The sequence below is a fragment of the Sphingobium sp. SJ10-10 genome (assembly GCF_036038995.2).
GTDB lineage: Bacteria > Pseudomonadota > Alphaproteobacteria > Sphingomonadales > Sphingomonadaceae > Sphingobium.
In genome coordinates, this window is sequence record NZ_CP158133.1 from 727569 (window position 1) to 784119 (window position 56551).

Consider the following 56551-nt stretch of genomic DNA (forward strand, 5'->3'; position numbering starts at 1 on the left):
GGCAAAGCATGCTTCGCCGGCCAGAATTTCCTGTTCATTATTTCGATCGGATGCGCAGATCCGACTAGAAATGATAGCCCACAGACATGCCCACCTGGCGTCCCGGCTGATATTGACCGAGCGCGAGCGAGCCGATGATGGAGGACACGACGATGACGTTGCCCTTCACCTGTTCGTCCGTCACGTTCTTGACGAACAGGCTGCCCGTCAAGCGCCCGTTCTCGCTCTCATAGTTCAGGAACAGGTTGAGCTTGCCCACCGACTTCTGGGAGGAGATCGGCAGGTTGAACTCGGTGAAATAGACGCGGGACTTCCAGTCGTAGCGGGCGCCGAAGGTGACTTTGCCTGATGAGGTCGCGAAGTCGTAATAGCCGCCAAGGCTGCTCGTATATTTGGGCGACTGCGGCAACGCGTTGCCCGACAGGTCGAGCGAGCAGGGAACCGTGCCAACGCCGGTGCCCGGATCGCACGTGTTGGGCCGGGACGAGTCCGCCGTCTGGAACTGGTCGAACGTCGCATTCAGATAGGCGCCGGACCAGTCGATGCGGAACGCATCAGTCAGACGCAAGGAGGTTTCCAGCTCGACACCATAGACCGTCGCCTTGGCCGCGTTGGTCACAGAGGAGGAGACGCCGACGATCTGGTTCACCTGCAAGTCGTCATACTTCATGTAGAAGGCGGCAAGATTGGCTTGCAGTGCCCGGTTGAAGAAGTTGCCCTTCAGCCCCGCTTCGTAGTTGGCATTGGTTTCCGGCCGGAAGGACGGAGCCAGGGTACCCGCCGAATAGCCGCCGCCCTTGAAGCCGGTCGAATATTTGAGATAGCCGTCGAGAGTCTGGCTGAACGCGTATGAAGCGCCAATTTCGTAAGTCAGCCGGTCCCATTTCGAGGATGACGACTGGAGTGCGCCGCCATTGATAAAATTATTATACTGAACGATCGATTTCTTGTCGCGAGTGTAGCGCAGCCCGGCGAACAGCTTGAAATCGGGCGTGAAGGCATATTGGGCGCGCCCGAACGCTGCGTAAGAGGTCGTGATGAGCGGAACGGCTCCGCCGAACACTGTGATGTCGTTGAGCACCACGCCGCCCCCTAACGGGGCTTCGGCGATGGGAACCTCGATCGCCTGTTCCAGATGCTCCCGGAAATAATTGACGCCGAGCAGATAGGTGAATGGCTTCGCATTGTCCGAGGTGTAGATCAGTTCGTTGTAGGTCTGGCGCGCCGTGTTCTTAAAGGACGCATATGTATCCTCCGCCGCGGTGCCGTCGCCGTCCGATACATTCAGCAGCTTGGAGTCTGCATAGGAGAGGAGAGCCTTCAGGTTTCCGCCACCCAGCGCCCAGTTCAAGGTCAGGTTGGCATTGAAAGCGTGAACCTTGCGATAGTTGATGTTCGCGAACACTTCCCGCTTGCCGACATCACCACGCGACTGCCCGACGAGGATCGACGGGAGTGGAATGGTCGGATCGGGCGTTCCTTCCAGGAAGCTCGCCGGCCCGTTGGAATCGTCATTGGCATATTCGACCAGAATCCGCGCATTGAACGTGTCGGAAGGTACCCACTTGATTTGACCGCGGATGGACTGGTTCTTCGCGTCGTCCAGCCGGTTGGGGCCATTGGGAAGCAGATTGCGCGTGAACCCGCTATTATATGTCTGCTGCGCGGCTACGCGACCGCTGAGCGTCCCCGACTCGTTGAGCGCGCCGTTGACGAAGCCGGATAGCTGGAACAGGACGGGGCTGACGCCCGCCGTCAGGTCAAAGCCGTAATGCGTCTCTGCCGTCGGTTCGTTCGGAACCACGTTGATGACACCTCCGGTGGCATTGCGCCCGAACAGGGTGCCCTGCGGACCGCGAAGGATTTCCACGCGCGCGAGATCGAGGAAGGTGGCAAGGGTCAGCGAAGGCTGACCGATATAGACACCATCGGAATGGATCGCGACGCCCGAATCCTGGCCCGCGTTGATCTGCTGATTGCCGATGCCGCGAATCGTGATGTTCGACGAATTATAGCTGTTGCCGATCTGGATGTTCGGGCTTGGCCCGACCAGATCATTGAGGCTCTTCGTCTGGGCGGCCTCAAGCTTTTGTCCGGCATAGGCAGACACAGCGATGGGGGTCTTCCGAACCGTGTCGCTTCGGCGCGATGCAGTGACAATGATGTCGCCGAGGCTTTGCGACGATGCGTCTTGCGCGGGTCGCGCCGCACTGGCCGCCGGTTGGACCGGCGACACGTCCGCTTGAGCCAGCGCGGCGTGCGACGCACATGTTCCGCAGATGGCAACAATCAATCGATGACGCAATTTCCCCTCCTCATTCATTGGTGTCTCCATCTTTTAATGCGTCTCCGCATTCCTCTGGAATGATGGTTATTCGCAAAGCGGGGGTGATAATTTCTCGCACGAGCGTGAATGGAAAATCAGTCATCGACGAGGCTAGCAGGGAGTGCCTGGCGTTCGCCGTGGCGCGCAGTTCAAATATGAGGAACTGCTCGGCGGTGAAATCTTTTACAGCCTCGCGAGGCCGGGGTGCTGATCGAAGCTTGGCGGCGCCATTACAACACCGGCCGCCCTATATAGCGGCGGAGCATTGCAAACGGAGAAGGCGCCTCCAAAGCCCGAAATGCATTGGGTGGAGAGGACTTCGCGTTAAATTGACAGCGCTTTCAATGGCAACGGGTACTTGATGATCCGCCCGAGGCGCGCATTTCCGCCAAGCCTCCGGCCCAGTTCGTCACAGGCTGATAACCCAGTTCATCACGTGCCCTCTGGTTCGATACTGTGAAATCATAACCAACCAGTCGAAGCATTTGCCGGGTCAGCGGCGGTTCACCCGATCGCCGGAAGGTCCGCCATATGAATTCCATAACCGTCGCCATTCGCCATGCCATGTCGAGAGGAGCGTTGGCGGCCTTCACTACAACGCCACGGGTGGAGAGCAGATCGGACAGCACTGCGCGCATCGACTGGTTCTTGCCGTCCGAAACGAAATAGGCGCGGCCTCCCGGCGATTTTTCGGCGGCCAGAATGGCGCACGCGCAAACATTGTCGACATGCGCCGTCGACATCATCTGTTCGCCGCCGGCCGGCCATCTGAACCGCCCCTCCGCAACATTTTTGACGATATTGTCGAGCATATGCATGCCCCGGCCCCAGATCATGGGCGGCATGATGACGGCCGTGCGAATGCCGGAGATCTTGTTCGCTTCCAAGACAAGTTCCTGCGCGCGCGCTTTGGTCGAAAGATAGGGCGCCCAGGACGGATAAGCGAGTGGCGCGTCCTCGGTTACGTCGCGCATCGGCTTTCCTTCACCCATTACGACGCCAGCCGCGCTGATATACACGAAACACTCCACGCCTTCAGCCTGGGCGGCGGCCAGCATATGGGAAGTCCCTTCGATATTGACGCGCTTGAAGTCGGCAAGCGCGGCCCACATGGTAAACAGGGCAGCCGCATGAAAGACGACGGCGGCGCCCGCCATCCCATCGCGAAGGCTGGCGAGATCGTTAAGATCGCCGGCGACCGGCTGGGCGCCGATCTCCCGCAGCGCTGCCGCATCGCCGGGTGAGCGATGCAACGCTCGCACGGTCCAGCCCTGCTCGACCAGATTCCGGACAAGGTGGCGCCCCAGCAGTCCGGTGGCCCCGGTCACGAATGCGGTTTTCATATCTCCGATCTCCACTAACTCAGCCGGAGATAACAACGCATCATACAACTTACAATATTAGTTATATGTAACTTCCTTATTGCTGACGCTCGGGTTGTGGTGCATATCGCTCCGATGTCCGTGCAATCCGACCGGCCTCTCTCTGCCCTCACGGTGCTGGAAACCGCGAAGCGGCAGGTCCGCCGTTTCGGCGAAAGCAAGACCAATGTGGTCGATATTGCCCGCGCAATGGGCGTCAGCCACGCCGCGCTGTATCGCTTCTATCCTTCGAAGAGCGCGATCATGGACGCCATTGTTCAGGAAGCGATGGAAGACGAAGCCAGGCTGGCCGCCAAACATGTGGAGACGGACGGTCCTGCCGCCGAAAAGCTGACGGCGATGCTGCTCGACCTGCATCGTCGCAAACGCGAGCGGTTCGAGGGCGACCAGGAAATTCACAACCTGTATCGCCGCATCGTCGTGGAACGGCCTGACATGATCGCCGCCTATGCGGACCGCATCACGGCGTTGATCGCCCGGCTGATCGAAAAGGCGGTCCAGCGCGGCGAATGGAAGGTTGACGATGTGGATCTCGCGGCGGGCGTCGTTCGGGATGCCGGGATGATATATGTCCACCCCGCGTTCGTTGCGCAGCTTGTGGCCGCCGGAGCGCCGATCGAGGAGATGCTGCGCGCGACCATAGCCACACTGGCGCGCGCCTTCGAGGCGGGCATCCGCTACGCAGGCGGCGTGCATGTTGAAGGTGCCGCCGCGCCAGAGCCGATCTGAAGTGTCGCGTTCGAACATCTATTATTATGGCCCGACGAGCGATCATTTCATAAGAACCGCGACTGTGGGACGTCATTCCTGTCGGTCCGACCTGCGAGGTTCACATCGTTCCGGCCAACCACTGGTCGTCTCGAGACCCTGGCGACCGCCGGATGGCGCTATGGGGTGGCTTCATGATCCGCGCTGGTTCATGGCGGCTCAGCATGTGAACTCTGAAGAAGCCATCCAGATTCTGTGTGATCTCGAAGCGAAGGCCGCGATCGGCATGCACTGGGGCATCAGCGCTGATTTTGCCGACGACCTGCGCATGGGCCGGGCGGAAAGTCTGATCGAGGAGATGGAGAGCGAGATGAAGCGGGCGATTCCCGAACTCACCTCCATCTACATCCGTCCGGAAAAGCGGGAGGATGCCCTGGTCCTGCCGCGCCCCGCGCCTGACCCGCGATAGCGCCTAACCAGCGCGCTGGCTGGCCTGCATGTCCAGATTGCGCCAACTGGCCCCTTGACCTTGCCATGATGAACATCATCTAACGCCGGTCGATCCTTCCGGAACAGAGGCCTTCATGCTGTCAGCGACCCTCGCCCGCCATATGGGCGCGAGACATATTCATTATGGCTGGGCAGTGCTGGCCGCCACCTTTCTCACGATGCTGGTCGTCGCGGGGGCCGTGGGCGCGCCCGGCGTGTTCATCATTCCCTTGCAAAAGGAATATGGCTGGAGCGCGGCGGATATTTCAGGCGCGCTGGCCATCCGTTTCCTCCTCTTCGGCAGTATGGGGCCGTTCGCCGCCGCCTTCATGAACCGTTTCGGCGTGCGGCGGATGATGCTGATTTCGCTGTCCATCATCATCGTCGGCCTGTTGCTGTCGATGGGCATGACCGAGCTGTGGCAGCTCGTGCTGCTCTGGGGCGTCGTCATCGGCATCGGCACCGGCCTGACCGCGATCGTGCTGGGCGCCACCGTCGCCACGCGTTGGTTCACCCACAGGCGGGGTCTGGTCATGGGGCTGTTGTCCGCCAGCACGGCCACCGGCCAATTGGCCTTCCTGCCGCTGCTTGCCGGGCTGACGGAGCATTTCGGCTGGCGCGCTTCGGTCTTGCTGGTGTGCGGCGCGATCCTGCTGGCGGCGATGGTCGTGCTGCTGCTGATGCGCGACCGCCCCGCCGACCTCTGCCTGCCGCCCTATGGCGAGAGGGAGGTGCATCCGGCCCCGCCGCAGCCCGCCAGCTTTGGCGCCCTGCTGATGAGCCCGCTCCACATATTGGCCGATGCCGCGCGGGTGCCGAGCTTCTGGATATTGTTCTTCTCCTTCTACATTTGCGGCGCCAGCACCAACGGTCTGGTCCAGACGCATTTCATTGCGCTTTGCGGCGATTATGGGCTGGCGGCGGTAGGCGCGGCGTCGATGCTGGCGATGATGGGCCTGTTCGATTTCGCGGGCACGCTGGCGTCAGGCTGGCTGTCGGACAGGTTCGACAATCGCTGGCTGCTATTCTGGTATTATGGTCTGCGCGGCCTGTCGCTGCTCTATCTGCCGTTCAGCGATTTCTCGCTCTACAGCCTGTCGGTCTTCGCGATGTTCTATGGCCTGGACTGGGTCGCCACGGTGCCGCCGACGGTTAAGCTGACGGCGCAGCGCTTCGGGGCGGAGCGGACCAATGTCGTGTTCGGCTGGATCTTCGCCGGGCATCAGCTTGGCGCGGCGAGTGCGGCGCTGGCGGGCGGCCTTTCCCGCACGGTCTGGCACAGCTATATGCCCGCCTTCGTGGCGGCGGGCATATTGTGTCTGATCGGCGCGGGACTGGTGCTGTTGATCAATCGCGGGCGGAGCAAGGCCTTCGCCCTCGCCTGAGCGGCTGCCGACACAGTCGTGTTTCTGTCGGCTCCTACCTATATTATTGGCGTCATTCTTCCGGTCAGCGGCGTCAATCGCCTGACGACCATGCCGATGGCTCACGAGATGAACGCTGTCATCGTCGATTATTTCACGAAGCCCAACTGACGATTGAGGGGGGGCGTGGGGTCGGACGCTAGCGGCAGCGTCCATGGCCTTGAAAGCGCGCAATCCGTACTTCCGTCAGACACCAAGTGCGAAATCGAATGTTACGATATCGGCCACGTCTATACCGCCGCTCATTTCCTCGATCGCGGGATTTTGAAGGGGCCGCTGCTCATTCAGTCCGTGTTCGGTGAGGATTATTGCTGGTCGGTCCTGGGTGCGGGCGCAATCAGATGCCGATCAAGTGCGCAAGATCGTCACCATTCTCGACGAGCTTGGCTTCAAGCCCGCGACGCCGGACGAAACCCGCAGCATGCTGGGACTCAAGGGGCGAAATGCCGTATCGTTCGCTTAGAAGGTGGATGAGGGCGGAGCATTATGGCAGACCTGATCCCGCCGCGTTGCGCATCGATGCGGACGGTCAATGTGATCGACATATCGGGAGTGCGGTGATTGGCCTTGCCAACATATGACGAACAGCGCGCAGCCGCCCGTCGGCGGCTGCCGCACATGCTCTTTGAATATATAGACAGCGGCGCCTTCGACGAGCGCACCTTGAAGGCGAACCACGCCGACCTTGCCCGGCTTCGGCTCAAGCAGCGTGTCATGCGCGACATGTCCGATCTGGATATGTGCGCGGATATCGCTGGTACACCCGCATCGATTCCCGTCGCCCTGGGTCCGGTCGGCTTTGCGGGCATGTATGCGCGGCGGGGAGAGGTCCAGGCGGCGCGCGCGGCGGCGGCGGAAGGCGTGCCGTTCTGCCTGTCTGCCGTCTCGGTCTGCGATTATGAGGAGGTTCGGCGCGATAGCGGCACTACGCCCTGGTTCCAGCTCTACATGATCCGGGACCGCGCCTATATGGGGGATCTGATCGATCGCGTTCTGGCGGCGGGCGCGCAGACGTTGGTATTCACGGTCGATATGCCGCTGCCGGGCATCCGCTATCGCGATGCGCGATCGGGACTCTACGACACGGGTCTGCGGGGTCTGGCGCGGCAGACCTGGCAGGGCATGGCGCATCCCGCGTGGCTGTGGGACGTATATCTGCGCGGCCGCCCGCATGGCTTCGGAAACTTCGCCGCGGCCATTCCCGGCAAGAAGGGTCTTGGCGATTATTGGAGCTGGATTCGTGAGAATTTCGACTGCAGCACCAATTGGGACGATTTGAGCTGGGTGCGCTCCCGCTGGCCGGGCCGCATCCTGATCAAGGGCGTGCTGTGCCCGGAAGATGCCGTCGCGGCCTTCGAAGCCGGGGCCGACGGCGTGGTCGTTTCCAACCATGGGGGGCGTCAGCTGGACGGCGTGGCCTCAAGCATCGCGGCATTGCCTGCGGTGGTGGATGCGGTCGGCGGCCGAGGGCCGGTGCTGATCGATGGCGGGCTGCGGTCGGGCCTGGATATCGTGAAGGCGCTTGCGGCCGGCGCCGACGGATGTCTGCTCGGACGGGCCTGGGCGTTTGCGCTCGCAGCCGGCGGCGAACGCGGCGTTGCCGCCATGCTCCAGGCTCTCAAGGCCGAGCTGCGTGTGGCCATGACCCTGACGGGATGCCGGGTGCTGCGCGACGCCGACCATTCGCTGTTCGACATGGAGAGCGATGACGCGCTTTCCGATCTTCACCGCGATGGTGTGGATCCGGGCTGAAGCCAAAGCTGCCCGGTCCTTCGATGATGCATGCGATATCGATGACATTGGATGACCATATCAAGGAGATACCAGGTGGATATTCTGCAGGCCGACGATATCGTCAAAATCAATGAAGTGCTTCATCTTTGGGCATTCATCAACGACAACAAGCGGTTCGACTTGTTCGACGATGTGTTTACCGAGGACGTGCAGTTCGACTGGACCTATGTTGGTGGTCCAAAGGGGTTGAACGGGATCGACGTCTATCGCGCCTTGCTCCAGGACGCCGTGGATAATGGCATCGTCGCCGATCATCATATCCTGGGCTCGATCGTTCGTATGGACAAGGACGGACATGTACGGGTGCGCAGCCGCTACATCACCCATTTCGGTGATGGTCGCATGGTCAACGGAGAATATCTCCACATTCTGCGGCGAACGCCCAAAGGCTGGCGGGTTTCGCTGCACAAGATGGCACGTCGCATTCCCTCGCTGGACATCGGCGCCGCGCCGCCCGAGTTTTTCGAGGGATGGCCGCTGGCGGCCTGAGGTCAGCGACGCCCTCACTGTCCGACCTGCCGCATGCCGGACTGGGACGGACGATGCTGCCTGTGCAAGACGGCTGCGTGGTCCGCTGTCGGGTCATGCCCAGGAGAGATTGCGGCAATCGGGCCTTGCTATTGGTTCGATCCGCGGGGGTGACGCATTGTCCGACAGGACCATGTTCGCGCCGACCTGACGCATCGGTAACTCTCGCTCGGTCGATCCCTGCCGCGGCCTTGGCGCGCAATTTGGATAATTTCGCAGTGGGCGCCCCGTGGCGCCATGAACAGGAAGCGATATCATGCTCCTTCACGAGCCGTTTGATTTTCATGCCCGCAGCCGTGCCGGCTATGTGCTTTCCAAATCCGATGGGACGGCGCTGACCTACGGCCAGGGCAGGGAAAGGTCGCTTCGCATGGCGTCGATGCTGCTCGGCCTTGGCCTCAAGCCTGGCGAGCGCGTCGCCACCATCATGAACAATGCGATCGATGCATTGCTGCTCATCTATGCGGCCGCCAGAACCGGAATCGTTTGCGTGCCGCTCAATTGCCGGTTGGCGCCGCGCGAATGGATGGGAATGATCGACGACGCGCAGGCGCGGGTTGTCATCGCAGATCCCGCCTTTGGCGAAGCTCTGGACAATGCCGGCGGCAAGCCGCCGATCGCGATCTGCTCCCAATCCACGCGACCGGGCTGGCTCGCCCTGGATGAACTGCTCGCTGTCGCCTCGCGCGATATTCCGCGGACCTCGCTATCGGACGAGGCGCCCGTCCTGCAACTGTACACGAGCGGCACGACCGGCAAGCCCAAAGGCGCGATGATCAGCCATCGCTCGATCCTTTCAGACATCAGCCTGATCTCTTTCGCGATAGGGAATTGTTTTCCCGGGCAGCGCTCGCTTCATCTGCTGCCCTTCTTCCACGTCGCGGGCGTGGGATTTGCGCTTCGTGCCGTTTCCGGCGGCGAAACCCTGGTCATCCTCAAGAGCGTCGATCCGGCCGTTTTGCTGAGAACGCTGGTCGACGAGGAAATCGCCTGGACCTTCATCGTCCCGACGATCATCCAGATGCTCCTGAAGGAGCCGGGTATCGAGGATCTGCGATTCCCCCATCTGCGTCAGATCCTCTACGGCGCGTCCCCGATTGCCGAACACGTCCTCGTCAAGGCGATGAAGATATTCGGATGCGATTTTCTCCAGGGCTTCGGCATGACCGAATTGAGCTGCGCCGGCACTTTCCTGAGCGAAGACGACCATGCGCGCGCGCTCGTCGACCGTCCCGACCTTCTCTCGTCGGCCGGGCGCGCGCTGCCGGGCACGGAGCTGCGTATCGTCGACGGCCATGGCGCGGACTGCCCGCCTGGCGAGATTGGCGAAATCCTGATCCGGGGACCGCAGGTCTTCCTGGGTTACTGGGGGTTGCGGGAAGCCACCGAGGCGGCATTGCGCGACGGTTGGCTACATAGCGGCGATGTGGGATCACTCGACGAGGAAGGCTATCTGTTCATCCGCGACCGTATCAAGGACATGATCGTCAGCGGTGGAGAGAATGTCTATCCCGCCGAGGTGGAAGCGGTGCTGCACCAGCATCCCCAGGTCGCGGAAGTCTCGGTGATCGGCGTGCCCGACGACAAATGGGGCGAAACGGTGATGGCGGTCATCGTGCCCGAGGTGGGATGTGAGTTGAGCGAAGCCGAACTGGATCGCTATTGCCGTGCCCATTTGGGCGGGTTCAAGCTGCCGCGCCGCTACAGCTTCGTGACCGCGCTGCCCCGCAACGCGAGCGGTAAGATCCTGAAACGCGATCTGCGCGCCGGGTTCTGGGAGGGACAGGCGCGACAGATAGGCTGATCAGGCTCTTCCATCAGCGTGAGCCGACCGACGACGGGAGGCTGCGCGCATGCATCGCTCCGGTAGCGCAACGGCAATGAGGCATTCACAAAAACGGGGCGTCGAACGTTCTCACCGCATACGGCCCTTCAGCTTGGGTGGAATCATTGACGCAGGGTGGCACGATCATTGATCTATCGACGGCTCGCCGTACGAAGATCGAGATCATTTATCGGGAACATGAGGCGCGCCTGCTTCGCTTCCTGCGGTTCCGGCTCGGGTCCGATGCCGAAGCCCGGGATACCGCTTGAGGCGGATGAAACTGATCATCATCAACACATAAAGCTGAGATACCGATATGCCCATAACGACCCTCGACGATAAAGCCGCTCTGATTGTTGTCGACCTTCAGAAGGGAATTGCCGCCTTCCCCGTCTTGCGTCCGCTGGATGAAATCGCGGAGAATGTGAACCTGCTTTCCCGAGCATTCAGGCAGCGCAAATTGCCGGTGATTTTCGTCGTTGCAGCAGGAGCCTCGCCGGGTCGCACCGATGCCGCAGTGCGGCACATGGAGCGGTCGGGAGATTTTGCCGACCTTCTTCTTGGCCTTGAGGTGCATCCAGACGATTACCAGATCACAAAATATGCCCGCGGCGCATTTTCCCGGACGGAGCTGGAGGATATTCTTCGCAGACACGGGGTGACCCAGGTTGTCGTCACCGGCGTGGCAACAAGCAATGGCGTTGAGTCGACGGCACGCCAAGCCTATGAACTCGCTTTCAATGTTGTTCTGCCGACTGATGCCATGACTGATGCCAATGCCGAGGCGGAGGCCTATAGCGTGACGCGGATATTCCCGCGGATGGCGGAAACGGGCGAAACCAAAGCGATTCTCGATCTGTTCAAAAGGGAAACGGCAGGCTGAGGAAGGAAAGGGTTTGCGCTCCTGCGGACGGCGAGAATTTGCGGATTTCCAGTCGATTTGAGTCTGCTTGGCGGCCGCGCTATCGATGACTTATTGATGATCCGCTATATTATTGTTGCTACCATTGAAGAATTGGTGACCCCTTTGGGCATCCTGAATGGTCCATAACTGGCCCTCTTCTTCTTTAGTCAGCTCTCGATCCGCGTTTATGTCCGCGATCCGCTCGATTTCGTGACGGACCCCAGCCATCTCCGGCGTATCGAGATCATATTCGTGGGCGGGCTGCGGCGTGGCGATGAAACCACCGCCTTCTGCTTTCTTGCGGGTTCGCTTATAGATAGCCCGCAGGGAACCAGCAGTCGGCGCTTTGCCGCCCGACGCTGCCAGCCACTCCTTCCGCAGCCCCGCTTCCCATAGCGCGGCTTCAGCCTTCGCCAGCTTCAAATCAGAGGTGCCCAAGGAGCGCTGGAGAAACTCCTTCCCGTCGTATCGGTCCTTCTGTTCAACCGGGATACGAACGCGCGTCGAGTAGCGATTGTGTCGGCGGATTATGAAGGCCATTTCGCCTCTCTATGTGGCAGGTTCGTGTGGCAGAACCTACACAAAATCAAGATAAATCAGCATGCGCTGGCTCTAGAAGCTCCCTGTCAGAGTCTCCTGCTGCCCCAGCCAGCCGAATCCTATAGTTTCGTCCCATTTCCAGTGACTTACGTAAGGATCGCATCGAAGAGAGTTGGACCCGGTTTGCCCTGTTTGGACCGGATTCGACGCCTCTTTTATCGCGATTTTATTGGAGCAGGGGCCGACCAGGATGTCGGACTATGACTCGCATGGCCACGCCCCCTCGCTCAACGATACGTCCACGCTGGCATCTTCCAGGCGCACCTTTCTGAACCAAACGCCTGCACAAGTGCGCCGGGCGTGCCTGCTGGACGATAGCATCATGCTCGGCGCGCTTGTCCCGATGGACAAGCCAGCATATCAATCCGGTCAAACTCTCATTATGACTGCGCGACCAACGGGGTGCAGATCAAAATGTACAACGGTGCGGGAATAATTTAAAACCGAGATTGAGAGATTGATACCTGTTGCTCTGCTCGCACCCGCCATTCAGTTTGAAGTTCAGCTCATCAAGATGCCACCACCAGTGTCGACATCCACGCATTCGAGGAACGGGCTGGCCACTAACGGCGGTTGCGAACAGTGGACCAAGCCTATTCCACCGATAGCGCACTTTCTCGTGGCTGATATCGATGCCACGCTCAGAAAAAGCGGATCTTCTACATTTCGAGGTGAAAGCCGCAAGCCGATCATCAGATTAAGGTAGGCTGACGCCTTGATTGCTGACGCTCACATGCCAAATAATGTTACTGAAACCTGCCGTTTATTCTCGTCGAAATGGGTAACTCTTCGCCGAATCGGGGAGCCATCCATGCCGGAGCAATAATTTCGATGATCGCTGGTATGATTTCGACCGCAAGCGGTGGCATGTTCGCAACATCGGCCACCGGCATGCTCACCCACATGAAAAATTGCCATTCTTATTCTCTTTTTACCGAATTTAACTGCCGAAATCCCCCGCCAATTTTGTAAAAACTTGGCATCAAAAAATTTGCATTGGTCAATGAGGCCAAACGGGGGGGCGAGTACTTATGAAAAGTCGACTTGACAGTAGCGCCTTCGTGCGCATCATCGCAACTTCTATGGCGCTTTACAGCCTCGGCGCCGCCGCACGCACGCCTCAAACGGAAGAGCGCTCCGCTTCTGAGGCGGGTTCGGAAGTGAACTCCGAAAATGGCTTTGGAGACATCATCGTCACCGCGCGGCTGCGCAAGGAACGACTGCAGGACGTCCCGGTGGCAGCGACAGCTTATACCGGCAAAGATTTGGCGCTTTACAACACCGAAAGCTTCACAAGCATCGCCGCACGCAGCCCTTCTTTAGGGGTGCAGCCCTTTTCAGGTTCGTCGCAATTCGCCTTGTCTCTGCGGGGCATTGGCACGGGCAGTCTGGCGCCGAGCAGCGATCAGGCGGTATCGATCAACATCGACGGCGTCCAGTTCAGCCAATCGAACGCGCTTCGGCTGGGCCTGCATGATCTGGATCGGGTCGAAATTCTGAAGGGTCCCCAGGCTCTGTTCTTCGGCAAGAACAGCACTGCAGGCATCATTTCAATAACCTCAGCGGATCCTGGGACGAAATTCGAAGCCATGCTGCGCGCGGGATATGAGTTCGCCAATGAACGCAAGTTCGTGGAGGGCTCCATTTCGGTGCCGCTGACCGAGACGCTGGGGCTAAGGGTCACCGCCTATCACAGGAATCAGAATGGATGGTTCCGCAACGACGCGGTGCCTGTGCCATCGGTGCAGGTTCCCGCATTCCTCGGCGGCCAAGGCGAATTCACGCCGGCTGGCGTCGGGCCATCGACGCCTACGGGTCCAGACGAGAGAGAAACCTTTGTTCGCGGAACCCTTGTGTTCAAGGCGCCCGATCAGTCGTTCGAAGCCAGGCTCAAGCTGGCTTACAGCGATTTCGACCGCAAGAACGGATATGGTTTCGTTACACAGCGTGTGCGCTGCCTGTCTCCCGCCGGGCCCACATTTGTCGTGGCGCTCGGCCAGGGTTCGACCGACTGCAAACTCGACCGATATTTCAATGAAGTGCACTTTTCGCCGGGCGTTCTTGCGCTCGATCCGCGGCTCGGCGACGATCAGGGCAGGCCTTATACGCGGCAGCGCCAGTTTCTGGCATCGTTGACGGCGGATTTTAGACCGAGCGATCAACTAACGCTCACCTCCGTCAGCGGATACCATCGGCTGAAGGACAGGATCAGTCTCACCAACGCCCAGGCGAATATTTCGTCAATCGGTACCTTTAGCGGTATCGACCTCGAACAGTTCACGCAGGAACTGCGCCTACTGTCTTCGTTCCAATCACCGTTCAATTTTCTGGCCGGTGGATTTTTCCAGCATGCGACAAACAATCAGGACAACTCCGTTGCCTTCGACGCACCCTATGCACGTTTTTTTTCGGGCGGATTCTTTACCGGTCCGGTACAGATCTCGAACTATCAGGGGCGGCTGAAAACAGACGCATGGTCCGTTTTCGGTCAGGCCATTGTCGATGTGACGTCCAAGGTGCAACTGACGGCGGGCGCGCGCTATTCGGAAGAGCGCAAAAAGGCCGGAGCAACCTCTTTGCCCTATAGTTTTTCTCCGACCACCTTCGAGGTTCCGATTACGCCTGACAAACGCAAATTCACCAATTTTTCTCCGGAAGCCACGATCACCTATAAGCCAGTCGATAATCTGACCCTCTATGGAGCTTACCGAAAAGGGTTCAAATCGGGCGGCTACAGCCTTGATGCGGTGACACTTGCTTATGGAGCGCATGTTCCTGCCGGATAGAGAAGACACTTTCTGTCCCCGATAGAAATGACACCCTTTGAGGACAGCAGGGGCTGCGTGGAGCCATCGGGATAGCGCAGCGCAGACCCTGCTGATGGCGTGACATAGAGGGGAAGGGCATGGACCCGCTGCGCAGGCAGCGGGCTCGGTCAGAGCCGGTCGAACAGTCTCAGCGGACTTTCACAAACTCCAGCGTGCCGCGCGCTTGCAGCTCGGCCCGGCTGAGCCGTGGACCGCGCTTGAGTTTTGGGCCGCCCAGGCGACGGCGATCAACCTTTACCGGCGCTTCGGGCTCGGGAAAGAGATGGGCGGGCTGATCACGGCGGGCAGGGGCATTATTGTTGCGCTGCCGGTGATGCGGCGCAATCGCCTGGATCTGCTTCGCCAGCAGCAGCGCTGCGTCCAGATGCTTGTTGTCGACAATGGCCGGTTGATTGATCCGGGGCATCTTGTCGAACAGGCGATAGGGAAGGACCTGCCCCTCATGACGGATCTCGATCTTGCCGTCAGGATATTCGCAGATGTGAACACGCGTACCTACCAGAGCCTTGCTGATCGCGGTAGGCTCCAGAATGAACAGAACCTTGTTGTAATGCAGCGTCAGTGCCTTTGAAATCTTCCGCTTTTCGCGCCAGACCATGATCGCGCGCAGATCGTCCTGCGGTGCCAGAGGGCGATGCAGATCACGACTGCCTGCCGCTGGGCGGGCAAAGCGCCGATTGTGCCGAACCATATAGCTTGGCAGAAAGACGTTCGCTTCTTCGATCGACGAGATGCCCTCCAGCCGCATCGCCTTGACCAGCCGGTCCTGCAAGGTGCCGTTGGCGCGCTCAACCCGGCCCTTGGCCTGCGGCGAGTTGGCGCAGATGATCTCGATGTTCAGCGCATCAAGCGCGCGGCCGAAATGCGTCATGCCATCGCCCTTCGCCGTCGCCTTGGCGTTGCGGAAGACCGAGTGCTTGTCGGAATAAAAGGCCACCGGCTTGCCGTGCCGCTCGATATACTCGCGCGTCGCTACCATGTAGGAAAAGGTGCTTTCGCTCTCGACCATCTGGAGATGCAGCAGCTCGCTGGTCGCGTCGTCAATGTAGACAAGCAGCGTGCATTTCGGGCCACGCTCCTCCAACCAGTCATGCTTCGAACCGTCAATCTGGACCAGCTCCCCACGACAGTCCCGCCGGTGACGCGGTTGATAGGGGCGAGAACGACGGGCGGCGCGATCCTGCCAGATTCCCGCCTCGATCATCATCTGCCGCAGCGTCTCACAGCCCACCGAAATGTCGTGACGTTCCGCCAGATATTCTCGGGCCAAGGTCGGTCCGAAATCCGCATAATGCGTGCGGACGATCGTAAGGACGCGCTCGCGAAAGGCATCGCTGTGACGCCGGTTGCTCGGCCGACCACGCTTGCGCGACACCAGGCCTGAAGCGCCTTCGGCGCGCAGACGTTCCAACAATCGGAAAATCTGCCGGCGCTTCAAGCCCAGCAGCGTGGCCGCATCCTCAACCCGAAGCGCGCCGCGCTCCACGCGCATCAATGTGTCAAACCGCGAAAGCTCGCCATGGCTCATCGCCACCACCGTCATAAGCGCGTCCTCCCGAACTGCCAGGAGGACCATGCCACCGAGCTCTGCTAAGGACGCCCAAGGGTGTCATTTCTATCTAGCAGAGGGGTGTCATTTCTATCCGGCGCGGCGGTTTCCATTTGAAGCGCGACACCCGAGGTGATGCGTAGCATTTCATCCGGGGTGGGGCGAGCCCCACCCCGGATGGCAAAATTTATCCGGCCTTGAGGAGGGCGATCTGTTCTCCCAGGACCTCGTGCGGGGTGCGATAGCCCAGGCACTTGCGGGGTGTGCTGTTGAGGCGATCGGCGACGGCCTGGATCTCTTTGTCCGACAGGAGCGCAATGTCGGTGTTGGAGGGCAGGAAGCGCCGTATTCGGCCATTGCAATTTTCCACGCCGCCTTTCTGCCAGGGCGCGGACGGTAAGCAGAAATAACTGGTGACGCCGAGCCTGTTTCGCAGTGTCGCAAAAGCCGCAAATTCCGTGCCGCGATCAAAGGTGATGCTACGCCGGAGGGAAGGGGGGATGCCGCGCAAATGCCGATCGATCCCGGCCATGACACCGGCAGAATGTCGGCTCGGATTACGCGCGAGGAAGGTGAAGCGGCTGCAGCGTTCGACCAGCGAGGTGAGGTTGGCTTTGCCATATTCTCTCCGGAAGATCAGGAGATCGCCTTCCCAATGTCCGAAGCTGCTGCGATCCGCAATTTCCTGCGGACGTGCGCCGATCGTATTGGCCACAGGAATATGGAGACCGCGTGGCTTACGAGCGTAGCGCTGCCGTCGAGAACGGCGGGCAACGGGAAGATGGCGCCACAGCTTCTGGTGGCGTCCATCAGGTCCATAGACATATTGGTAAATGGTCTCGTGGCACACCGCCTCCCGGTTGCCCCGATGACGCCGCAGGTAACCCGCAATCTGTTCTGGCGACCAGGCGGCCGACAAGCGATCAGCGATATAAGCGGCGAGTTCCGGTTGGCGAGCGATCTTCCCGCCACGAACTCGACGCCCGCGCGCCATGGTCTGTGCGACAGTCGGAAAATAGCCGCGAAACAGCGGATTCTCATCCAGATGGCGGTTGCGCTTGAGCTCTCGATAAATCGTCGAAGGATGCCGACACAGCGCGTCAGCAATTTGCTGTGCTGACCGTCCGGTTGCTGCCAATCGATAAATGTCGCGCCGCTCGTCCAAACCCAGATGCTGATAGCCGTTCATTGCGTGCCTTCCTGGAAAAGGGATCAAACCCTTATAAAACCTAGGATTTCGCACTTCGAAATAGAATCCACCCGCTTACAATCCGATAGTTTGATAATATATATTATGTTAAAGTCACATCAATTTGGTTGTTAAATGCAGATGTCCATGAATGCTGAGGATGAGCTACCCTGTAGGGCAAGTGACGACCGAACGCCGACTCGACCATCGCAAGAGACATGGCAGTTGGATCCGACAACACCATCTGGTTCAGCAAGTCGCAATCCGGCGGATCGACCTTGCGACCACCGGCAAGTTGCAGAACAGCTGTTGAGGCTGGATCAATCTTAAATCCCATGGACCATCGCCGCTCCGCTCCATTGGAAATAGCGTCTATCATCTGGACAGTTTACCGCTACGCTGGCGTGATCCGAATTTGACGAAACTGGCTACTGCGGCTTCAGAAGCGCAAGAGGCCATGAAGAAAGCATTGGCCTCCCGGTCCCCTCCCTCCCCTTCATGCACTTCGGAGAAATAGCGCTTCACGGCGGCTGATTGGTCGCGCGGCAATTTTGCCAGTCGTCTCGCTAGAGCAAGCGCAGCGGGCAAGACCGGATCTGCCACCTCATCAGCCAGGCCGAGCATCGCGGCGCCATGACCGTCCATCAGGTCGATCCCCCAACTCAACCGACGCGCTTTGGTACGGCCGATGCGCTGGGAAACTGCTTCCAGCCCCCAAGCGGGGAATAGACCGATCGGAACCTCCGGCAGACTCCATTTCGCATCAGGCGTCGTGAAGACAATGTCGCAAGAGGCAGCGAGCGTCAGCCCCCCGCCAATTGCAAAACCGTGCACCGCCGCGATCACGGGTCGAGGGAATACCGCCAGTGCGCGGGCCAGCCTGCCCGACGCAGCCTCAAAGGCCGCCCGCGCGGCATCATCCATTGCCGCGAGACCGGCTAGATCGCTGCCGGCGCAGAAACCATTTCCCTCGCCATGAATGACCACAGCGCCGATTGCAGGATCATGCGCCGCCAGTTCAAGCCATGCGATGGCCTGTGCCACCATGTCGACCGACATTGCATTTCTGCTTTTCGGTCGATTGAGGCGCAGAAGATGAACTCCGTCAAAAATATCGTCGACCGAGACCCAAATGGGGTCAGGCTCTTTCGCTGCATCCACGCGGGATCTCCTCAGAACGAGTTCGATGGTTGGTCGGACAAAGCGGGCGCATTCTTCATGAAGGGAAGGGAAAGAAGCCGGTCAAATTCCCGGCGGGAGCGGGCTACCGGAATCATCATAGTCTCTCCTTATAAATTTCGCGCGCAACATTTAGATAGCTTGTGTATCATATATTAGCTCATTCGAATCGGCGCCAGGGACTATGTTGGCACCGTGGCATCAGGTGGTGCTCAAAAAAAGGCGAACGCAAACCACTGGACGAAAGCAGTAAGCTTTCATACTATATAGGCTGTAGGCATATATTCGGCCACGGGCTGGCCACATCGAGAGGGAACGACAAATGGCGACTGAGATCATCCTGCCCAAGCTCGGCTTTTCCATGAATGAAGGCATGCTTTCCGAATGGCTTGTGGCTGACGGCGGACAAGTGAGCGTGGGCGAACCGCTTTTTGCGCTGGAAAGCGACAAGTCGACTCAGGAGGTCGAGGCGCCCGCGTCGGGCACGCTGAAAATCCTCAAGCAGCCCGGCGAAACCTATGAGGTGGGAACGATATTGGGCGAGATCGTCTGACCGCAATCCTGCCACCCGCATGAGGGGGCAGACATCAATACACAATGGACCAGGAGGGGCGTTTCGGGCGCCGGAGCATTATGAAGCGTACTGACAGGGTTATCATCACTTGCGCCGTCACCGGCTCGATCCATACGCCCACCATGTCGCCGCATCTGCCGATCACCCCGGACCAGATCGCCACGGATGCGATCGCCGCGGCGGAAGCGGGTGCGGCCATGCTGCACCTCCACGCCCGGAACCCGGAAACCGGCCAGCCTTCGCAGGACCCCGAGCTTTTCCGCCAGTTTCTGCCCCGTATCAAACAGTCGTGCGATGCAATCCTGAACATCACGACCGGCGGCGGGCTGGGCATGAGCCTGGACGACCGGCTCGCGCCGACCAAGACGTTCAAGCCCGAAGTCTGTTCGATGAATATGGGATCGGTGAATTTCAACATTTCGGGCGCGGCAGCGAAGATCAGCGAATGGCGATATGATTGGGAAAAACCCTATCTGGACATGACCAAGGATTTCATCCTGTCCAATACATTCGCCCAGATCGAGCGCGCCATGACCGAGCTGGCCGATCAGGGGACGCGGTTCGAATTCGAATGCTATGATGTCGGGCATCTCTATAATCTGGCGCATTTCGTCGACCGCAAGTTGATCGAGCCGCCTTTCTTCGTTCAGGGTGTGTTCGGCATATTGGGCGGCGTCGGTCCCGATCCTGAAAATGTCATGCATATGAAGGCCACGGCGGATCGGCTGTTCGGCGAGGATTATATCTTCTCCGCGCTGGCGGCCGGAAAGCATCAGATGCGGCTGGTGACGCTGTCGGCCCTGCTGGGCGGGTCGGTGCGCGTCGGGCTGGAGGACAGCCTCTATGCGGGCAAGGGCGTTATGGCGACCTCCAACGCCGTTCAGGTCGCCAAGATCCGCCGGGTGCTGGAGGAGTTGAGCCTGACGGTGGCGACGCCCGCAGAAGCGCGCGCGATGATGCAGACGAAGGGCGGGGATAATGTCGCATTCTGATGCCCTCGCCAATGGCATGGCCCTTGCCGAGGGGCCGCCATTGGATGAGACCGGCCTGATCCTGCCTTCTGAATATCCGACCGTCTTTGCCGCCAAAACGCCCGACAAGCCGGCGATCGTCTTCGGCCCGCACCGCTGGACCTATGCGCAGCTGGACCGTGGCTGCAACGCAGCCGTCAGCCTGCTGCGCGAACATGGCGTCGGGCCGGGCGGCCGCTTTGCCTATATGGGCAAGAATAGCGATCTGTTCTTCCTTCTGCTGATCGGCGCGATGCGGGCGCAGGCCGTCATGGTGCCGATCAACTGGCGCAATACGGCGCCGGAAACCCGATATGTGCTGGAGGACAGCGCAGTCACGCTGGTCATCGCGGACCGGGAGTTCGATCCGCTGGTGGCGCAGGCCGACTGCAAGGGTCTGCCCCGCGTCATCGTCGATGACGAGGGACCGGATGGGTTGCGCGCGCGCATCGCCGCATCGCCGCCTGCACCGCATGTGCCGCTCGATCCGCGCGCGCCATGCCTTCAGCTTTACACCAGCGGCACCACCGGCAAGCCGAAAGGCGTGCTGACGTCGCAATATGCCTTCGGCATCCATCGGCATATCGAGACTATATCCGGCTATTTCGACGACTGGGGCGATGATGAGATTCTGCTCTCCCCCCTGCCCGCTTTCCATATCGGGGGCATGTCCTGGGTCTGCACCGCGCTGGTGCGGGGCGCGACGGCGCATGTCATTGCCGACACCAATCCGGCGACCATTTTGGACGCGTGCCTCGCGCAAGGGATTACCCGCACCTTCATCGTGCCGACACTGGTGCGCGCGCTGATCGGGGAGATGGACGCGCGCAATGTCCGCGTGCCCACGCTGCGCGGTATTCATTATGGCGCTGCCTCCATGGACCCGGCGCTGCTAGAACGGTCGGTCGACCGGCTCGGCTGCCGTTTCCTGCAATATTATGGCATGACGGAAATTTCCGGCACCATGGCGATTTTGGGGCCAAAGGAGCATGATGCCGCCAATCCCGCTCTGCTCCGTTCGGTCGGGCGGCCCCTGCCCGGCTTCAGCATCGCGATCCGGGGACCGGAGGGCGAATTGCTGCCGGTCGACACGCCGGGGGAAATCTGGGTGAAAGGCCCAAGCCTGCTGATCGAATATTGGAACAAGCCCGACGCGACGGCGGAGGCGCTGATCGACGGCTGGTATCGCTCCGGCGATGGCGGCAAGCTGGACAAGGACGGCTATCTGTTCCTGACCGACCGGATCAAGGACATGATCGTTTCTGGCGGCGAGAATGTCTATCCGGCCGAGGTCGAAGCGGTTCTGCGCGACCATCCCGCCATTCTCGATTGCGCGGTGTTCGGGCTGCCGCACCCCAAATGGGGTGAAGGTGTCACGGCCTCGCTGGAACTGCGTCCCGGTCATGAAGTCGACGCCGATGAGGTGATCGCCTTCGCGCGCAAGTCGCTTGCCGCCTATAAGATTCCACGCCGGATCGAGCAGGGCGTACCCCTGCCCCGCACCGCGTCGGGCAAGGTGCAGCGCGCCCTGATCCGCCAATATTTCATCGAACGGGACCAGTCCTGAAAGGGAAACGAAGCCAATGTATCTGATCGCGCGACTGGAACTCTCCTATGCCGGCGTCATGGATTTCATGGGCATAGCGCCCAAGGTGCGGGAAAAGATGGAAGCGCATGGCTGCCGCATGCTGCACGCCATGATAACGGATATAGACAGGCTGAACACCGTCATTCACATTTGGGAAGTTCCGGACGCCAACAGCTATTTCGCGGCCGTCGACGCCCTGAAGGCCGATCCCGATTTTCCGGAGATCGTCAGTGCGCTGGCCCGTGCGGTGGTGAACGAGACGCTCTCCTTCGCCTCCGACACGCCTTATGCGCCAATGCGCGGCTGACTGGCCGGAACAAACATAACAGGAGAAGATATTCCATGGCACGGCTTGCGAACAAGGTTGTGATCGTGACGGGCGGGGCGCGGGGTCTTGGCGGCGGAGCGGTGGACGCACTATGCGCGGAGGGCGCGAAAGTCGTGATCGCGGACGTTCTGGACAAAGCGGGAGAGGCGCGTGCCGCGCAGCAGATCGCCGCCGGGCATAGCGCCCATTATGTCCATCTGGACGTGCGCGAGGCTGATGGCTGGGCCGCCCTGATCGACGACACGCTCTATCGCTGGGGGCGGATCGACTGTCTGGTGAACAATGCCGGCATCAATATTCCAATCGATATCGAAGAAGCGACCGTCGACCAGTTCCGCGCCATATTGGATGTCAATCTGATCGGCGCCTTTCTGGGGACGAAAGCGGTGCTGCCCGCGCTGCGTCGGAGCGGTGGCGGCTCGATCATCAACGTCGCCTCCAACAGCACGCAGATGGTCCTGCCGACGACCTCGCTCTATGGCGCCAGCAAGGCGGCCCTTGCGAACCTGACCAAGACGACCGCCGTGCATTGCGCGCTGCGGGGCGACAAGATCCGCGTGAACAGCATTCACCCCGGCGCCCACCTGACCGAAATGCTGGAAAATCCGCAGGTCCAGGCGATGCCGCAGGTCCGCGCCCTGGTGAACGCCATCCCGATGGGCCGCATGGGCCTGCCCGCTGAATTCGGCAAGCTGGTCACGTTTCTGGCATCGGACGACGCCAGCTATATGACGGCGGCCGAATTGTTCACCGATGGCGGTTTGACGGTGGTATCCTTCGCAGATCCGTCTCGCGCTTAGAAGTCAGACGAGCAACCGATCCCGGATCGTCATAATGTCTTCATCATCGAGACCGAGTTCATCGCGGATGAAGGCCTCGGCCGTGCCGTGGCGTACCTCCAGCGCCACGAACATGGCAGCCAGATAGGCAGGATCGGCGCGCATCATCGGCTCCCATATCGCCGGGTCCACCTCCGCGAAGCGATGCCCCACCGGATCACTGGCGATCAGTTGGCAGCCGCGTGCGAAAAATTCATCGGTCAGGGCATAATCGGCGAATATCCGTTCGCGCTCCACACCCAGCAGGTCAAGCAACAGCGCTGCCGCGATACCGGTGCGATCCTTGCCCGCCGCGCAATGGAAGACAAGCGGCAGCGGTCCCTGCGCGATGCGCAGGAAAAGCTCCCGATAGGAAGGAGCCTGCTCATAGGCCAGCGTGCGATAGGCATCGATCATGAGGGCGCGCACGGTGTCCGGCGTCGCATCGGGCCTGTGCATCGCTTCGGTGAGGTCGCCTGCGCTCATATGATGGTCGCGGGACCAGATTTCATATTGGGCAGCCTCTGGCAGCCGCGAAGGCCGTCGGCTGCGCTCGCTGGTCGAGCGCAGATCGCAAATCACCTTGAGGCCAAGGTTGTCCAATATCGCATGATCGCGGTCGCTCAGTTCCGACATCGTACCGGAGCGGAACACCAGTCCTTGCGCGACATGGCAGCCATCCCGTGTCGGATAACCGCCAATGTCGCGGAAATTATGCCCGCCGTCCATGAATATGATCCGGCCAGAATCACGACCTACTTCCGTCATCGCCATTCCTTGCGCTATTCCGCTGCCACTTTCCCGGCCGCATTCAACAATTCCATAGTGAAATCGGGAAGGCGCGCGATCGCTGCATCGGACAGGCCGTAGCGGGGCAACGGCAGGCCGAGGAAACGGCGCAGTCCGTCATCCGACCGATGCAGATAGCTGATGGTCTGGATCAGGCTGCCTATCTGTCCACCGGGATGCATGAAGGCCTCCCCGCCCAGAAAGCGGCCGCCAGCAGCCTCCCCCAATGACCGGACGATAGCGAGGTTCTTTTCCCACAGGCGCCGGCAGATGACATAGACGCCGAAGGGCGTGCCAGATAGCAAGGCTTGCGCCGCCGGGCTTTCCAGAAAGGACCGCACCGGCACGCTGGGATTGTCCCCCCAGGTGTTGGTGAACAGCAGCACGGCATCATAGCGCCCGACAACGGCATCGGGTGGATCGCAGGTGACCGGCACAGTCAGCCCCTTCTGCGCGCCCTGCGTCCATTTCTTCGAATCGGCGATTTTCAAGGGACGCGCCAGCGCATCTTCGGGCGCCGTCATGCTGATCCGGCATGTCCGTACCGTCCATCCCGCCGCAGACGCCGTTGCCGCAGCCTGAAGCGCCGCCTTTTCGGCCTGCCCGGTCAATGAGTAATAGAGGATCAGGCATGTCCTGTCAGTCATATCGAACGCCCTGTTATGCAACCGTGGCGGAGCAGCGATCCAGCACGACATCACCGCGCTCGACGGCGATTGCCCTGAACCGCAGGCGGCCAGCGCCTTCTTCGAAAAATTCGACCCGGATCGTTTCGCCCGGCATCACCGGCTTGCTGAAGCGCACGAACATCGCCTTGAACCGCGCAACGTCATTGTCGCAATAGGCGGATAGGATCGCGCGATTGGCGATGCCCTTGGTGCACAGACCATGCAGGATGGGCATGGAAAAGCCCGCTTTCTGCGCAATGGCCGGATCGGCATGGAGGGGGTTCCAGTCGCCGCTCAACCGATAGATGAGCGCCTGCCGGGGCAGGGTAGCGATTTCCACCGTGCGGTCGGGCGTGCGATCCGGCACGGGTTCGGCCGCCAGCATCGCGTTGCCGAAACCGCCCTCGCCGCCATTGCCCCGCATGAAAAGCGTCGAACGAACCGTGGCGAGATGATCGCCCGTCGCGTTGTCGAACAGCTCTTTCTCCTGATGCAGCAGCGCGCCGCGTCCCTCGCCCTTGTCTTCGATCCCGGCGACCCTGTATTCGCCGCGAAGGGCTCCCGTGGCGGGCAAGGGCTTGTGAACCACCAGATCCTGCTCGGCGTGCAGGATCTTGACCCAATCAATCCCGAATTGCGGATCCTGCGCCCAGAAGCCAGGATGGCAGAGAATATTGGCGTAGGAAGGCAGGCAGGTCAGCGCCTTCTCATAGACGAAGGGCAATTCCGCCTCATTCAGCGGATCGGCGCCGAAGCCGAGTCCGAGTGCGTATAAAATGGTGTCCCGCTTGTCATAGCTTTGCACGATCGGATCGATCGCCATCGTGCGGATTTTCTCGATGTCCATATATCCTCTTGCCCCTCTTCGGCAAACCACCGGCATATTAGTTCGTAATAGAATGATATGCTAGCAATCTTTAATGGGGCGCGCCAGCCTCAATATACTATGCTAGCATACGATCTTGACTCGCGCTCTCCGGATGCTATCGTCATGCACAGCCAATGGGCCGACGCCGCGACGCGACCGGCGACAGGATTCAAGGAGATGGATAGTGGGCAGCGAAACGAAATTCGCACCGGATTACCGCCAGAGTCATATCCCCCCATTTCAACAGGTGATCGCCGACGATCCGGCCCCCGCCCCGGAAGTGTTGCGCGAATATTCCGAAACCGACGTGCCGGTGGCCAGGGTATCGCGGGAGCAATATCGCGATCCCGCCTTTGCCGCGCTGGAAGAAAAGCGCCTATGGCCACGCGTCTGGCAATTTGCCTGCCGTGAGGAGCAGATTCCCGAAGTGGGCGACTGCGTGGTTTATGAAAGCCCCGGCGCCTCCTTCATCATCATGCGCAGCGATGACGACGAGATTCGCGCTTTCTACAATAGCTGCCTGCATCGCGGCATGAAGCTGTGTACGCATGACACCAGCGTCATGAAGCTGGCCTGTCCTTTCCACGGCTTCACCTGGAATCTCGACGGAACATTGGCCCACATACCCTCGCGCTGGGACTTTCCCGATCTGGACGAGAAGAAAATGAACCTGCCCGAGGCGCGGGTGGAGCGCTGGCAGGGATTCGTGTTCATCAACCGCGACGCCGACGCACCGCCGCTGCTCGATTATCTGGGACATCTTCCGGCCCATTTTGCCGACTGGTCCTATGAAGACAAATATCTGGCGACGGTGATCCGCAAGACGATCGACGCCAACTGGAAGACCTGCATCGAGGCATTTCTCGAATCCTATCATCTGGCGGGCATCCATGCGCAGGCGCTGCCCTTTGGCGGCGACGCCAGCACGCAATATGACGTCTGGCCCGACGATCCGCATGTCAGCCGCTTTCTCGAACCGACCGGCGTCATGAGCGACCAGCTTCCGCGCGCGCTGTCGGAGCAGGAAATCCTGAACGCCGCCCTGAATGTCGTCTTTGCGGGGGTTGAGCCACCCCAGCTCGACGAAGGCGTCAAGGCGCGCCATCATATGGCCGCAGGCATGCGCGCAGCCATGGGCGAAGCGGATGGAACGGACTATTCCGCCATGTCGGACGCGGAGGCTGCCGATGCGGTCCAATATTCCGTCTTTCCGAACATGATCATCTTCCGATCGCTCGGCTATCCCTATGTCTATCGTTTCCTGCCGGTGCGTGGCGATCCCAACCGCGCGACCTTCGAATTCCTGATCTTCAAGCCGAAGCCGGCCAACGGACAACCGGTGCCGGAAGTGAATCTGGTGGAACTGGGCGAACAGGATACGTTCGCAGGCGCGGGCATATTGCCGCCATGGCATGGCGAAATCTATGATCAGGATGTCAATGGCCTGCGCCAATGCCAGCAGGGCATGCGCGACGGCGGCAATGCCGACATCATCTATTCCGCCTATCAGGAAGTGCGCATCCGCCATCTTCACCAGACGCTGGCGCGCTATCTGAGCGACGATCCCACGGAGGCGCCGGGACGCCGCTGATTCTTGCTTATCCATTCCCTGGGAGAATTTGCGTTGGAAAGCCGCATCCACACGACGCCCAATCTCTTCATTTCGCGCTGGACGATCGATCCGGCGCAGAGAGAGCGTTTTCTCGCCATCTGGGATGGACTGTGGCGCGGCCATGCCGACGCCATCGAGGTCATGACCCATTTCGTCTATTATGGATGGAGCCGCGATCCCAACCAGTTCGTCGCGATCGAATCCTATCGCGATGAATCCGTCGTCGACGAAATCCGCAAGAATGATGCCTTTCGCGATGCGGTTCGGGCGATGCTGAATTGCTCCAGCGCGCCGATGACGATGGAACTGCTCTCGGGAATGGAGGGCAGTCGGTCTATCTTCGACCTGTACCCGGCCGGTCCGTCGACGGTTCATCCCGACGATGCCCGCGTCCCGGTCCTGTTTCTATAGCGGTTGACGATGGGGGATAGCAGGGCTATTGAATTGGTAATATAGCATACCATATCTGGACAGGTCGCCATGACTGGCTTTATCCCCGCTTTTACCACCAGCAGCACCAACCGGCAGATCGTTCTGAACCGGCGCCCATCGGGTTCGCCGGGGCAGGAGGATTTCTTGCAGCGGGAGGTGCCGGTCGAGGCGCCAAAAGATGGCACGTTCCTTGTGCGGAACCTCTACCTGTCGGCCGATCCGGTTCAGCGGGGATGGGCGTCCAACCCAGCGCTGACCCCGATCGGAGCGCCCATGCGGGCGCTGGCCGTCGGCGTGGTGACCGACAGCCGGGAGGCGTCCGTCAAGACGGGCGATGTGGTCTATGGCTTCTTCGGCTGGCAGGATTATGCGCTGGCGACGCCAGCCGAGCTCCTCTCGCACATCCCCACTCCGCGTGCGCCGCTGCCCGCCTATGCGGGCGTGCTGGGCATGCCCGGCGTCACCGCCTGGCTCGCGCTCCACGATATTGCGCCGCCTGCGGCCGGACAGGCGATCCTGGTATCGACCGCCGCAGGCTCGGTCGGCAGCGTGGTGGGCCAGATCGCGCGTCAGGCCGATGCGTTCGTGGTCGGGTTGACGGGCAGCGACGACAAGGTCACGCGATGCATCGAACGGTTCGGCTATCACGCGGCCTTCAACTACAAGAACGTCGATCTTGCCGCCACGCTGGCAACGATTCGCCCCGATGGCTTCAACAGCTATTTCGACAATACGGGCGGCCCCATCCTCGATACCGCCATTCGAGCCATGGCCCGCTACGGCCGGATCGTCCAGTGCGGCACAGCGGCAACGCCGAGCTGGAACCCGCCACCGACCGGACTGCGCAATGAACGCGAGATATTGATGCGCTGCCTGACCTGGTCCGGTTTCGTCATTTTCGACCATGTGGCGAGGTTCGGTGCCGCCGTGGAACGACTGACCGACATGATGGTTGCCGGGCATTTGCACCATGATGGAAGCGTTGAGCCGGGCCTGCCCAATGTCGTCGGCGCGCTCGAAGACCTGTTTACCGGCGCCAATAGCGGCAAGAAGCTGATCTATATCGGCGAGGATTGAAGCAGGGGACTGCGTTCAGCCGGGCAACCACTCTCCAATTGCGGGGCGGACCGGCTGAATGCGGATCTCCTCAGAAAATATGCCCTCGGTCGAAAAGGGATCGCCTGCAATCAGGGTGCGGATCGCACTTTCATTCTCCGCCTCCAGAAGAAAAGAACTGCCAATCGGCTTGGCATCGGCGCTATCGCTATCCAGCATCGCACCCGCGACCTTGAGCGTGTCGCCCTGCCCCACCCAATAATCGATATGGCGCTGACGATGTTCCAGACGACGTTCGAGTGCGCCGGGCTTATCCTGCGCCATGACCAGAAAATACATGAACTACCCTTTTGCGAATTTGCAGGAAAATATCGGAGATATTCCTACATCTCCCTGTCGAGCTCGGCCTCGTCTTTTTCAATGATATCGCCGGGACGGCCATATTCAGCGAGGATCGTCTTCAGCCGCTTTTTCGCTCGGCTCAGTACCAGCTCGCACACCTCGATTTCCTCCGGCGTCGAATCCGCCAGCAGGTTTTCGTTCGCCTTGGATGCGACGTCGATCATCAGTCTGATGACTTCATAGCCCTGGTCGGTGATGAACACGCGCTTGGCGCGTCGATCGGTCGGATCAGCCCGGCGCTCGACATGGCCGGAAGCTTCGAGGCGATCGACAAGACCGCCCACGGTGACCTTCCCCACCTCCATCAGCCGCGCCAGATCAACCTGGGTCATGCCATTATTGCCGCCGCGCGAGAGGGTGCTGAGTACCGACCATTGCGATCGCGTAATGTCATAAGGCCGCATGATGAGATCCATCATCGTGCGACGGATACGCGACACGTCATGGACCAGATAACCGAAAGTAAATTGCTGCGCTGAAGGGGGTTCGGCCCGACTTTTGGACGTTTTCCGTTTCGCTGCACCGTTGGCCATGCGCATCATCTCTTTCGATATTCACCAATATATCCTGGTCATCATGATGACGCATGCGGCCATGAAATGCACCAGAAATCTTTCACCGCGTACGATTTGCTAACTTACCATATAGGAGAGCCCTATCGTAACGACCGGAAACAGTTCCGCATTTCCCCAACAAAAAGAACGGGCTGCTCGAAGGCGGCGAAATGGCCCCCTTTGTCGACCGCGTTCCAATGGATGATATTTCTGAACAGTCGATCCGCCCATTTTCGGGGCGGTGATAATATTTCTCGCGGAAACTGGGTATAACCCAAAGGAAGGTCGATCTTCATCGGCCGGAAGCTGCCCATGCTTTCCCAGTAAAGGCGAGCGGAGGAAGCACCGCTATTCGTTAGCCAGTAGAGCATGATATTATCGAGCATCTCGTCTCGCGAGAAGATATTCTCCGCTTCACCGTCGCAATCGGACCATGTTCGGAACTTCTCATAGATCCAGGCGGCTTGGGCCACGGGCGAATCCGCCAGCGCGTAGCCGATCGTTTGCGGGCGCGTCGCCTGGAGCCGGGCATAAGCCGATTCAACCTCCGCGAAATGCCGCGCCTTGGCAATCGCAACCCGCTCCTCCTCGTTCAAATCGCCGCCCAAATCCTCCGGCACGACCGTCAACATGTTGAAATGAACGCCCGCCAGCTCCTGCGGCGCCTGCACGCCCAGTTGCGCCGTCACCGCCGAACCCCAATCGCCGCCCTGCGCCACATAGCGAGCGTAGCCAAGGCGCCGCATCAGTTCGGCCCAGGCCTTGGCGATGCGCTCGACACCCCAGCCGCTGGTCGAGGGTTTCCCCGAAAAGCCATAGCCGGGCAAGGACGGCACGACCAGGTGGAAGGCGTCCGCCGCATCCCCACCATAAGCGGTGGGGTTAGAAAGCGGCCCTATAACCTTGTGGAATTCGATGACCGACCCCGGCCAGCCATGCGTCAACAAAAGTGGCAAGGCACCCTCATGCGGGGAACGGATATGCAGGAAATGAATGTCGATGCCGTCGATCAGCGTCTTGAACTGGCCAAAGCCGTTCAGCATCGCCTCGCATCGCCGCCAGTCATAGGTATGCCGCCAATGATCGATCAGCCCGCGTAGCCTGTCCGTGGGGACGCCCTGCTCCCATCCGGACACGGGTTCCCGCTCGGGCCACCGCGCTTGGTCGAGCCGCCTGTGCAAATCGGACAGTTCGCTCTCGTCGATAGCAAGGACGAAGGGCCGGATTTCCTTACTCATGGCGCGCGCTCCAATATGGAGTTGAAGACGACGGCGATGCGATGCAGCAGGCGCTGACTGAAATGCGCGCCCGCGCTGGCAACCAATATGTCATCGGTCAACCCGCCTTCGAACGAATCCCGTCCGCCCGCCAGCACCAGGCTCATCAGGCGCAGGCCTGCCCGAAGCGCGAAGAAGTCGATCTGCCGCTGTGGGATATCAGCTCCGCCCGCCGCCCGATAGGCGTCCATGAACCGACCCCAATCGGTGACGGCGATCACTACCGGATAGCAATAACCCAGATCCTCGCCCGGATGACCGATGGCGCACTGCTCCCAATCGAGAATGGCGGTGATACGGTCATCCTCCGCCAGTATGTTGTGGAACACCATGTCATTATGGACGATGGCGCGGCGGTCGTCGATGCAATCGGCATTGTCGCGCAGCCAGGCGATTGCGCCGGAAATATTGATCGACGGCCAATGCGTGCTCTCGTTCCAGGCGGTGGCGAGCTGTTCGACTTCCTCCCGCCAGGCGGCCGGATCATGGCCCTCTCGCGCCTCCACCAGCCCCTGTCCCACCCGATCCACCGGTTGCGCGTGAAGCAGCGCCATTTGCCGCGCCAGATCCAGAACCACGGCTTCATTATCGGCGGGCAGCCAGTAATCGGGCTGCGCCGGCGCCCCCGCCACCTGCTCCACGAAAAGGAAGGGCGCGTCGAGCCATTGCGCATCCGTTTCCACCAGCACCGGGCGGGGAACCCGCATCCCCGCCGCGTGCAGTTGCGCCAGCAGCCCATATTGCCGCGCCTCATCCAGAAAAGCCGCTCCCGCCGCCTGTCCCGGTATGCCGCGCTGAATCACCATTTTCGCAGGCAGATTGCCTCCGCCGCTGACGGAAAAGAGAGCTGTTTGGCGCGATCGCCCGCCGACCACGAGGCGGAAGGCAGTCACCTCGACATCCTCGCATCCGGGCTGTCTGCGCAGATAGGCTTGCAGCCGCTCGGGATCGATGGAGTTGCCCCCCTTGCCTTCCTCCAGCGGCGCCGCTCGTTCCACGCCGTCGATGCGCGCAAGGGCTTCGTCCAACAGCGCCATTTCCCAGCGCGCGGCCTCCAGCCGTTTTTGAGGCGCAATGTCCCCGCCAACCTGCGCCGCCAGAGTCGCAATGGCATGGCCCGTATTGCGATGGGCGGCCATATTTTCCGGCGGACCAGCCAGCATGTGGATTGCGGCAGGCACCGCATCGGGCAAGTCCGGCCCCGGTTCGAACGCATTCGCCATCGTCGTCAGGACGCGTATGCTGTTATCGAGCGCATCGCGCGCTGCATTGTCCGTCACGAACGGCCGCACGCGGGTTCGCAGCGCGCTCGCCGCGCTCCACAGATAACGCGCCTGGGTCACATCGATTTCCTCTCCGAATAAGATACGATAGCTTATCGTAATAATATGATCTTGTTCAATGGCATTCAGCGAGGATTTTTCGAGCGGCTTCCGCGCAACGGACAAGGGCCGTGGGCACACCTTCGCTGCGCAACGATGCGGACAAGACTTCCAGCCCGACCGGGCCGGAATAGCCGGTCTGGGCAACCGCGTCGAGGAAAGGGCTGAGTGGATAGACACCTTCTCCGGGAACCCGCCGATGATCGAGCGTATCGGTGAACATATCCCCCACTATAGCAGGGCCAATATCGGAAATTTCGACGCCGATGATGACCCCTTGCGGCAACGCTGAAATCGAGTCGAGGGACAGGCCGCAACGGGCGACATGCCAGCTGTCGAGCATCAACCCTGCCCCCTTTCCCAATTGATCGCCAAGGACCATATGGGCCGCAGCGATGTCGGCAATATTGGAAAAGGCGATAACCTCCAGCGCAACGGGCATTCCGCCCTGCCGGGCGATTTCGGCTACCAGGGCGAAGGCATCGCTCATGGCCGCCAATGCGCAGGGGTCGGCGGAGAAATCGCCTGTCGCTTTGATAAGGCGTGCGCCGATTGCGCCGCCAAACGCGATCATCCGTTCCAGATTGCCCCTCCAGATATTCTCGTCGCGCCACCAATCGGTCAGCGCTTCCAGCTCGACATGGCGAATGCCTGCATCCTCCAGCAGAGCGCGCACGCCGGACGTGCCATGCCGCGCGACCTCTGCCTCCAGTTCCGATGCCAGCAGGCCGATGCCTGCATAGCCGGCCTCAGCCGCCAGCAGCGCCCGGTCGCGCAAGGGCATGGGGCATGGGTGGGGATTGGCGCTGGGACGCTGTCCGGCCAGCAACCAATGCGCTGCGATCAGATCGACGCCCGCTGTCTTTTCCATACTCGCCTCTCCTCACGCGTCGATTCCTGTCTTGGCGGATGCGCGCTTTTCATTTAATATGCTACCATACCGTGTGCCAGCAAGATAAGATAGAGTCACGGAAACAAGCGCCATTGATGGAGAGGCACATGACCGGTCCGAACCCTTTGTCCCGTCCGCTCAGCGGAGAACGTTATACGTCGCGCGCGTTTATGGATGCGGAATGGGACAATGTCTGGACCAAGAGCTGGCTGCTCACCATCCGCGCCGATGAAATCCCTGAACCGGGCGATTTTCGCGTAGAGGAAATCGGACGGGAATCGATTCTGATCGTGCGACAGGAGGAAGGCGGCATCCGCGCCTTCTACAATGTCTGTCAGCATCGCGGGAACAAACTCGTCATCATGTCCGAAGGCAGCATGCCTTCCTTCACCTGCCCCTATCATAGCTGGCGGTTCGAACTGGACGGCCGGTGCAGCTATGCGCAAGATCCGGAGGACTTCCCCGGCGGCGATCCCTGCCGTCACGCTTCGCTGATCGAGCTGGCCTGCGATCAGTTCGCCGGTTTCGTCTGGATCAACATGGACCCCGATTGCGTTTCCTTGACCGAATTTCTGGGACCGATCCGGGAAGCGTGGAGCGCCTACCCGCTCGAAACCATGGTGCGGGTGCAGGCCATCTCCGTTCACATGCCCTGCAACTGGAAGCTGTTGCTCGACAATTTCCATGAAACCTACCATCTGCCCACCGCGCATCCGGAAGGCATTGAATATGCCGAGGACAGCTATCGCGAAACCCATATCGAACTTTATGAAAACGGCCATGCGCTGGGCCAGACCAAATGTTGCCTGCCAGCTCACCGGCTTCCTCCTGCCAAGGACAGGCTGACCGATCCGATCGCCGCTGATCTGACGCGCTGGGGTCTTGATCCCGAAGATTTTCGCGGCCGCGAACGCGAGGCGCGGGAAGCCGTGCAGCAGCAGAAACGAGTGCTCCATGCCGAACGCGGCCTGCATCATTACGGGCAGCTGAGCGACGATCAACTGACCGACGTCTTTCACTATACGTTGTTTCCCAATTTCGCGACGTCGTTGAACGCGGATGGCATGTTGTTCCTGCGCGCCCTTCCCCATGCGACGGACCCGGAACAATGTCTGTTCGACTGCTGGTATTATAATTTCGGCGACATGAGTTCGCACAAGTCGCTGGTGACGCTGGATGGCGAGGCGGCGACGGATCATGCGCCGCGCGAATTTGTCCATTATGGCGAAAAGAGCCTGGGCGTGGTTCTGGACGGCGACGCCTGGGTCATGGTGGGGCAACAGCAGGCAATGCACTCGCGTGGCTATCGGGGCGCCATACTCGCTCATCAGGAACGGCGGATCGCGCAATATCATGGGATGATCGACCGCTATATCGCTGGATTCCGGCCTCGCCCGGCTGGACGGAACGCAGCATGACCGGGGAGGTTCGGCGGATCGATCATGTCAACATCCGAACCACGCGGATGGAGGAGAGCGCGCTTTTCTACCAGCAGTTGCTTGGCCTGACGCGAAGCAGTCCGCCCGGCATAACCGGGGTCAAGGCGATCTGGATGCTGGACGGCGAAGGCTATCCCATCGTCCATCTCAACGCGCCGCCAGCCGATGAACCCCTGCGCGCCGAGAATGCAGACACCGGACGACTGCATCATGTCGCCTTCGATTGCATCGGCCATGACATCATCAAGGCCCGACTGGACGCCATGGGCGCGGACTATGAATGTAATCTGGTCGAATCCATCGACCTGCGCCAGATTTTCGTGTTCGATCCCAATGGACTTCGGCTGGAGTTGAACTTCACAGGCGACTGAGTGATCAGCCTGTCATGGGATCGAACAATCTGGTTTTGCCATCCCAGTTCGCACCGGCCGCCTTGATTGCCTCGAACAGCCCAAGCACTTCGGGCTTCAGCACGCCGATCTCCAATATGATGCTTTCATCGTCATTCATCGCGAAATAGGCGACTTCCGACCCGTCTGCGAAGGCCGCCCCCTGCAACCGCCGTCCGCCGCGTGCGGTGATCCACGCCTCGGTCGACGGCATGTCGTCACTGAAGGCGCAAAGATGATGCACGCCCTTGCGCCCGTCGGCGAGGAATTCCTGGAAGATGGATGGACCGCGCGGCTCGATCAGTTCGACCATCACCTCGCCGGAATAGGCGATCGCCGCACCGAATTCGGCCTTGTGCGGCTGGCCCCGATAGTCGCCCCCGACGATGTCGAAAGGGGGAAAGACGAAGAACGGACCCACGCCCATCACCTGCGTCCACCAGTCGATCGCGGCGGACAGGTCTGGAACCATATAGGCCACCTGATTGAAGCTGCCATAAGGGGCTTTTGCCATCGCGCATTCCTCTCCGCCGATACTGGTTATCTATATAATCATATGCTAGCATCTCATATCTGCAACAAGAATCATCAGGCAGAAGTTTCAAGGAGCGAGGATGCCCCGGACCCATTGTCCGACCGGTGAAGGCTGCGCGGCCATCCGCATCCCTGCTCCCCCATGCAGGAGTATGCGATGCTGACCCCCTATGATGAATTTCCGGTCCATCAGGCGCCCTATACGTTCAGCCACATCCCCTCGACCGACTATAATTGGGACGACGGCTATTATTTCGGCGTGTTCAGCCCGGATGAAGGCGTTTTCCTGGCCACCGGCGCGCGCATCAACCCCAATAGCGACATGATCGGCGGCTATGCGCTGCTCAATGTCCGCGGGCAGCAGAGGACCGTGCGCTTCAACCGCTGCTGGCGCGGCAATTTCGACATTGAAATCGGCCCCTGGCGGGTGGAATTCATCAAACCGCTCAAGGAAATCCGCCTCAGCATGGCGGACAATGACAGCGGCCTCAGCTTCGATCTTGTCTGGGAGGGCACCTCGCCCGCCTTTCTGGAGGAGCATCATGTCGCCGAGCATCGCGGGCGGCGGACCACCGACCAGACCCGCTATTCGCAGCCCGGCAAGGCGCGCGGCTGGATCAGACTGGATCGCAGGGAATGGCAGGTCGACCCGGCGGGCTGGTCGGGCGCTCGCGATCATAGCTGGGGTCTCTATGCCGAACGGCCGCCGCTCTCGCCGGTCGCCTCGCTGCTGCCGCCGCGCAAGGCCGACAATGGTCCCAAGCGCGCGCTGCGTTTCTGGACCTGCTTCCGCAGCGATCCGATCAGCGGCTTCTTCCACATGCACGAGACGGCCGAGGGCGTGCAGGCCAAGATGAACGATGTGTTCGGCACGCCCTTTGGCGGCACGCTGTTCCGGGGATGGGAAGGCGAGCCGATCGAACTGGTGAAAGGGCGGCATGAAGTCAGCTTCCACCCCGGCACCCGGATTATGAAGGAGGCAATGGTCACTCTGGAGGACAGCGAGGGCCGGGAATGGCGCGTCCGGTTCGAAGCCATCGGCATGCCCTGGGTGGTGCAGACCATGGGCTATCACCCCGGCAGCTGGAAAGATGGCGGCACTTTCTTCACCTATCATGGGTCGGAGGAACTGGCGCTGGAATGGGACCAGTTCGATTTTTCGGTGCAGCCCTTCACCTATACGCCCAACAAAGTGTCCGGCGAGCAGGCCGCGACCAATTTCGGTGAAGGCACCGGCACCGAACAGCCCGGCCAGAAGATCCAGGGGCCGGAATATCTCGCCCGCGTGACGACCTACGCCCCTGATGGGTCGGTCAGCAGCGGCGCGGCGCAGGTCGAACTGTTCATCAATGGCCCTTATGCGCCCTATGGATTTGAATGACGATGCGCTTCACCCCCGATGAGCTGGCACCGATCCTGTCCCGCCATCTGGGCGGGGCCGCAACCGTGCTCAGCGTCGAGAGTTTTGCGCGCGGTTCGTCGCGCGAAACCCGCTTCGTCCGCTATCGGATCGATGGCGGCCCGGAACGCGAACTCGTCCTGCGCAGTGACTTCCCGGCCGGGAGCACTGACCCCAATCCGCTCGATCTGGAATATTTCATCTACGACCGGCTGAACGCGGCGGACATACCGACGGCGCGCGCCCTGTTCCGGGAGGATGATCCGGCGCGCACGGATCGCCCCTTCTATGCCCGCGAGAAGATCGAGGGGGACTGGAACATTCCCCATTATTCCGACCCCGATCCAGCCTATGACGACCTGCGCATCGCCATCGCCAGGGAGCATATCGCCACGCTGGCCCGCGTCCATGCCGTCGACTGGCAGGTGCTTGGCCTTGGCGAGCGGCTGCCCGTGCCGCGTGACGGGGCGGACGCGGCTCCTTCCGCGCTGCGCCATGCGCGCGACCAGTTTCTGGGGCTTGCCACCGAGCCGATCCCGCTGGTGCTGGAGGCGGTGGAATGGCTGTCCGACCATGCGCCGCCCGCCGACAGGCTCTGCCTGTGCAAAGGGACCAATGGTTATGGCGAGGAAGTCTTCCGCGACGGCCGGATCGCGGCGCTCAGCGATTGGGAAGAGGTGTCGATCGGTGATGCGGCCGCAGACTTTGCCTTCATGCAGGGCTTTCTGGTCGACATAGAGCGCGACGGACACACCCTATGGGGGTTACAGCCCGCGCTCGATTATTATGAAAGCCTGACCGGCCTGCACATTACACCGGAGAAAGTGCAATATTATCAGCTGGTCCGCTCGCTGCGCTTGCTCGTCATGGCGCATAATTCAGCCGCATCGCTGCGTCGGCCCGACGCGCATATCCGCCAGGGCTGGACCGCGACGGAAGTGCTGCACCTGACCAAGCATATCCTTGCGTCCGCCATGGGGATGGCGCCGCCCATCCCGTCGGCGCGCTTCGGCCAACTGAATATTTCCGTGGATATGGGATAGAGCGATGATCCACCCCTCTGCCGTGCAGATCGTGCGCGCCATAGAAACCACCCTGGTCGATGTCGTGGAGCCGGCGAGCGGCAGTATAGCGGCGCGCAGTGCGCTGGCGACGATCGGCCATCTGCTGCGTCATGTCGCCCTGCGTATCGAGTGTGAAGGCCAGCTGCTGGCCGATGATATCGCCGCGCTGCGGAGCCTGCTGGGCCAATTGCATGATTATCTGAGAAGTGCAGGAGACGAAGCGCAGGCGATAGAGGTTGCAAAAGCGCTCGAACGCGCCGCGCCAGATCCGGGCCGTTACCCCTCGCTGGCGCTGATGGCAGAGCGCACAGCAATCCTTCTCCAGTCGGTGCAGGATGTTCTGGCCTATCTTCAGGAAAGGCGACCGGAGCGGGCAGAGGATAGTGTTTATCTGGCTGCGCGCGCGCTGATCCGCGACTATCTGGCGTATCAGATAAAAACGGAAGCAGCCCTTATCCACCCGGCTTTTGAGGATAAGGGGCCACGGCGATAAGCGTCAATCGCCGCCCGGAAAGTCCGTGCTTTCCGTTACCGCCCGCCATATCTCCACATCGGCCTGCCTCGCCCGCAACGCATCGACGGCGAATTGATGGGCATCGCTGCCCAGCAGCAACCGCATGGGTGGCGTGTCGCTGGACATCGCCGCTAGCAACGCCTGAAGCGCCCGTTCGGGATCGCCCGGCTGCATGCCGTCGACTGAGGCAGCGCGCATCCGCTGGCGCACGAGGAAGTCGTAATCCGGATGCGGCGCCACCGGAAAGCTCAGGGAACGACCCGAAAAGTCAGTGCGGAAATAGCCCGGTTCGACGATCAGGACGCGCAAGCCGAACCGGGCCGCCTCGCCCGCAAGCGCTTCCGAAAGCCCCTCCAGCGCGAATTTCGTGGCAGCGTAGAAGCCCGCTCCCATCAGCCCCCGCATCCCGCCGATCGAGGACATGTTGACAATATAGCCCTCACCCCGCTGCCGCATGCCCGGCAAGGCCGCGCGGATGAGGCGCAATGGCCCGAAGAAGTTGACATCGAATTGGGCAGCGATCTCTTCGTCCCGCGCCTCCTCCACGCCAGCGATGAAGCCATAGCCCGCATTGTTAAGCAGGACGTCGATCCCGCCGAAGCGCTCGGCAGCCTCAACCGCCTCCATGACGGCCGCTCCGTCGCGAACGTCGAGCCGGACGGGCAGGACTCTGTCGCCACCCAGGGCAAGCAGATCGGCCAGCGATTCGATGTTGCGGGCAGTCGCGATGACCCGCCCGCCCTTTTCAAGCACGCCGCGCGCGATCGCCTTGCCGAACCCGGCGGAAGCGCCCGTTATGAACCAGTTCTTCTGCCCCCAGCCAGTCATTTCTCTCTCCCTATCCACAAGCGCGGAACCACGCCCTTGACATTAGAACTCCAGCATATAGTAAGAATGCGTACCAAGCGCACTCGAAAAAATCCGTGCGCCTTCATATCTGGTCCCGATGGAGAGATTGCGTGGACATCAGTCTGACAGAAGAGCAGGAGGCCATCCGCGATGGCGTCCGCAAAATCTGCAATCAGTTTGACGATGAATATTGGTCGCGTCTCGATCAGGAAAAGACTTTCCCTTTCGAGTTTCACAAGGCGATGGCGGATGCGGGCTGGCTGGGCATCACCATGCCGGAGGAGTTGGGCGGCGCCAATCTGGGCGTGACCGAAGCCGCCATCATGATGCATGAAGTGTCGGCCAGCGCGGGGGGCTATTCGGCGGCCAGCACGATCCATCTCAATATCTTCGGCCCGCATGCGGTGGTGGTCCACGGCACGTCGGAGCAGAAGGAGAGAATGCTGAAGCCCCTGATCGCGGGCACGGACCGCGCCTGCTTTGGCGTCACCGAACCCGATGCGGGACTAGATACCACGAGCATCAAGACCTTCGCGACCAAGGTGGATGGCGGCTATCGCGTCACCGGCCGCAAGATCTGGACGTCGTCAGGGCAGGTCGCCAACAAGATCCTGCTGCTTACCCGCACCACGCCCAAGGATCAGTGCAAGAAGCCGACCGACGGCATGACGCTGTTCTACACCGATCTCGACAAATCGCAGATCGAGGTACGGCGCATCCCGAAAATGGGCCGCAACGCCGTCGATTCCAACGCCACCTTCATCGACGATTATTTCGTTCCTGAAGAAGATCGCATCGGCGAGGAGGGCAAGGGCTTCCACTATATCCTGCACAGCCTCAATCCCGAGCGCATCCTCGTCGGCATCGAGGCGGTGGGTCTGGGTCGCGGGGCGCTCGCCCGCGCTGCGCAATATGCGCGGGACCGCAAGGTGTTCGGCCGCATTATCGGCCAAAATCAGGGCATCCAGCATCCTCTCGCGGAAAACTGGACTTATCTGGAATCCGGCTACTGGATGCTGATGCGCGCCGCCAATCTCTATGATCAGGGAAAATCCTGCGGGGCCGAGGCCAATGCGGGCAAGTTCCTTGGCGGCCGGGCCGCCTTCAAAGCTTGCACGCAAGCGGTGATGACGCATGGCGGCATGGGCTATTCGACCGAATATCAGGTCGAGCGCCTGTTCCGGGAGTCCATCCTGCTGCGCATCGCCCCGATCACCGAACAGTTGATCCTGAGTTTCATCGCAGAAAAGGTACTCGATCTGCCCAAGTCTTACTGACCGGTCAACCAGGAGAGGTTAGATGTCCAATTATCCCAAGCCGGATGCGGCGACGCTTCTGGAAATCTACAAGAAGGCAGCGCTGATCAAGCAGAATGACGAACGCGTCATCAAGCAGATGATGGCCGGCAAACTCGTCATGCCTTATTACAGCCCACGCGGGCAAGAGATCATTCCTTCAGCGATCTCCGTCAGCCTGGATGATGACGATTATATCTGCACCATCTATCGCGGCATTCACGACATGCTGGCCAAGGGCTTTCCTCTCGGTGAGCTATGGGCGGAACTGGCGGGTCGTATCACCGGTACCTGCAAGGGCAAGGGTGGACCCATGCACCTGACCTGCCCCAGCAAGGGTATGATGGTGACGACCGGCATCGTCGGCTCCTCCATGCCGATCGCCACAGGGCTGGGCTGGGCGGCGAAGCTGGATAGCGGTGATCGCGTCTCGGTCGCGAATTTTGGTGACGGCGCGGCGAATATCGGCGCTTTCCATGAATCGCTCAACATGGCGGCGCTGTGGAAGCTGCCGGTGATCTTCCTTTGCCAGAATAATCTCTACGCGGAACATACCAGCATCGCCTATTCGCGCGTGGTCGAGAAGATTTCGGATCGCGCGGCGGGCTATGGCATGCCGGGTATCACCGTCAACGGCAATGATCCCGACGAGATGTACGGCGCCGCCAAGGTTGCGATCGAGCGCGCCCGCGCCGGTGAAGGACCGACCTTGATCGAGGCGATGACCTTCCGCTTCAACGGCCACCTGCTCGGCGAAACCGGCCATTATATGGACAAGGATCTGTACGCAAAGGCCAAGGACGCCGATCCCATGCCGATCCTGCGCGCCCGCCTCGTTTCCGAAGGGATCGCCAGCGAGGACGCACTGGTAGCGATCGAGAAGGACATCGAAGCGCAGATCGACGCCGCCGTTACCGCGGCTTTCGAAGCGCCCTTCCCCGACGCCTCCGAACTGAAGCGCGACGTGTTCGCGCACGAGATTGCGTGAGAGGACTGCCATGACCGACACGAACAGCGCGCTCGCTCCTGAAGCGGCCAGCACCCAAGCCACCAAGATGACGATGGTGGAAGCCATCAACCTTGCCCTCCACGACGCGATGGAGGCCGATCCTAAGGTTCTCGTCCTGGGCGAGGAAGTCGCCGATCCGCAGGAAGGCGGCGTCATGGGCGTCACCAAGGGACTGTCGACCAAATATGGCGAGGACCGGGTCAAATCGACGCCGATCTCCGAACAGGCGATCATCGGCGCCGCCATCGGCGCAGCAGTCGGCGGGTACAAGCCGGTTGCCGAGATCATGCTGATGAACTTCATCGCCGTGCCGATGGACATGATCGTCAACCATGCAGCGAAGCTCCGCTTCATGTCCGGCGGCCAGACCGGCGTGCCGATGGTGATCCGGACCATGACCGGCTCGGGCTTTTCCACCGGCGGCCAGCATAGCGACTATCTGGAGGCATGGTTTGCCCATACGGCGGGCATCAAGGTCGTCGCCCCGTCCAATCCGGACGATGCCTATGGCCTGATGCGCGCAGCCATCGACGATCCCGATCCGGTACTCTTCATCGAAAATCTGCCGAGCTACTGGACGCCCGCACCCGTCACCAAGCAGGTCGTGCCGATCGGCAAGGCCAAGGTCAGCCGGGAGGGCGGCGACGTCACCGTCATCGCCCATTCGCTGATGGTGACGCACAGCCTTGCCGTCGCGGAGAAGCTGGCGGGTGAAGGCGTTTCGGTGGAAGTCGTCGATCTGCGCACCATCTCGCCATGGGATCGTGAAACCGTGCTGGCCTCCGTGCGCAAAACCGGGCGCGCGGTCGTCGTGCATGAAGCGGTCAAGCAGTTCGGCATCGGCGCGGAGATCGCCTCCGTCATCACCGAAGAACTATGGGGTACGCTCAAGCGCCCGGTGGAGCGGGTCGGCGCGGCGTTCAGCGCGGTGCCCTTCTCCAAACCGCTGGAAACGGCCTTTGCGCCCCAGCCTGATACGATCGCGGCCGCCATCAAGGCCGCGCTCGCCTGACATGACAGGAACCATCCGCCGCAACTCCGGCTGGTGGATGGTTCCTTGGGGGATGTGACATGATTCAGTCGGCCGAAGACGAAAGCTATCTGGTGGACCTGACGGACGGCGTGCTGCGCCTGACCTTCAACCGGCCGCAATTCGGCAATGCGGTGCCCAAGACGGCGGTGCCGGGCCTGACCGCCCTGTTTCAGTCGGCCCAGAACGACCCATCGGTCCGGTGTATCCTGATCCGCGGCGAGGGCAGAGTCTTTTCGGCCGGTGGTGACGTCGCTGGTTTCACGCAATCCATCGAACAGGACATCGCAACCCGCCAGGCGGATTTTGCGCGGCGGCTGCCTCTTGCCCGCCAACTGGTCGAGGCGGTTGCGGGATTCGACCGGCCAATCGTAACCGCTGTCCGGGGTGCCGCCGCAGGGGCAGGCCTTTTCTATCCGCTGGTCGCCGATTACGCGATTGGCGACGAAAGCGCGACCTTCGTATTCGCCCACCAACGGGTCGGCCTTTCGCCCGATGGCGGCGTGACGGCGGTACTTCCTCAGGTGGTCGGCGTCCGCATGGCGCGCACGCTGCTGCTGACGGCTGCAAAGGTGGACGCGCAGGAGGCTTTGCGGCTGGGCATGCTGCATCGCATCGTCCCGGCCGAAACATTGGACGACAAGGCGATGAAGATAGCCCGGCGTTTCGCCCATGCGCCCCAAAAGGCGATTGTCCTGGCAAAGAGGATGATCAACGCATCGCCCCGATTGTCGCTGGCGGACATATTGGATTCGGAAACCGACGGCATCGTCGCCTGTGTCGGCGATGAGGATTTTGCCGAGGGCGTGCGCGCCTTCATGGAAAAGCGCTCGCCAGCCTTTCCGTCAACGCTCTGAATTCTGTACGGCAACTATCCTTCCAGAAGATATATGACCGTCCGGCTGCCAGCTCGGCGCTCCGCCGCATAAGGCGCATATTCCGCGCTGGCCAGAAAGCGCCGGACACTCTCTGCGGAGGGAAATTCGAGGATCGCCAGAGTATCCGGCCTCTCCCCTTCGCCCTCCAGCCGCTCCGGCGGCACGGCTTTCGCAAGATAGCGCCCGCCCCATGCTTTGATCATCGGCGGCACATCGCGGCGATACGCCTCGGTCCAGCCAAGATCGTCATAGCGCACATCGACCACGAGATAGGCTGGCATATCAGTCGCCCATGATGGGTTCGATACGGACGATCGGAATACGCCGCTCCGTCCGCGTCTGATATTTGGCGTAGGTAGCGTGACGTTCGGCCACCCTCGCCCAGGCGCGCGCATAGTCATCCCCTTCGAGAATGCGGGCGCGCGCCTTGACCGGCGGCGCGCCGACGCGCACTTCGCAAACCGGATCGGCCTGGAGGTTGAGGAACCAGAGCGGATGATCGACATTCCCGCCCTTGGACCCGACGATCAGATAGCCGTCGCCATCATCGACATAGAGCAGCGGCACATGCCGGGCTTCGCCGCTTTTGCGCCCGGTCGTGGTGAGCAGCAATGTCGTCACCTCTCCGGGCAGGCCGACGGGTCTCGCATCCCACATGTGCGCCGCCGCCGGATCGGTCAGGTACAGCTTGATATGATCGGCGATGAGACGGTTGATGTCCTTCGGTATGTCGCTGAAACTTGGTACGGACATGCAAATCCTCCTTCGAGGGTGAGGCGGCCTTCAGCGGCGGGCCATTGGCCTGGCGGGAAAAGCGAGCAGCAGCAGGGTCAGGATGATTGGCAAGAAGCCGAGCAGGTAACCGGCGGTCGGTATCCCGGCCCAGCGGACAAGCACCAGCGCCTGCGCCAGCCATAGAATGACCGCGACCCCGGCAAGGCCCGATCCGACCCGGACGATGGGAGGCATGCCTGTCTCCCGCACCGTGCCCGCCTGACGCCCCAGGAAGAAACGCTGCCAGTCGCCGCCGGATTGCCACGCCGCCCGCAACACATAGGCGGCGACGATGATATTGCCCCACCACAGCACCATCCACACCCATGCGACCCGGTCGATCACGCGCCCGCCCCGCTCGCGCAGGATGATCCAGCCACACATGAACCACAGGCCCGTGACGAGATCATTGTTGATGAAAAGCTGCCATGGATCACCGGCCCCGGCGAGGAACACATCGAAGCCGACACCATGATCCATGCCGTCATGGATCAGAATGTTGATCATCAGCGCACCCATGACCGCAATCACGAGACAGCCCAATATCTGCGGACCTTTCATCAGCCCCCTCCCCCTGTTCGCGGCCTTACGCTTGCTTGTGCTGCGCCATCTTCCAGACATAGTCGTTCCAATGGACTTCCTGGCTTTCGCCATAGCCCGTCCGGCCGTTCCAGTCCCATTTCACCAGACCCAGATGACAGGTCATGTTGGACCAGCCGCCCCAATTGGTCTGCGCCACCAGTTCACCGGTGATGTGATAGTGATCCCCCTTGTCATCCTCGAAACTATAATCGTGAGACACGGGGCTGAAGCGATCGCCGCGTCGGCGGGTCAGCTTGGATGCATTGACAATCCGGCGCTGTTCGCCCTTCAACACGACCCAGCCATCGTTGAAGATGCGCGCCGGGGCGGCCATGACATCCTTCCATTCAGGATCGCGCGCGGGATCGTCATGCGACCCGACATTGAAGGCGAAATCCTCACCGAAGGCGCCCGTCACCCAGGTGTAGGGCGGCGCGGGATTGTGGTTTTCCGGGCGCGGTTCCGCCCAACTACGGTCGCGAACCGCCATGCAGTCGACCTCATGCGCCTCGCCCCGCAGGACGAGCTTGCCGGTGACATGCATCACCTGCTCGAAATGCTTGTTGTTGGCGCGCATGATCGGCACGCCGCTGGAGCGGATATCCACATCGACGCTGGTCTGGCGCTGCTCATCCGCGAAGGTCAGGCGCACATGCTCCAGCGGGATGATGACCTGCACCCGCATGCCGTTGGGCAGCTGGATATCGCTGCCGTCGCCGACCACGCCCATCGACATGAAGTCGCGAAATTCGAACAGCTCGCATTCCAGATGGCTTGCCTTGAAGCCCTTGTAGATCAGCAGGCCGGACGACACGACCTTGAGCGTGGGATGAACCCAGCAATAGGCAAAACAGTTGATCGCGGCTTGCGGCACATGGAAGTTCCAGAACCAGGTTTCCGTCAGCGAATCGACAGGTTCGCCCGTTCCGTGGAAAAATTCATCCTGCGTCACATGCTGGCCGAAACCGCCGCCCAGATTGCTGTTCCAGTCGGTATCTGACACGCTTATTCTCCCGGTTTTTGGCCCGATCATATTGGCCGCATGCATTTGCGAAAAAGATAATAGGTCGCTAGGATATCATATGCTAGCATCTTTTGTATAGCGGATCTCGCATCCGGCAAGACCATCGAACCGCGCCGCCGTCATGCGCAGGCGCCCCAAGCCAAGGAGAGTGACATGCAGGTACCCGTCAAGGAAACCCCCTGGGAGGGGCCGTTTCCCGATATTGCCAACTGGAGCGAGAATTTCTGCCTTGCCGGCTATGATCCGAAAAGCGGCGTCGGCTTCTGGTTTCACATCGGGCGCTGGCGCCACGACCTGACCATGTTCCGCGAAATGGTGATCATTCGCCTGCCGGACGGTTCGGTCATCTCCCACCGCGCCATCGGCAATGCCCTGTCAGCCAAGGACGGCCCAGGCGGCCCCCATTTCGCGGTGCGCATCCTCGAAACCGGCCGCAAGTTGAACTACAGTTTCAGTGGTGGTGTCATGCGGGTTCCCGCCAGGGACATGCTGAACGGCATCGTCGGCGACGGCCGCCGGACGCCGATGACGTTCGATCTGACGTTCGAATCGGACGCCGAAATCTGGGATCTGCACAAGGTCGGCAGCCTTCAGGACTTCCTGCCGGCGGGCCATATCGAGCAACCGGGGCGCCTGACCGGCCAAATCCGCGTGGCAGGAGAAGTGTTTCCCTTCGACGCCCTCGTCAATCGCGATCACAGTCTGGGCGCGCGCGACAATGTCGACCTGCACAGCCATCAGTGGATGCAGGGCTATTTCGAAAATGGCATGTCCTTCATGCTGTTCGACGCCAAGACGAAGAGCGACGGCAAGGTCGTTTTCTCCGAAGCGATCGTCTATGAAGGCGACAAGAGCTTTGAGGCGAAGATCGAGTCGATCGACCGGTGCGAGGATGTCGCGCGGGACGAAGAACCGATCAGGATCGTGCTCAGCTATGCCAATGGCACGCTGACGATCGACACGGCGGGCTATCATGGCGGTTCCTATCTCTCGCTGGTGTCGCCGAACGACCAATATGTCGGTGTCTATCCCAGCGATTCCGGCCCGACGCTGGTGCTGGACGAACAGTCCGTCACGCTGACGCTCAATGGCTCGGTCCAGGGCTATGGCTGTTATGAACGCACCATCCCCGGCGTGCACAAGGCCGAAGCCTGATCGTCGCACCCCTCGCTCTGGTGCCGCACAGGGCATCGGAGCGTCCGGGCCTTGAAAAGAGGGCTGTCAGTCGATAAATGTATTCTAGCATACGAAATGGCCGTATAAGGGCCCCTGTCGATCCGAAGGAGAGTATCATGGCGACTGCCCCACGCGACAAATTGCGCGGTTACGGCAACGCGGAGCGTCCCTTGCTTGGCGAACTGTGGGAGCGCGACTCGATGGGCCTTTCCCCCGCCATGGCCGCGCGGGGCGACATGGAGCCTAGTCACCGCGAAGTGGACTATGCGCGTTATTACGACCCCGAATTCTTCAAGCAGGAACTGGCGAAAATCTTCGCAAAGCAATGGCTGTTCGCCTGCCGGGAGGAGGATATTCCCCAGATCGGCGATCGGGTGCCCTTCAATGTCGGTCCCCATAGCTACATCATCATCCGGTCGGGTGAGGATGCATTCAAGGCGTTCCATAACAGCTGCCTGCATCGCGGCACGCTGCTATGTTCGAAGAAGGAATCGGCCGAAACGATCCGCTGCCCCTATCATGCCTGGGAATGGAATGCGGATGGCCGGCTGAAGAAGATCCCGAGCCATTGGGATTTCCCCGAAATTACGCGGAACAACGGTTCCTTGCCGGAAATCCGGCTAGAGCGCTGGGGCGGCTTCATCTTTGTCAATGCGGACAAGGATGCCGCGCCGCTCATCGAAGCGCTCGGCCCGATGCCGGAGCATTTCAAGGCGTTCGCGCCCGAGCGTCGCTATACCAAGGCGCGTTTCCGCAAGCTCGTTGCCGCCAACTGGAAGGCGACGCAGGAAGCGTTTCAGGAATCCTATCATCTTTATGCGACGCACCCCGAAGGCGTGCCATTCAATGGCGACAGCCAGTCGCAATATGATATTTTCAAGACCGCTTTGGGCGCCGTGGGTCGCGAGGCCGTGCCGTCCGCCGTTCCCAGCATGCACGCCGACTCTTCGGCCACCGCCCTGGCCGCGGGCATGGCCTTCGCGCAGGTCCAGCAGATGTGGCATTATCCGCAAGCGACCTTGCCGCAGGTCAACCCTGCCGGCGACGTACGCGCGCAACTGGGACAATGGGCCCGCGACACCTATGAACAGACCTATGGCCGGGCCAACAACCAGCCCGACGCGGTCATGCTGGATAGCTCGCTCTATTTCCTCTATCCGCAATTCACCCTGTGGCTGTCGGAAGCCGTACCCTTCGTCTATCAGTTCCTGCCGCATGAAACCGACCCGAACTATTGCTATTTCGACGTGCGCCTGCTGATGCCATGGCGCGAAGGGGAACCACTCCCGCCCGCCGCCGAAATGATCGAAATCGGCGAGCATGACAGCATCGCCGCAATGGCTCCGGCCTTCGGCTTCCTCGGCATGATCTTCGATCAGGACATGAGCAACCTGCCCCTCGTCCAGCGCGGCCTGAAAGCGGCGGACCCTGCCGCCCCGCATTCGCGGCTGGGCGCTTATCAGGAGGGCATGATCCAGGCCTGGCATGAGCTGATCGACCGGGATCTGGCGCGCTGATCCTGTAAATTTAAAGAGGGGAGAGCGCGTCGCCCTCCTCTCTTTTTCAGGCTGTGCGCATGATGCGCCGGGCAAAATCTTCCACGAACCTCTTCTTATCGTCGAAACTCGACCGTAGGACGCCCAGCGCATGGTCGATTGGGCCGACATGATGCTGCGTCACGCCCATCTCCGCCGCACGCTGATAGTCGCCGGGAGAAGGTAGCGTTCCATCATCATTGCGGGCCAGTCCGACCATGAACTCGAACGCCTTGTCCCGCCGTCCGGCCTCTTCCCGCCCCACGTTGATCAACGCAATCTGGTCAGCCAGTTCGGACAGGCGCGACGTCATGCCCATCCACCCATCCGCGACCATGCCGGTACGGCGGAGCGCTGCGGGTACGACCGAACCCATATAGATGGGAACGGGCTTCGAGGGACGCGGTTCGGCATAGGTTGCAGGAAAATCGAAGAAACGGCCATGATGTTCGACCGGACCCGGCCCCCATAATTTGCGCAAAATTTCCATCATCTCGACCGTCCTTGGCACCCGGCTTTCCCACGATACGCCCGCCATATCATATTCGTCGCGCATCCATCCGGTGCCGACGCCCATGACGAACCGATCATCGCTGATCCGCGCCAGGGTCGCCGCCGCCTTCGCCACCAGAAAGACATTGGTCCTGTTGGCCAGCACCATGATGCATGATCCGAACTTCAATGTCTGCGTCCGCGCCAGAACCGCGCCGCCGAATGCGAAAATGTCGGGAAAGACATAATCCATCGGCAGTGGCGCGCGTTCATTGGGATCGTGCGTTGCGGACGCTGCCGGCATGAACCAGTGATCGTCGCTGACGACACCCTCGAACCCCAGTTGCTCGGCCAGGACGGCAAGTTCCAGTCCCTGTTCAGGCAGGGTGTTATGAATGTGCAGCCAGAATTTCATCGGCATATCTCCGTCCAAACGAAAAGGGGCGACCGCATCGCGATCGCCCCATCCCCCTATGATTTACCGCTTCGGCGAAAGGTCAGAATTTGAAGACCAGTTCACCACCATAAGTCCTCGGTGCGCCCGGCGCGCTCGAATAAGCGGAACCGGATGCCTGGGCATAATAGTTGATGTTATATTTCACGCCCGTGATGTTCTTCATCCAGAAGCGGAGTGTCAAATGCTCCGCCGCCTCCGGTGTGAAGGCGATCGAACCGTCCAGGAAGAAGTGTGCCGGTTCCTTGATGACGTTATCCGCGTCCCAATTGAACTTGGTAGCGTAGTTGCCATTCAGGTCGAAAGTGAAATTACCTGTCCCCGACATATCATGCGCGTAGTTCACGCCACCGCTGAATTTCAACTTCGACGCATAGGGCATGTGATTGCCCGCGCAGTTGGTCGTTGATTGGTCGAGATTGCCAGGCGCCGTGGTGGAATAGCTGTAGGTCGCGCAGCCATCGAATTTCCGGAACTTGGCGTCCAGATAGGTTCCGGCCATGCGCAACGTCAGCCCTCTGGCGGGCGCAACGGTCAAGTCGAATTCCCCACCCCTGGTCCGCGCCGTACCGGCATTCTGCAGGAATACGAGGCCATTGCGCTGTGCCTGCACTTGCGCGTTGCTGATATCGTTCCAGAAGAGCGCGGCATTCAGGCGAACCGTGCGTCCTCCCAGTTCCGACTTGAAGCCGACCTCATAGGCATCGATGACTTCCGGACCGAGCGCGGCCGAATCCAGTGGCAGGGTGTTGAACGTCCCCGCCTTGTAACCACGGCTATATGTTCCATAGACCATGACATCATCACTGACCTTCTGGTCGATGGAACCTTTCCAGGTCCATTTCTTCGTGGTCTTGCTCACATTCGGATTGGGCGCGTTACAGGTACCGTTCAATGGTGCGCCGAAGAAGGTGTTCGCCAGAATATTGGAACAATTATTGTTGGCGTCGAAAATCTGATCGGTGACCGTTACCGATCCTGCACCGAATACTCCAGGCAGGAACACGATGTCGGTACGTCCGTCACCACGAACCTTGTCAATCGTGTAGCGCAAGCCGCCGGTGATGTTGGTCGTATCGGTCAGCGGATAGGTCAGCTGACCAAAGCCCGCCAGAGATTTGACCTTCTGCTGGCCGTAGATGTTGATGCCCTGTATGCCGCTGGCGCCGACGCCGGGGCCGTGGATGGTGGTCGGATCGAACCCGCCATCGGCATTCAGATAATAAGCGCCCAATATCCACTTGATCTTGGAGCTTGACTTGGATTTCAACTGAAACTCTTGCGAGAACTGCTTGTCCACGACATTCAGATCGTATCGAGCCCAGTTATAGGGTGAGTAATTTCCCGCCGACGCGTAAAGCTCGTCATTTTTACGATAAGCCGTGATGCTGACAATATCGGCAAACCCAAGTTCCTGGTCGATCCGACCGGAAAATCCGTAGCCCTTGGACTTGTCATACTGTTTCTGCGTATCGCCCAATGCGACATCGTAGAAACCAAGTTCGGGCAGGACTTGCGACGGAATCGGGAACACGCCCGGTAGATTGGCAAAGCCGTTATGGGCGCCATCGGGGGTACCGCCCTGCGTGCCCGGGAAGGGCCGCGAATAAATGCCGATCTGGTTCCAGCTGTTCTGATAATAGCCGATCAGCTTCACCTTGGTGGTATCTGTCGGTTCCCAGAGAATCTTGCCACGGGCGCTGAAGCTATGCCCCTTCCAATAATCCTCGCCGCCCGGGCGATAGCCCTTGGAGGTGTCGAGCGGATCAATCAGGCGCTTGTTGCGACCCCATCCCTGATCCTGATTGTGATAGCTTACGGAAATATTGGCGGCCAGAGTATCGGTGATCGGGACGCTGGCATAAAGCTTCGCATCCATCGTCTGAAAGTTGCCATAACCCAGGCGCGCTTCCAGTTCGGGAGACGCAAGGTTGGGATCCTTCGTATAGATCGAGATCACGCCGCCGCTGGCGTTACGGCCGAAAAGCGTTCCCTGCGGCCCCTTCAGCACTTCGATCCGCTCGATGCTGGCAAGGTCGAAGAACGGCACCGATGCACGGATGAAATAGACGTCATCGATATAGACCGGAACGCTGGCTTCATTACCCGCAGTGGTCACCGGATTGCCGACGCCGCGAATGAAGGTGGTCACGGTGCCGGTAGCATGACCGATTTGCAGGGCCGGATCGATGCGATTCAGTTCCTGAACGGTCGTAATGCCCTTTGATTGCAGAGCCTCGCCGGAAACCGCGGTGACCGAAAGGGGAATATCCTGCACATTTTGCGCGCTCTTCTGGGCGGTAACGACGATGTCGGCCAGGCCCGTTTCCTGCGCATGAGCAACCTGCGCACCCATGTTCGCGACCGCGAAAGCTGCGCAGGACATCATCAGGCTGCCGCGGATGGCACGACGACGAACCTGAGAATCCAAGATTTGATTCAACACCTTATCCTCCCCAAGAATATGAACCAGAGTTGTTAAAAACGAATATGTTTTGGTTGAATTCTGTAAATTAGCAGAGGCCGGCTTCAGCCGGCGCAACCAAGGAAAAGGGCTCTTGGCCGCCCAGATGCACAAACCCAATTCAGATTTTCGATCTAGTGATTACGATACACATGCATACTTATATCCTCACTTCGCGTCCGTCAATCGCCAAGAGCCAAAAAGCTGATTGCAGGCGTGAAATGTGAGGAAATGTCGCCCAAATGTCGCAGTGCCGCCCCTTCACCAACTATCTTCATTTGTCCACCAGGGAAAAAATTCCGGAAGGCCGTCGGAGACTCGATCCGGAAATTGCGGCGGGCGCTTTTCAAGGAAACTCCCTACCCCTTCCCGTACATCTCCCGATTGCGCCCGGCTGCGAATGCCGCGACTTTCAATCCGATGCGCATCCATGGGATGCGGGAAGCCCAATCCGCGCCAGAGCATCTGCCTTGTCAATGCCACGGAGACTGGCGCCGTTTGGGTGGCAATGTCCTGGGCGATGGCCTGGGCGGCGGGCATCAGCGCTTCAGGCGCGTGCAGCGAGCGCACCAGCCCCGCCGCCAATGCCTCCTCGGCGGAGAAGGTTGCGCCGCCGATCGTCCATTCCAAAGCCTTGGCAATGCCAACGATCCGCGGGAGAAACCAACTCGATGCCGATTCAGGCACAATGCCGCGGCGGGCGAAGGGCAAGGCAAATTTGGCGTTGGCGGACGCCAGCCGATAGTCCGCCGCCAGCGCCATGGTTACGCCGATCCCGACGGCAGGACCATTGAATGCGACGATGACCGGCTTCAGGCTCCGAAACATGCGCAATGTGATCAAACCGCCAAAGTCGCGCAGGGCCGGATCACGCCAATCCAACTCCGCATCCGCCGCTGGCGCCTCCTGGAACACACGGGATTGATCGGAAGACAAGTCGGCGCCGGCGCAGAATGCCCGGCCTGCACCCGTTATAATGACGGCGCGAACCATATCATCGGCATCGGTTCGGTCGAACAGTTCCAACAATTGAGCCGCCATGGGCCGGGTGAAGGCGTTCAGTTTTTCGGTGCGGTCGAAAAGGAATGTCGCGACCGCCCCTTCCTGTTCATAACGGATGGCGTTTGAAGTCGGCATATTGGCTCACCTCCCCTTTCCCGGTTCAGCAGGACGGACAGCGGATTGACAATCAGATGTGCTTCAATGCGCCGATTTCCACATTCGCCAAGCCCTCTTCGCTCGTTTCCTCGCAATGAACGCGGCACATATTTTCGACATTGAGATAGACTTTGGAGCCGGGCTTCTGAGAGTGCAGCGGCAGGCGGGCAAAGGCATTTCCGACATCGGCCACCAAAGTAAATTTATCGCCGCTCAAAGTCCTGGTGCGGAAAACAACCTTGTCCGGCATGCCTTCCGGCCCTTCTCCGACATTTTCGATACTGAGTTCCTTGATGACCTCATTACCCTCCGGCCGGGCAAGATAGCCTTCCGCCGTCATGTTCATCGGTCGGATGGTGTTTCGCACCTGCATCAGATGAAAGCCCATGCTGGGAAAGTTGAAGAAGGACCAATTATGATCCAGCGTCAACTGATCATTGCGCATTCCCCAACTATGATCGCGATAGCCCGATCCATCGACATCGATCGACTGGCCTGCCCATTCTCCCGACTTGAAATTGATCGTGCCGGTCGCGTTCATGCATTGGCCCTGATGGCGGAAGCTGTTGCGTTCAAACGCTGTATTCTCCGAAACGGAGAACATGTCCGGGTTCACGTCCGCGCACGCCTGAAAATCGAACAGGTGCATGCGACGGGTGAAGTTGAGGACAGCCGCCACATTGTCGTCCTCATATTCGACCCGGAATTCGGCCTGGGGTTTAAGGAAATGCAGCGTCAGGTCGCCATAATGCAGCAACTTCTGATGCTCGAACGGCGACGGCATCGGCACTTCCTTGCCGCTGATCAGCTTCTGCCCCTTGTGCAGTACCGTGAAGGACGCAAAGGCCCGATCATGAGTCGGTTCCGCAGTGCTATGCGCAAGGCAGCAAATGTCCCGATCCGGATCCATGAATACCCAGAAATAATTCTCTTTCCATCGCAGCCATGCACGCGCAGGAACGGTATGGGGATAATCCTCATGCAGCAGCATCGCACTCTCCAAATATGCATTTTCATTTTATGGTACACTGGCATACCATAATGGCAAGCGGGAAATGACATCGGGTCGGCTTGCTATCATTCGGCATCGACTACATAGACTGGGCATCAAACGGAAATGGGGGGGCACATGGCACGCAGGCCGGCAGAGACGAAGGCAAAGGACAGCAAGAAAGGCAACGCCTCGGCCAAGCCCGTCGTCAAGCCCTTTCGCTTCGGATTTCTGGTCCATGACGTCTCTCGCATGCGGCGCACGCTGTTCGACGAAGTGATGGGTTCCCGGGGCGTGACCCGTTCCCAATGGCATGTGCTTGCAACGCTGTCGCGCGCCGCCCCCGACGAGGGCATGATGCAGGTCGACCTGGCGCACAAGATGGATGTGGGCAAGGTCACGATCGGCGGCCTGATCGACAGGCTGGAAGCCACCGGCCTGGTCGAGCGCCGACTGGATGCGACCGACCGGCGCGCGCGCCGTGTGTTCATCACCGACAAGGGCTTTGAAGTCATTGCCCAGATGCAGAAGGTGGGGACCGCGCTCAACAAATCCATCCTTGCGGGCGTATCGGCCGAGCATCAGCGCATTACCGAAGAAACCCTGGCCTTGGTGAAGGCCAATATCCGGCAAATGCTGAACGAGGAATAAGGCGGGCCGGGAGCGCGCGTCCCCAGCCCCCCAATCGCTGTTCAGCAGCCCAATCCCTCAGCGCTCTCCAGAACGGAGGCCAGCCGGGTCAGGAAATCGCCTGCGGGACCGCCATCGATCACGCGATGGTCGACCGTCAGGGACAGCCCCATGACCGGCCGCGCGACGAGCGAATTTCCATCGACCCACGGCTTGTTGGCGATGCGTCCCAGACCGATGATCGCCTGTTGCGGATAGGTCAGGATCGGCGTGAAATGCTCGACGCGGGTCAACCCCAAATTGGTAATGGTGATGGTTGCGCCCGTCAGTTCCGCGATGGTCAATTTGTTGACCTTCGCTCGTCCGATCAGTTCGGCGCGCGCTTGCGCTATTTCCGGAAGGCTGAGGCTCTGCACGTTGAAGACGGCGGGCGCGACCAGTGCGCCCGGAAGCGCGATCGCGCAGCCGACATGGACATCGTCCTGATATTCGACCCCTTTCGCTGTCTCGATTGCGTTAAAGGCTGGAAAGTCCGGCACAACCATCGCCAGCACCTTGGCGATCAAGTCTTCATAGCCAAGCTTGACGCCAGCCTCTTTCCACGCGCTCCGCGCCTTGACCAAGGCACTTGCGTCAATATCGCAAAAGAAGCTGAGTTGCGCGGTCTTTTCAAGGCTTTCGCGCATTTTTTGCGCGATGATTCCCCTGATGCCTTCAAGCTTCAGAACGCCAGCCATACCCTGCTCCAATATAGTTTGCATCAATATGGTTATATAGCATATCATGAAGATGGCCGCGTGCAAGGGCTAGTCCGGCGGCACAAAGCAGGGAAGTCGATCAGGTGAAACAGGGCCGCTATTACACCCTCTACGTCGAGGAGGGCGTCGCTACGGTGACCATCGAGCGCCGGGACCGGATGAACGCGCTTCATCCGGCCGCGCATCACGAATTGTCGGACCTTTTCGACGCCTTGCCGACCATGGCCGATGTCCGCGTGGTAATCGTCACCGGCGGGGGCGAGAAGGCGTTTTGCGCGGGCTATGACCTTAAGGACAATCTGGAAACCGGGGTGATGGAAATCGCGCCGACCGGTTTTGCCGGCTTCAACGCACGGGTCGACTATCCATTGCCGGTGATCGCTGCCGTCAACGGCATGGCATTGGGTGGGGGCTTCGAACTCGCACTGGCCTGCGACTTCATCATCGCCGCCGATAGCGCAAGTTTCGCGCTGCCCGAACCCAAAGTCGGCTGGGCAGCCCTGGGTGGCGGTATTCAGCGCCTCCCGCGCGCCGTGGGCATGAAGCGGGCCATGGACATCATCCTCACCGGGCGAACGGTGAAAGCGGACGAAGCCTTGTCCATCGGCCTTGTCAGCGAGGTGGCGCCGCAACAGGATCTGATGGCGACGGCCGGACGCTGGGCCAGCGACGTGGCGGCCTGCGCGCCACTTGCCATACGCTGTTCCAAGGCGGTCGCCTACCAGTCCTTCGACCTGCCCAGCCTGAGCGCGGCGCTCGACATCAGCCACTATCCGCTAGCCCAACAGGTGATGGACAGCGAAGACGCGACGGAAGGAAAGCGCGCCTTCGTTGAGCGCCGACCGCCACGCTGGACCGGCCGATAACCGATCAAAATTGTCGAGGAGAAAAGACCCATGACATCCAATAGCGAACGGGTTCGCGCCTTTATCGAACTGTGGAACGCCCGCGATCTCGAAGCGATACTGGACGCGATGGCGCCCGATTGCGTCTATCACAACATGCCCTGGCCGCCACTGGTCGGGCATGAGGCGATCCGGCAGGGATTGGCGATGTTCGTGGGTGATGCCGAAGCGATCGACTGGCAGTTACACCATATCGCTGAAAATGCCGATGGCGTGGTGCTGACCGAACGTCT

At 60.4% G+C, this 56551-nt stretch carries 55 protein-coding genes and 3 pseudogenes (1 of these 58 running past the window's edge); 32 read left to right on the plus strand and 26 right to left on the minus strand.

From position 1 onward, the window contains the following. Positions 1-64 precede the first annotated feature (64 nt). The gene (locus VVT58_RS18855) at positions 65-2335 is read right to left on the minus strand and encodes a TonB-dependent receptor (RefSeq protein WP_352000095.1); all 2271 of its coding nucleotides are present in this window, start codon (positions 2333-2335) and stop codon (positions 65-67) included. 148 nt (positions 2336-2483) lie between these two features. On the opposite strand from VVT58_RS18855, the pseudogene VVT58_RS18860 reads away from it, so the two are divergent. Next, positions 2484-2575 (plus strand): annotated as a pseudogene (locus VVT58_RS18860) (integrase core domain-containing protein); the annotation flags it as partial. Positions 2576-2667: 92 nt separating this feature from the next. Here the strand turns inward: VVT58_RS18860 and VVT58_RS18865 are convergent. Continuing rightward, positions 2668-3669: an NAD-dependent epimerase/dehydratase family protein gene (locus VVT58_RS18865; RefSeq protein WP_327754487.1), complete on the minus strand. Its 1002-nt coding sequence runs from the start codon at positions 3667-3669 to the stop codon at positions 2668-2670. A gap of 114 nt (positions 3670-3783) precedes the next feature. Between VVT58_RS18865 and VVT58_RS18870 the strand changes: the two genes are divergently transcribed. The 8 genes and pseudogenes from VVT58_RS18870 (at position 3784) to VVT58_RS18910 (ending at position 11359) form a co-directional block, all read left to right on the plus strand. Next, the gene (locus tag VVT58_RS18870) at positions 3784-4437 is read left to right on the plus strand and encodes a TetR family transcriptional regulator (protein WP_087575147.1); all 654 of its coding nucleotides are present in this window, start codon (positions 3784-3786) and stop codon (positions 4435-4437) included. Positions 4438-4714: 277 nt separating this feature from the next. After that, a pseudogene (locus tag VVT58_RS18880) lies at positions 4715-4885 on the plus strand (cation transporter); the annotation flags it as partial. A gap of 115 nt (positions 4886-5000) precedes the next feature. Then, positions 5001-6290 carry an MFS transporter gene (locus tag VVT58_RS18885; RefSeq protein WP_327754486.1) on the plus strand — a complete coding sequence of 430 codons (1290 nt, stop codon included), beginning with the start codon at positions 5001-5003 and terminating at the stop codon, positions 6288-6290. 210 nt (positions 6291-6500) lie between these two features. Next, positions 6501-6792: pseudogene (locus VVT58_RS18890) on the plus strand (3-keto-5-aminohexanoate cleavage protein); the annotation flags it as partial. A gap of 98 nt (positions 6793-6890) precedes the next feature. Next, positions 6891-8081, plus strand: a complete 1191-nt coding sequence (locus VVT58_RS18895) for an L-lactate dehydrogenase (protein ID WP_327754484.1) — start codon at positions 6891-6893, stop codon at positions 8079-8081. 75 nt (positions 8082-8156) lie between these two features. Beyond that, positions 8157-8612 carry a nuclear transport factor 2 family protein gene (locus VVT58_RS18900; protein WP_066563459.1) on the plus strand — a complete coding sequence of 152 codons (456 nt, stop codon included), beginning with the start codon at positions 8157-8159 and terminating at the stop codon, positions 8610-8612. Between the two features lie 295 nt (positions 8613-8907). Further along, positions 8908-10455 carry a long-chain-fatty-acid--CoA ligase gene (locus tag VVT58_RS18905; protein ID WP_327754483.1) on the plus strand — a complete coding sequence of 516 codons (1548 nt, stop codon included), beginning with the start codon at positions 8908-8910 and terminating at the stop codon, positions 10453-10455. Positions 10456-10792: 337 nt separating this feature from the next. After that, entirely contained in the window at positions 10793-11359 is a 567-nt protein-coding gene (locus tag VVT58_RS18910) for a cysteine hydrolase (RefSeq protein WP_327754482.1), read from the plus strand. Positions 11360-11449: 90 nt separating this feature from the next. Here the strand turns inward: VVT58_RS18910 and VVT58_RS18915 are convergent, their stop codons facing one another. Further along, positions 11450-11920: a DUF6538 domain-containing protein gene (locus VVT58_RS18915; protein ID WP_327754481.1), complete on the minus strand. Its 471-nt coding sequence runs from the start codon at positions 11918-11920 to the stop codon at positions 11450-11452. Positions 11921-13041: 1121 nt separating this feature from the next. Here VVT58_RS18915 and VVT58_RS18920 point away from each other — a divergent pair. Next, positions 13042-14766: a TonB-dependent receptor domain-containing protein gene (locus VVT58_RS18920; protein WP_352000098.1), complete on the plus strand. Its 1725-nt coding sequence runs from the start codon at positions 13042-13044 to the stop codon at positions 14764-14766. 169 nt (positions 14767-14935) lie between these two features. Here VVT58_RS18920 and VVT58_RS18925 read toward each other — a convergent pair whose 3' ends face one another. From VVT58_RS18925 to VVT58_RS18940, 4 genes are all read right to left on the minus strand, one after another. Then, the gene (locus VVT58_RS18925; RefSeq protein WP_327754532.1) at positions 14936-16351 is read right to left on the minus strand and encodes an ISNCY family transposase; all 1416 of its coding nucleotides are present in this window, start codon (positions 16349-16351) and stop codon (positions 14936-14938) included. A gap of 193 nt (positions 16352-16544) precedes the next feature. Then, positions 16545-17546: an IS30 family transposase gene (locus tag VVT58_RS18930; protein WP_061934287.1), complete on the minus strand. Its 1002-nt coding sequence runs from the start codon at positions 17544-17546 to the stop codon at positions 16545-16547. Between the two features lie 103 nt (positions 17547-17649). Beyond that, complete coding sequence (locus VVT58_RS18935; protein ID WP_327753795.1) at positions 17650-17883, minus strand: hypothetical protein; 234 nt, start codon at positions 17881-17883, stop codon at positions 17650-17652. 38 nt (positions 17884-17921) lie between these two features. Next, a complete protein-coding gene (locus VVT58_RS18940) occupies positions 17922-18707 on the minus strand; it encodes an enoyl-CoA hydratase/isomerase family protein (RefSeq protein WP_327753796.1) in 786 nt (261 codons plus the stop codon). 340 nt (positions 18708-19047) lie between these two features. Between VVT58_RS18940 and VVT58_RS18945 the strand changes: the two genes are divergently transcribed. The 5 genes from VVT58_RS18945 (at position 19048) to VVT58_RS18965 (ending at position 23025) form a co-directional block, all read left to right on the plus strand. After that, positions 19048-19278 (plus strand): lipoyl domain-containing protein, encoded by a 231-nt coding sequence (locus VVT58_RS18945; RefSeq protein ID WP_327753797.1) that lies wholly within the window; start codon positions 19048-19050, stop codon positions 19276-19278. A gap of 80 nt (positions 19279-19358) precedes the next feature. Beyond that, positions 19359-20291 carry a 3-keto-5-aminohexanoate cleavage protein gene (locus VVT58_RS18950; RefSeq protein ID WP_327753798.1) on the plus strand — a complete coding sequence of 311 codons (933 nt, stop codon included), beginning with the start codon at positions 19359-19361 and terminating at the stop codon, positions 20289-20291. After that, the gene (locus VVT58_RS18955; RefSeq protein WP_327753799.1) at positions 20278-21876 is read left to right on the plus strand and encodes an AMP-binding protein; all 1599 of its coding nucleotides are present in this window, start codon (positions 20278-20280) and stop codon (positions 21874-21876) included. Before VVT58_RS18950 ends, VVT58_RS18955 begins: the two co-directional genes overlap by 14 nt. Before the next feature lie 16 nt (positions 21877-21892). Next, the gene (locus VVT58_RS18960; RefSeq protein WP_327753800.1) at positions 21893-22204 is read left to right on the plus strand and encodes an NIPSNAP family protein; all 312 of its coding nucleotides are present in this window, start codon (positions 21893-21895) and stop codon (positions 22202-22204) included. 35 nt (positions 22205-22239) lie between these two features. Next, on the plus strand, positions 22240-23025 hold the full coding sequence (locus VVT58_RS18965; protein ID WP_327753801.1) for a glucose 1-dehydrogenase: 786 nt from the start codon (positions 22240-22242) through the stop codon (positions 23023-23025). A gap of 3 nt (positions 23026-23028) precedes the next feature. Here the strand turns inward: VVT58_RS18965 and VVT58_RS18970 are convergent, their stop codons facing one another. Genes VVT58_RS18970 through VVT58_RS18980 form a run of 3 tightly spaced genes read right to left on the minus strand, consistent with a single transcriptional unit; the run spans position 23029 to position 25347 of the window. Next, positions 23029-23811 (minus strand): tyrosine-protein phosphatase, encoded by a 783-nt coding sequence (locus tag VVT58_RS18970; protein ID WP_327753802.1) that lies wholly within the window; start codon positions 23809-23811, stop codon positions 23029-23031. 14 nt (positions 23812-23825) lie between these two features. After that, positions 23826-24479, minus strand: a complete 654-nt coding sequence (locus VVT58_RS18975; RefSeq protein ID WP_327753803.1) for a hypothetical protein — start codon at positions 24477-24479, stop codon at positions 23826-23828. A 13-nt stretch (positions 24480-24492) separates the two neighbouring features. After that, positions 24493-25347 carry a MaoC/PaaZ C-terminal domain-containing protein gene (locus tag VVT58_RS18980; RefSeq protein WP_327753805.1) on the minus strand — a complete coding sequence of 285 codons (855 nt, stop codon included), beginning with the start codon at positions 25345-25347 and terminating at the stop codon, positions 24493-24495. Positions 25348-25552: 205 nt separating this feature from the next. Here VVT58_RS18980 and VVT58_RS18985 point away from each other — a divergent pair, with 205 nt between their 5' ends. The 3 genes from VVT58_RS18985 (at position 25553) to VVT58_RS18995 (ending at position 28489) form a co-directional block, all read left to right on the plus strand. Further along, a complete protein-coding gene (locus VVT58_RS18985) occupies positions 25553-26959 on the plus strand; it encodes an aromatic ring-hydroxylating dioxygenase subunit alpha (RefSeq protein WP_327753806.1) in 1407 nt (468 codons plus the stop codon). A 33-nt stretch (positions 26960-26992) separates the two neighbouring features. Next, complete coding sequence (locus tag VVT58_RS18990) at positions 26993-27391, plus strand: antibiotic biosynthesis monooxygenase (protein ID WP_327753807.1); 399 nt, start codon at positions 26993-26995, stop codon at positions 27389-27391. A 69-nt stretch (positions 27392-27460) separates the two neighbouring features. Further along, a complete protein-coding gene (locus VVT58_RS18995) occupies positions 27461-28489 on the plus strand; it encodes an NADP-dependent oxidoreductase (RefSeq protein ID WP_327753808.1) in 1029 nt (342 codons plus the stop codon). Positions 28490-28504: 15 nt separating this feature from the next. Here VVT58_RS18995 and VVT58_RS19000 read toward each other — a convergent pair whose 3' ends face one another. The 5 genes from VVT58_RS19000 to VVT58_RS19020 all read right to left on the minus strand — a co-directional run bounded on the left by VVT58_RS19000 (position 28505) and on the right by VVT58_RS19020 (position 32954). Further along, positions 28505-28807 (minus strand): YciI family protein, encoded by a 303-nt coding sequence (locus VVT58_RS19000; protein WP_327753809.1) that lies wholly within the window; start codon positions 28805-28807, stop codon positions 28505-28507. A 44-nt stretch (positions 28808-28851) separates the two neighbouring features. Beyond that, entirely contained in the window at positions 28852-29403 is a 552-nt protein-coding gene (locus VVT58_RS19005; protein WP_327753811.1) for a MarR family transcriptional regulator, read from the minus strand. 122 nt (positions 29404-29525) lie between these two features. After that, positions 29526-30662, minus strand: coding sequence for an epoxide hydrolase family protein (locus VVT58_RS19010; RefSeq protein WP_327753812.1), 1137 nt, complete (start codon positions 30660-30662; stop codon positions 29526-29528). Next, positions 30659-32044, minus strand: a complete 1386-nt coding sequence (locus VVT58_RS19015) for a phosphotransferase family protein (protein ID WP_327753813.1) — start codon at positions 32042-32044, stop codon at positions 30659-30661. Before VVT58_RS19015 ends, VVT58_RS19010 begins: the two co-directional genes overlap by 4 nt. Positions 32045-32099: 55 nt before the next feature. Beyond that, the gene (locus tag VVT58_RS19020) at positions 32100-32954 is read right to left on the minus strand and encodes a sugar phosphate isomerase/epimerase (protein WP_327753814.1); all 855 of its coding nucleotides are present in this window, start codon (positions 32952-32954) and stop codon (positions 32100-32102) included. 128 nt (positions 32955-33082) lie between these two features. On the opposite strand from VVT58_RS19020, the gene VVT58_RS19025 reads away from it, so the two are divergent. Beyond that, on the plus strand, positions 33083-34393 hold the full coding sequence (locus VVT58_RS19025) for an aromatic ring-hydroxylating dioxygenase subunit alpha (RefSeq protein ID WP_327753815.1): 1311 nt from the start codon (positions 33083-33085) through the stop codon (positions 34391-34393). Then, a complete protein-coding gene (locus VVT58_RS19030; protein WP_327753816.1) occupies positions 34390-34785 on the plus strand; it encodes a VOC family protein in 396 nt (131 codons plus the stop codon). Before VVT58_RS19025 ends, VVT58_RS19030 begins: the two co-directional genes overlap by 4 nt. Before the next feature lie 4 nt (positions 34786-34789). On the opposite strand, the gene VVT58_RS19035 is transcribed toward VVT58_RS19030, so the two are convergent. Next, a complete protein-coding gene (locus VVT58_RS19035; protein WP_327753817.1) occupies positions 34790-35317 on the minus strand; it encodes a VOC family protein in 528 nt (175 codons plus the stop codon). Positions 35318-35494: 177 nt separating this feature from the next. Between VVT58_RS19035 and VVT58_RS19040 the strand changes: the two genes are divergently transcribed. From VVT58_RS19040 to VVT58_RS19050, 3 genes are read left to right on the plus strand one after another with little or no spacing between them, the layout of a single operon-like run. Further along, positions 35495-36718 (plus strand): hypothetical protein, encoded by a 1224-nt coding sequence (locus VVT58_RS19040; RefSeq protein WP_327753818.1) that lies wholly within the window; start codon positions 35495-35497, stop codon positions 36716-36718. After that, a complete protein-coding gene (locus tag VVT58_RS19045) occupies positions 36715-37779 on the plus strand; it encodes a phosphotransferase family protein (RefSeq protein WP_327753819.1) in 1065 nt (354 codons plus the stop codon). Before VVT58_RS19040 ends, VVT58_RS19045 begins: the two co-directional genes overlap by 4 nt. A 4-nt stretch (positions 37780-37783) precedes the next feature. Then, on the plus strand, positions 37784-38293 hold the full coding sequence (locus tag VVT58_RS19050) for a hypothetical protein (protein WP_327753820.1): 510 nt from the start codon (positions 37784-37786) through the stop codon (positions 38291-38293). 3 nt (positions 38294-38296) lie between these two features. On the opposite strand, the gene VVT58_RS19055 is transcribed toward VVT58_RS19050, so the two are convergent. Continuing rightward, positions 38297-39142 (minus strand): oxidoreductase, encoded by an 846-nt coding sequence (locus VVT58_RS19055; RefSeq protein WP_327753821.1) that lies wholly within the window; start codon positions 39140-39142, stop codon positions 38297-38299. Positions 39143-39273: 131 nt separating this feature from the next. On the opposite strand from VVT58_RS19055, the gene VVT58_RS19060 reads away from it, so the two are divergent. From VVT58_RS19060 to VVT58_RS19075, 4 genes are all read left to right on the plus strand, one after another. Then, a complete protein-coding gene (locus tag VVT58_RS19060) occupies positions 39274-40440 on the plus strand; it encodes an acyl-CoA dehydrogenase family protein (RefSeq protein ID WP_327753822.1) in 1167 nt (388 codons plus the stop codon). A gap of 22 nt (positions 40441-40462) precedes the next feature. Beyond that, a complete protein-coding gene (locus tag VVT58_RS19065) occupies positions 40463-41446 on the plus strand; it encodes a thiamine pyrophosphate-dependent dehydrogenase E1 component subunit alpha (RefSeq protein WP_327753823.1) in 984 nt (327 codons plus the stop codon). 67 nt (positions 41447-41513) lie between these two features. Beyond that, positions 41514-42479 (plus strand): pyruvate dehydrogenase complex E1 component subunit beta, encoded by a 966-nt coding sequence (locus VVT58_RS19070; RefSeq protein WP_352000148.1) that lies wholly within the window; start codon positions 41514-41516, stop codon positions 42477-42479. Between the two features lie 59 nt (positions 42480-42538). Further along, positions 42539-43354 (plus strand): enoyl-CoA hydratase-related protein, encoded by an 816-nt coding sequence (locus VVT58_RS19075; protein ID WP_327753825.1) that lies wholly within the window; start codon positions 42539-42541, stop codon positions 43352-43354. A 14-nt stretch (positions 43355-43368) separates the two neighbouring features. Here VVT58_RS19075 and VVT58_RS19080 read toward each other — a convergent pair whose 3' ends face one another. Genes VVT58_RS19080 through VVT58_RS19095 form a run of 4 tightly spaced genes read right to left on the minus strand, consistent with a single transcriptional unit; the run spans position 43369 to position 45734 of the window. Beyond that, positions 43369-43656 carry a DUF1330 domain-containing protein gene (locus VVT58_RS19080; protein WP_327753827.1) on the minus strand — a complete coding sequence of 96 codons (288 nt, stop codon included), beginning with the start codon at positions 43654-43656 and terminating at the stop codon, positions 43369-43371. A 1-nt stretch (position 43657) separates the two neighbouring features. Beyond that, complete coding sequence (locus VVT58_RS19085) at positions 43658-44128, minus strand: nitroreductase/quinone reductase family protein (protein ID WP_327753828.1); 471 nt, start codon at positions 44126-44128, stop codon at positions 43658-43660. Positions 44129-44158: 30 nt separating this feature from the next. Then, the gene (locus tag VVT58_RS19090) at positions 44159-44710 is read right to left on the minus strand and encodes a hypothetical protein (RefSeq protein WP_327753829.1); all 552 of its coding nucleotides are present in this window, start codon (positions 44708-44710) and stop codon (positions 44159-44161) included. A gap of 25 nt (positions 44711-44735) precedes the next feature. Then, entirely contained in the window at positions 44736-45734 is a 999-nt protein-coding gene (locus tag VVT58_RS19095; RefSeq protein WP_327753830.1) for a hypothetical protein, read from the minus strand. A 174-nt stretch (positions 45735-45908) separates the two neighbouring features. Here VVT58_RS19095 and VVT58_RS19100 point away from each other — a divergent pair, with 174 nt between their 5' ends. Then, positions 45909-46910 carry a hypothetical protein gene (locus VVT58_RS19100; protein WP_327753831.1) on the plus strand — a complete coding sequence of 334 codons (1002 nt, stop codon included), beginning with the start codon at positions 45909-45911 and terminating at the stop codon, positions 46908-46910. A gap of 137 nt (positions 46911-47047) precedes the next feature. Beyond that, the gene (locus VVT58_RS19105) at positions 47048-48448 is read left to right on the plus strand and encodes an aromatic ring-hydroxylating dioxygenase subunit alpha (protein WP_327753832.1); all 1401 of its coding nucleotides are present in this window, start codon (positions 47048-47050) and stop codon (positions 48446-48448) included. Between the two features lie 46 nt (positions 48449-48494). Here VVT58_RS19105 and VVT58_RS19110 read toward each other — a convergent pair whose 3' ends face one another. From VVT58_RS19110 to VVT58_RS19125, 4 genes are all read right to left on the minus strand, one after another. Next, positions 48495-49373 carry a TIGR03619 family F420-dependent LLM class oxidoreductase gene (locus VVT58_RS19110; protein ID WP_327753833.1) on the minus strand — a complete coding sequence of 293 codons (879 nt, stop codon included), beginning with the start codon at positions 49371-49373 and terminating at the stop codon, positions 48495-48497. Between the two features lie 82 nt (positions 49374-49455). Then, the gene (locus VVT58_RS19115) at positions 49456-51954 is read right to left on the minus strand and encodes a TonB-dependent receptor domain-containing protein (RefSeq protein WP_327753834.1); all 2499 of its coding nucleotides are present in this window, start codon (positions 51952-51954) and stop codon (positions 49456-49458) included. Positions 51955-52137: 183 nt separating this feature from the next. Next, positions 52138-53013: an enoyl-CoA hydratase-related protein gene (locus VVT58_RS19120; RefSeq protein WP_327753835.1), complete on the minus strand. Its 876-nt coding sequence runs from the start codon at positions 53011-53013 to the stop codon at positions 52138-52140. Between the two features lie 52 nt (positions 53014-53065). Then, entirely contained in the window at positions 53066-54025 is a 960-nt protein-coding gene (locus VVT58_RS19125; protein WP_327753837.1) for a hypothetical protein, read from the minus strand. Between the two features lie 138 nt (positions 54026-54163). Here VVT58_RS19125 and VVT58_RS19130 point away from each other — a divergent pair, with 138 nt between their 5' ends. Beyond that, the gene (locus VVT58_RS19130; protein WP_327753839.1) at positions 54164-54676 is read left to right on the plus strand and encodes a MarR family transcriptional regulator; all 513 of its coding nucleotides are present in this window, start codon (positions 54164-54166) and stop codon (positions 54674-54676) included. Between the two features lie 41 nt (positions 54677-54717). Here VVT58_RS19130 and VVT58_RS19135 read toward each other — a convergent pair whose 3' ends face one another. Further along, positions 54718-55392: a 2-oxo acid dehydrogenase subunit E2 gene (locus tag VVT58_RS19135; RefSeq protein ID WP_327753840.1), complete on the minus strand. Its 675-nt coding sequence runs from the start codon at positions 55390-55392 to the stop codon at positions 54718-54720. A gap of 104 nt (positions 55393-55496) precedes the next feature. On the opposite strand from VVT58_RS19135, the gene VVT58_RS19140 reads away from it, so the two are divergent. Together VVT58_RS19140 and VVT58_RS19145 are read left to right on the plus strand one after the other, a co-directional pair. After that, the gene (locus VVT58_RS19140) at positions 55497-56279 is read left to right on the plus strand and encodes an enoyl-CoA hydratase-related protein (protein WP_327753841.1); all 783 of its coding nucleotides are present in this window, start codon (positions 55497-55499) and stop codon (positions 56277-56279) included. Between the two features lie 30 nt (positions 56280-56309). Further along, a protein-coding gene (locus VVT58_RS19145; RefSeq protein ID WP_327753843.1) for a limonene-1,2-epoxide hydrolase family protein crosses the window boundary here: on the plus strand, positions 56310-56551 show its 5' portion. The gene runs 139 nt beyond the window's last position; 242 of the gene's 381 nt are visible here — the first part of the coding sequence; its start codon is at positions 56310-56312; its stop codon lies off the right edge, out of view.

Excerpts from the sequence above, each read along its gene's own strand:
- VVT58_RS18865 (WP_327754487.1), bottom strand. The coding sequence starts at position 3,669 with ATGAAAACCGCATTCGTGACCGGGGCCACCGGACTGCTGGGGCGCCAC.
- VVT58_RS18995 (WP_327753808.1), top strand. The coding sequence starts at position 27,461 with ATGACTGGCTTTATCCCCGCTTTTACCACCAGCAGCACCAACCGGCAG.
- VVT58_RS18950 (WP_327753798.1), top strand. The coding sequence starts at position 19,359 with ATGAAGCGTACTGACAGGGTTATCATCACTTGCGCCGTCACCGGCTCG.
- VVT58_RS19125 (WP_327753837.1), bottom strand. The coding sequence starts at position 54,025 with ATGCTGCTGCATGAGGATTATCCCCATACCGTTCCTGCGCGTGCATGG.
- VVT58_RS18885 (WP_327754486.1), top strand. The coding sequence starts at position 5,001 with ATGCTGTCAGCGACCCTCGCCCGCCATATGGGCGCGAGACATATTCAT.
- VVT58_RS19045 (WP_327753819.1), top strand. The coding sequence starts at position 36,715 with ATGACGATGCGCTTCACCCCCGATGAGCTGGCACCGATCCTGTCCCGC.
- VVT58_RS18915 (WP_327754481.1), bottom strand. The coding sequence starts at position 11,920 with ATGGCCTTCATAATCCGCCGACACAATCGCTACTCGACGCGCGTTCGT.
- VVT58_RS18930 (WP_061934287.1), bottom strand. The coding sequence starts at position 17,546 with ATGAACGGCTATCAGCATCTGGGTTTGGACGAGCGGCGCGACATTTAT.
- VVT58_RS18925 (WP_327754532.1), bottom strand. The coding sequence starts at position 16,351 with ATGACGGTGGTGGCGATGAGCCATGGCGAGCTTTCGCGGTTTGACACA.
- VVT58_RS18970 (WP_327753802.1), bottom strand. The coding sequence starts at position 23,811 with ATGACGGAAGTAGGTCGTGATTCTGGCCGGATCATATTCATGGACGGC.
- VVT58_RS18905 (WP_327754483.1), top strand. The coding sequence starts at position 8,908 with ATGCTCCTTCACGAGCCGTTTGATTTTCATGCCCGCAGCCGTGCCGGC.
- VVT58_RS19090 (WP_327753829.1), bottom strand. The coding sequence starts at position 44,710 with ATGAAAGGTCCGCAGATATTGGGCTGTCTCGTGATTGCGGTCATGGGT.
- VVT58_RS18945 (WP_327753797.1), top strand. The coding sequence starts at position 19,048 with ATGGCGACTGAGATCATCCTGCCCAAGCTCGGCTTTTCCATGAATGAA.
- VVT58_RS19100 (WP_327753831.1), top strand. The coding sequence starts at position 45,909 with ATGCAGGTACCCGTCAAGGAAACCCCCTGGGAGGGGCCGTTTCCCGAT.
- VVT58_RS18960 (WP_327753800.1), top strand. The coding sequence starts at position 21,893 with ATGTATCTGATCGCGCGACTGGAACTCTCCTATGCCGGCGTCATGGAT.
- VVT58_RS19035 (WP_327753817.1), bottom strand. The coding sequence starts at position 35,317 with ATGGCAAAAGCCCCTTATGGCAGCTTCAATCAGGTGGCCTATATGGTT.
- VVT58_RS18955 (WP_327753799.1), top strand. The coding sequence starts at position 20,278 with ATGTCGCATTCTGATGCCCTCGCCAATGGCATGGCCCTTGCCGAGGGG.
- VVT58_RS18935 (WP_327753795.1), bottom strand. The coding sequence starts at position 17,883 with ATGGGATTTAAGATTGATCCAGCCTCAACAGCTGTTCTGCAACTTGCC.
- VVT58_RS19040 (WP_327753818.1), top strand. The coding sequence starts at position 35,495 with ATGCTGACCCCCTATGATGAATTTCCGGTCCATCAGGCGCCCTATACG.
- VVT58_RS19075 (WP_327753825.1), top strand. The coding sequence starts at position 42,539 with ATGATTCAGTCGGCCGAAGACGAAAGCTATCTGGTGGACCTGACGGAC.
- VVT58_RS19025 (WP_327753815.1), top strand. The coding sequence starts at position 33,083 with ATGACCGGTCCGAACCCTTTGTCCCGTCCGCTCAGCGGAGAACGTTAT.
- VVT58_RS18870 (WP_087575147.1), top strand. The coding sequence starts at position 3,784 with ATGTCCGTGCAATCCGACCGGCCTCTCTCTGCCCTCACGGTGCTGGAA.
- VVT58_RS19030 (WP_327753816.1), top strand. The coding sequence starts at position 34,390 with ATGACCGGGGAGGTTCGGCGGATCGATCATGTCAACATCCGAACCACG.
- VVT58_RS18980 (WP_327753805.1), bottom strand. The coding sequence starts at position 25,347 with ATGGACATCGAGAAAATCCGCACGATGGCGATCGATCCGATCGTGCAA.
- VVT58_RS19120 (WP_327753835.1), bottom strand. The coding sequence starts at position 53,013 with ATGCCGACTTCAAACGCCATCCGTTATGAACAGGAAGGGGCGGTCGCG.
- VVT58_RS19110 (WP_327753833.1), bottom strand. The coding sequence starts at position 49,373 with ATGAAATTCTGGCTGCACATTCATAACACCCTGCCTGAACAGGGACTG.
- VVT58_RS19080 (WP_327753827.1), bottom strand. The coding sequence starts at position 43,656 with ATGCCAGCCTATCTCGTGGTCGATGTGCGCTATGACGATCTTGGCTGG.
- VVT58_RS18965 (WP_327753801.1), top strand. The coding sequence starts at position 22,240 with ATGGCACGGCTTGCGAACAAGGTTGTGATCGTGACGGGCGGGGCGCGG.
- VVT58_RS18975 (WP_327753803.1), bottom strand. The coding sequence starts at position 24,479 with ATGACTGACAGGACATGCCTGATCCTCTATTACTCATTGACCGGGCAG.
- VVT58_RS19085 (WP_327753828.1), bottom strand. The coding sequence starts at position 44,128 with ATGTCCGTACCAAGTTTCAGCGACATACCGAAGGACATCAACCGTCTC.
- VVT58_RS19105 (WP_327753832.1), top strand. The coding sequence starts at position 47,048 with ATGGCGACTGCCCCACGCGACAAATTGCGCGGTTACGGCAACGCGGAG.
- VVT58_RS19065 (WP_327753823.1), top strand. The coding sequence starts at position 40,463 with ATGTCCAATTATCCCAAGCCGGATGCGGCGACGCTTCTGGAAATCTAC.
- VVT58_RS19010 (WP_327753812.1), bottom strand. The coding sequence starts at position 30,662 with ATGAGTAAGGAAATCCGGCCCTTCGTCCTTGCTATCGACGAGAGCGAA.
- VVT58_RS19135 (WP_327753840.1), bottom strand. The coding sequence starts at position 55,392 with ATGGCTGGCGTTCTGAAGCTTGAAGGCATCAGGGGAATCATCGCGCAA.
- VVT58_RS18910 (WP_327754482.1), top strand. The coding sequence starts at position 10,793 with ATGCCCATAACGACCCTCGACGATAAAGCCGCTCTGATTGTTGTCGAC.
- VVT58_RS19055 (WP_327753821.1), bottom strand. The coding sequence starts at position 39,142 with ATGACTGGCTGGGGGCAGAAGAACTGGTTCATAACGGGCGCTTCCGCC.
- VVT58_RS19050 (WP_327753820.1), top strand. The coding sequence starts at position 37,784 with ATGATCCACCCCTCTGCCGTGCAGATCGTGCGCGCCATAGAAACCACC.
- VVT58_RS19070 (WP_352000148.1), top strand. The coding sequence starts at position 41,514 with ATGACGATGGTGGAAGCCATCAACCTTGCCCTCCACGACGCGATGGAG.
- VVT58_RS18855 (WP_352000095.1), bottom strand. The coding sequence starts at position 2,335 with ATGGAGACACCAATGAATGAGGAGGGGAAATTGCGTCATCGATTGATT.
- VVT58_RS19000 (WP_327753809.1), bottom strand. The coding sequence starts at position 28,807 with ATGTATTTTCTGGTCATGGCGCAGGATAAGCCCGGCGCACTCGAACGT.
- VVT58_RS19020 (WP_327753814.1), bottom strand. The coding sequence starts at position 32,954 with ATGGAAAAGACAGCGGGCGTCGATCTGATCGCAGCGCATTGGTTGCTG.
- VVT58_RS19005 (WP_327753811.1), bottom strand. The coding sequence starts at position 29,403 with ATGGCCAACGGTGCAGCGAAACGGAAAACGTCCAAAAGTCGGGCCGAA.
- VVT58_RS19130 (WP_327753839.1), top strand. The coding sequence starts at position 54,164 with ATGGCACGCAGGCCGGCAGAGACGAAGGCAAAGGACAGCAAGAAAGGC.